This window comes from Kovacikia sp. CALU 1929, assembly GCF_056784235.1.
Window position 1 is genome coordinate 461,374 of record NZ_JBXBCF010000065.1, and the last position, 57,671, is coordinate 519,044.

The following is a 57,671-nucleotide window of genomic DNA, read 5'->3' on the forward strand; positions in this document are numbered from 1 at the left end:
GATTTTTGCGGGCACTGGCATAGCCTGCCGGTCGTCATAATAAAGAAAGTTGTTCAACTCAGACAGGGGTGATGGATATGACTAGGCTCCTCCATTCTCAGGGAATCAAATCCCACGGAATTAAATTTGTGGTGGCTCTGGGAGTTGCTTGCCTGGGGGCTATGGCGATTTCCAATGCTGTGATCGCCAGAGTTTTTGGGCAGAAGGAAGTTGATCAAAATAGCTTTGTGGCGATCGCCGCCCCCTATGGCAGTGGTGGTGCTTACCAGCTTCTTGTTTTGGAGCAACTTACCAGTGCCCGCCCCTGCTGGAGTGAAAGTGGAGCCAACCCGGTGACGGTTGATCCCCTGCTGCTGGAATTTGACTTTACGGGGATCTGTGGACGCAGCACCGATAGCAACGGCTACTCTGTGCGGATGGCAGAACGGGATTTTGGTCTGGTTTACAGCCTGAATGTGGTTCGACGCGAAGATGACCTGGTGCTGATTGCCACGAATCTGAGAAATCGGGATGCGGCGCTGTTGGAAGTTGGCAGAACCAATGGACTTCCCGCCGCCGGACAGTTTGCCAAGATTCAGTTAAGCCCTGGTTGGCGGTTGACCAAGCGCACCCAGGACAATAGAGAACTGGGGCATGTTTACCTGACAAACAACACCGTTCCGCCAGACATTACCCTCTCTGCCTTTGCAGATACCCAATCCCACTGGGCACGGGACTACATTGATGCCCTGGCTGCTAAAGGAATTGTCAGTGGTTTCTCGGAGGATGGCACCTTTCGCCCCGATGACCCGGTCACACGAGTCCAGTTCGCGGCGATCGTCAACAAAGCCTTTGCCACACTGCCACCAAAGCGTGAGCGGGGGGGCGTAACGTTTACGGATGTAGCATCCAACTTCTGGGGAATGGAGGCGATTGAAACGGCTTACGCGGTTGGGTTTATGTCGGGCTATCCCGATGACACTTTTAAGCCCAATCAGAACATTCCCAGAGTAGAAGTGTTGGTTGCCCTATCCAGTGGGTTGAATTACAGCAATATCGGCAGTGATGTGCTGTCTTACTACCAGGATGCAGGGCAAATCCCAGACTGGGCGACTGGGGCGATCGCTGCCGCCACTGAGAAAAAAGTAGTGGTCAACTATCCCCGTGTGCAGCAACTCAACCCAACTCGCACAGCTACCCGCGCTGACGTAGCCGCATTTGTCTATCAAGCTCTGGTCAACGCTGGGCAAATGCCGGTCATTCCCTCCCCCTACGTCGTCGCTGCGACCCCTGGAACGTCCCCTGAACCTTCCTATCCCGATCCAACCTCTACGAATCCTCCAGTAGCACCCGTCAATTCGATACCCCCCATCGACCCGCCTTCCCCTGCTCCTTCCCCTGCTCCTGCCGATCCCGCCCCATTCTATGAAATCCCCAACTCTACACCAACGGACGGTATTGTGGTTCCAACTGCGCCAGTGACCCCTTAATCGCCGCCATTGAAGTGAGGAAGTCTATCGCAGAAAACCATCCTAGCCATGTAGGATGGGCAAAGGGATGACACCGTGGCCATCGGTTTGACCGTTCTAGAAGCCGGTAGGCACGTCAGAGTTTGCTTATTCTACAAAGTGTTGGGGTTTTACTGAAAGCAGATGGGCAGGTTAGGCTTTGCCCATCCTACGAGGTGTTGGATTTCACTAATCCCTGCGGGTGAAAGCGGACTGTGAGTGCACGATATCTCAATGCGGTTCGGCGAGGTAAAAATGCCTGGTGGCGTTACTTACTTGGCTTTCTGCTGATTATTTTCTTCTGGCTGATTCTGGGCAGCACTCCCTTGTTAATCTGGTTGGCGGCAGATCAGTTAACCGATGATATTCTTGCCGTTCCGACGGGGGAAGACCAGATTCTACAGTATGTGGTGTTGAGTCTGTCTTTCTGTTTTTTGGCGCTGGGGTTATACCTGGTGGTGACGGGCATTCACCAGCGCCCGTTTCGGTCTTTGATTCGCCCCGATGCAAGGGTTAGTCGCCAGCGGATTGCCCTGGGAGGGGGTGTTTGGTTCCTTCTGATTGCCGTCACCTATTTGATCGAAGTGAGGATTGCCCCCTCCCATTTTGCCCTTACCGTTGATTGGCAGAAATGGCTACTGTTTTTGCCCCTGGCATTGATTTTTACCCCGATTCAAACCACGGCAGAAGAATTGCTGTTTCGGGGATATATGCTTCAGAGCTTGAGTCTGGTGGTTCGCAGCCGATGGTTACTGATTGGCATTTCCAGTCTGATTTTTGGGGCATTGCACATGGGCAATCCAGAAGTGACAACCACCAATAGTCCGGTCTGGCTTGCTTTCACCTATATTGCCTTTGGGGTATTTCTGGCGATCGTCACCCTGAAAGATAACTCCCTGGAACTGGCGATCGGTTGTCATGCAGCTAACAACTTCTTCTTGGCAATCCTGGTTAGAGATAAGGTTTCGGCTCTGAATGCCCCTGCTATCCTGACCCGCGAAGTCACCCCCGATGCCCGAGTCGAATTTTTTCTGTTTGTAATTCAGGCAGCCGTGTTTTACTACGTTTTCTTTCGCAGGCGGGGACCCCTGATTGGTATGAAAAAAGGAAATGGCGATCGCCCTGGAGAATAGATGGGTGGTGGGGTATGTCCATTACTTAACTTACGAGAGCGAGATAATCTGATAGGGTTAGAAAAACGTTGTAAGCCACGCACACTTCAGGAGACTCCGATGACTTCCTTTAACTGGCGCAAAGTTCTCGCGCCGATGCTGTTATCTGTGTTGCTGCTGGTTATCGGATGTGCCCCCGAAACCCCTTCTCAGTTCTCTCAAGCTCAACAAGAGAGTACCCAGAAAGGGGCACAACCTGCGGTCGCAAAGGATGCCGAGCAGGGCAGCAGCTTTAATAAATTTTTCCCAAAATCGGGGAATGGCTATGAACGGGTCTTTACTCAGGAGAAGAAAGGATTTGCAGAAGCGAAGTTGAAGAAGGATGGTAAAGACCTGGCAATGTTGGCTATTTCTGACACCGTTAGCCTGCCAACCGCGGCTAAGAAGTTTCAAAACAGCACCACCCGAATTGCGAACTATCCCTCTATGGAAGTTGGCAACACCCAAACTGCTTTGTTGGTGGGCGATCGCTTCCAGGTCAAAGTCCTTTCCCGCGATCCCTCCTTCACTCCAGCAGACCGCAAGACATGGATTCAAAAGTTTGACCTCAACGGACTGGCGCAACTGAAGTAATTAGGATACAGGGTGGAGTTGAGGATGAAGGATGAAGGATAAATATCCCTAACTCTTAACTTCAATTCAAAACTCTTAACTCAAAACTCTCAACTCCCCCTCCCCCTCCCCACTAAACTAACCCCTCCAAAAATCATATGAGCAAACCCATTTACGAATTGGTGGATGAATTGCCAACGAGCGGTTTAACCGTGATGGCATTGCGATCGCTGGACTTCGCTATTCCTGGACAGTGGCAAAACCTGGTTGGCTTTAAGAACACCATCAAAACGGTGACAGGCGAAACGGATGAGAGTTTGATCCAGCAAATTGGCGATCGGGCTGTTTACCTCTATAACGACAAGTCTCAGGGCTATCAACGTGCCCTGTGGCTTTACCAGACCGTTGACAGCGCTTCAACCGCTTTGGGTTATGCCGCGGCGGCGAATAAAGTTGGTGAAGGCATTTCCTTTCTCGGCTTTCTGGATAAACTAACCCCCAAACCTGAAAAAGCTCAAAGTATTGACCTCACGGTCAAATTGGTGACGGAGTTGGTGGCGTTTTGTCAGATCAATGGCATTCCTGGCGACAGTATTGGTGACTTTCTGGCATCTCTGGGAGATTACAGTGGGGAATCGCTGATGCGGATGGCTGCCCTGGTTTGCTTTGACGGGCTGATTCCGCTTGGTCCCTCTTTCATTGAAAAAGCCCTGTCTACGATGGGTGCCCTTAGCCCTGCGGAACTGGAGCAGAATCAAACGTTTAAAGGCGTTAATGAATTGATTCCGGGTGGGGACTCTGCCAGTAAGTTGAGTTTTATCAACCAAAGCTTTGACTCGGTCAAAGGCTGGATGGGTGGTTTTGTCTCCTCTAAAGGGTTGACCCAGGAAAAAGTGGTGGACAACCTGATGAAGTTCGTTGATGTGTCCAAAGATAAGCTTGATTACCTGGGTGCCTTCCTGGATATCACCGTCAAATACTACTCCCATACCGGGACACAAACCCTCGCCCGTCGTCTGATTGAGCGGGCAGTCGCAGAGATCTAATTGAGTAATCTGAACGGTTTGCAACCTGGTTTTGCAGCATCCAACCGTTAATGGCTGGATGCTGCAAAATGAAGCATTCACCCCATAGAAAGGAGCTTTAGTGTTGGGGCGGGGCAGGGTTTGCCAAAATCTCGTTGGGCAGCCATTGTGGTACTGCTAAACCTGTCCCGACAGGTATTTTGTTTGGCAGGAACTCTCCTAAGCAACCTCGTCCTGTTCATCCACTGCTTTCCAGCCCAGGCGCTCTAGATTACTTCCCTGTCCACAGATGACCGTGTTATGGGTAGGACAGAAGATGACAACACTGTCGGCATCAATCGATCGCACGAAGCATTCTGTTAATTGTTTGTTCTGGCGATCGCACACAACTCGTTGCCCCACTTTCCAATTTTTCATTGTCATCATAAATTCATGCCGAACTCTACTATCTAGACCTTACGGTGCAGAGCAGGGATTGTACTTCGTTCGGAAGTACTAACCAAACAGATGAAGTGGCATAACCCGGATGGGTGATCCTTACCGTGTCACTGTGACATCATGCCGCATTTGAAATGGCTTGAAGTTGCCAGTTTTTTTAGGGGTACAGTTGAGTTCCAGTTGATACAGCCCAACAGCAGGAAAGGTAATATCGGCTCCCGGAATGCCCTGATATCGCTCTGCGGAAACCGCTTTCAGGGTGGGCACCAAAACAGGTTTGGCATTGGGTTTGCGCGGGCGGGCATAGACGGCTAGTTGGCAGGTTGCCTGATCCAGAGGCAGGATTGTTCCGCCTCTCCGGGTCAGTGCAATCCACGTTCTGGCTGGCACTCCTACTTTGGGGTTGTGGTTGGGTTCAATGTGCCAGGTGCCAGCGACATCGCCGACTACTTTTACTTCATGGGCTTGAACTTGATGGGCGATCGCAGCACTTAACAGCAAGCCAGCAGACAAGCAATAGAGGGGTTTGATGGAAAGGGATGGGAAAGGCAGTCGTTCCATTGAAATTGTGGTGAGGGGCGATCGTACTGTAATTCTTGTTTAGAAATTAATACTACCTAATCTGTCTTTAGTATTGAAATTGGAAGCACTGCTACGCGCCAGAGCAGATCGGCAGGATCAAAATATTAGCCTTGTTGCAGCAGAACGCTTACAGAACATCTATTTTGTGATTAGAACTATCTACGATTCTGGACAAATTTCTGGCGAGCGTTGCAATTGAACTGTTGGAGCATTGCTAGTTGCGATCGCGGCAACGCACCTAACCGAAACAGGCTTAGATGTTCTGAAGCATCATCTAGCCCCAGAGCCGGAACTGACGCTGTATGCCCACCTTCAAGATGAACGGGACGATGCTTACCTTCACTATAATGCTTTGCTAAATCGCCTCAATAGCTTTTGCAATATACCACCAGATATTCATCATCATTGGGAAACCGCCCAGATCTCGTGAGTTTGTTGATAAAAAAAACACCCCCAGCAGGCTGTGAGGTTTCCTGCATAGGGGTGACACTTGAGGTGATGGGCGATCGTTAGCAGTGCTGGTATTAGTCCGTGTTGGGCAATTAAGAATTGTCAGGGCAATACCCTAACCATCAACCACTAACCACCAACCAATTTAAACAAACTGCCCACTAGGACGCTTACTACGGATCCCAATCACCGCCGGTTTCGGTGGTCCACTGGGGTTGCCCTGAATGTTGCTGGGCCAATGGCTACCCCGTGGCACAGAGCGTTCCTGGCTAAACAGAGAACCATCCAGATTGAGCATGGGAATGGATCGGCTCAGGGTTTGGTCAGGGCTAAAGGGCGCATCTTCACTGGGATGTTGCACAGCCAGAATTAGCGTATCTGCAATGAAGGTTGGACCTGTCATTTCGCACCGTGGTGGTCCGTAGGCAAAGGGAACCACGGCTCCTGCCATCCGTCCTGTGGTAGGGATATAGAACAGCCAATTGTTGCCAAATACCCCAACCAGGGTAGACACATCACCAATAGCGGCATGGTTCAGGTTTGTGGGAGTCCCGGCAGCACCAACGTTAAACCCGTTGTGCAGGTTCGTAGACATATCGGTGACTGCCCAGATATTGTTCCGGTTGTCGAACGCCAGGTTGTCTACGTTGGCAAAGCCATTGCCATCCTCAGACCCGTCTTCCCCTGCCTGCGAGAACCGCTGCCAGCGGAAGGTCGTGCCCGCGCTATCGGCACTATCTTCGATGATCTTATACAGTCCACCCGACTGCTGCGTATCGTTGATAGCAGCCGTATACTTGCCAACCACAAACACCCGCGAATCGGGATAGCCATCACTCCCCGGAGCGCCATCGGTGTAGGCAATGATCACTTCCCTGGGGTTGCGCGGATTGATTTCAATATCCTCTGGACGGGCAGAGGGCGTGCCGCCCACCAGGTTCGCTGCCGGATAAGCATCGCAAAGCACGGCTCCCTGGGAGGTGTAGAAGTCTGCCAGGGTTTTATTGCGGTAACCGGGCAGAGCGGTGGCTTCGTTGGTGGTTTCGCAGTTGAAGAAACCGCCATCCACAGTTTGTCCGGCAAGTCCATTCCGGCGGGGAAGCACGACTCGACCGAGTGCCAGAGATCCGGTCAGCCCAGCCGCGATCGCCGTGGAAGCGATTTGGGATGGCACATTCGGATTAGTAGGAGTGTTCAACAGCAATGGAATCCACTGCCCAGTGCCTTGATTGGGACGGGTAGGATCACTGGCGGGGTTGAATTTCGCCACATAGAGAATCCCATTCTCAAACAGGCGACTGTTGGACTTTGCCTTCGGATTGGAAACCGTACCACTGCTGACAAATTTCCAGGTATGTCCACCCCGGCGGTCATCGCCCAAATATGCCACCAGTTTCTTGCCCGCTTGCACCCGCATGGCAATGTTTTCATGGCGGTAACGACCCAGCCAGGAATGCTTCCGGGGGCGGAAGTTGGGATTTGTGGGATCAATTTCGACCATGTAACCATATTTTTCGCCGACCAAGCCAAACTCCGCTCCAGTAGTATCTGCAAGGTAGGAAATTTGAGTCCCATCCGGTTTGACTGCCTCTGTGACACCCACAAAGAACAGGGAACTACCCTGATAATTTTCTTCTGCGGATAGTACCGTACCCCAGGGAGTGTTACCGCCGGAACAGTTGTAGGCAGTCCCAATAATCTTGTTGCCCAGCCCATCGGAACTGAGGGGGAATACTTCAGTGGCAGTTGGTCCAGTCCCAATCAGGTAATTGTCGTCCCCTTGCTGGTAGCTTCTTGATCCCCAACTTGTGACTGACTGATAGCCATCACTCCGCTGACTGTTGATCCCCAGACCAGACAAGCCATGAATCCGGCGGTTCTTAGCATCACCCGTGACCACCCTAAAGCGGGAACGCCGATCGCGCCGGGAAATCCGAATCACTGACATTCCCTGGTTGTAGAAGAATTCGCCCCAGAGTGCCCGGCGGTTGGCAGCGGTGGGGGCGCTGGCAAAGGTTGGGAAACCAGGAATGACTAAAGGACCACTCTCTGAAAAATTACCTGCTACCAGATCGGGAGGAGTCCCCGGTGACCATTTGGAAATGGGGTAACTAACATACTCGTGGTTGACTGTCAGATAACCATCCGTAGGAGATCCCACATAGCCGGTGTAGTCGCAGTTATAGCCAAAGTACTCGTCCGGGTTGGGGAAGACGCGATCGCCCCAACTAATAATCACATAACGTTCATACTCAGGCGGCACAATCACATCATCGTATGCCGTGTACTGCCCCAATCGGGTATCACTGGATGGGTTCAAAATTGACCCGGAACCGAGGCCAGTTGGCAAAAAACTTCTTTGTTCCCGATAAATTGACAGGGGATGGGGCAACCGGACTGGCGTAAAAGGCAGTTGGGCTGCCTCAGCCACACCAGTAGAAATGCCAAACAGTTTTCTTTCAACGGTAGGAGCTAAAACGGTAGCCGCAGCGCTACACCCAAAAAACGCTAACAATTGTCTGCGGGAAAGCTTAGACATGAACTTCTCTTCTCTCCAAGGTTCAGCGGAAATGCCAGGATCAGCCAGTGTTGGAATTGGATTCAATCAAAAGCAGAAGTGTCTGGTCGATGACGTGCGTGACAGCCCATCCAGAAGCCATAATCCCCTAGACAACCTGACGGCAAGACTCAACGGCTGACTGCCACAGCAAACTATCGGAACACAAAAGCATTCCGACCGAGCAGCCTGTGACATCTGCCATGACTTCTGCTAGATGAGTGGTGGCATCTTTCAGGATCTCGTTCAGTTAGCGTTGTATAGAGCGATAACCGTGAAAATACCTGTAATGCATCCACAAAAAAAATACCCTGGTTAAATTAAGCCAGGTTAATCTCTGGGTTAATACTGGTTATTGGTCGCTCAGGAAATGGTGTAATTCTGGGTTATGTTTGCTGATCCAGCCAGCCATTCTGCTGTGTTGACTGGTTAACCCTGGAAACGTGGGAAATGTGCGATCGCAGAAGTCTCTGACTCCCAAAATGACGCGAATATAAAGTTGCGTTATTCCCCCCATCCTCATTGATTTTTGCTGCAACAGTGCCCGTGAAACACGAAAGAAATAGCCTAATGCCTGACCAAAGGAGAATGAATAGTCAGCCAACCAGCCAAATAGAACCCCAACTAACACCGAGGACAGCAAAAATACAGCTACTTTAATGTAATTAAACAGCCTCTTGAGTAGATGGCTATTAGATTCTAAATCGGAACTTTTGAGATCAAAACTGGTTAACGAAAAAATTGCTGCTCTATCTGCTATCCCACAACCGTTTCTGAATTCTTATCAACATTAATGTTGATAAGAATTCAGTAGTTTGAGAAACATGGGAAGAACTTTATCAAGAATTGATTTAACAACTTTTAATCTTTTGCCTTTTGCCTGCCTAAGGGTAATGTAAGGTTTATGGGCTAAGGTGCTCTGGGTTTAACCAAATTTGCTATTCTCATGGATAATTCAGAGAACAGTCCGTTTGAGGTGTGATAGCGGTAGCTATAAGGGTGAGGACAAATGACAAACCAAGCTAACAGGTTGGGTCAATACGCCTATCACCTACCACCTGCTAACACCTGACACCTGCTATATGAGGAGTTTGAGTATGAACCGAGCGATCGCCCCCCTTCTGGTAGCCTTTGCCTTTTCAATGGGCTTAGGAACCTCCTATTCCGCTCTTGCCCAGCAAGATGAACCTGCTCCTGAAGCAACGCCCACCGCTGAACCTGCCCGCCAAGATGCACCGGAACCTATTCCAGCAGATACCGCAGAGCCAAGCGTTATTAACAGTGTCAGATACCGATGTGATGATGGTAAAGGGTTCATCGCAGACTACCTGACCAACAACACCGTGCGGGCAACCTTTGGCACTAGAGTCTTTGTCCTGCCACAGGTCGTTTCAGGCTCCGGGATACGTTACAGCGATGGCAGTGTCACCCTCAATTCCAAAGGGGATGAGGCATTTGTTGAAGTTGGGGATAAGATCCTATTTGAAAACTGTGTGGCGGTTCAAACGGTAGAGGGACAGACCATCGAAGGATTGTGGTAGCCCCATTCACCCATCCACTTTAGCAAAGGGGGTAGAAGAAGCATGAGACAATGGAGGCTATGACTGTAGAAAACTCTCCTGAACAAAAAATCTCTTCTCCCTCCCCTCCACCTGCCTGGAAGAGTTGGCTAGAAAATGCCCAGATTCTTTTTATTGCCCTGATTCTGGCACTTTTGATTCGGGCATTTGTGGCGGAACCACGCTACATTCCTTCCGATTCAATGGTGCCAACTTTGGAGATTAGCGATCGCCTCGTGGTTGAAAAAGTCTCCTACCGATTTCGCCCACCAGAATTGGGTGAAATCGTTGTTTTTGACCCGCCGCCTCAACTTCAGATTCAGGGCTATGCCAAGGATCAAGCATTTATCAAGCGCATCATTGGCAAGCCAGGACAGACTGTGTTTGTGCGAGATGGCATCGTGTATGTGGATCAGCAACCCCTCCAGGAACCCTATGTTGCCGAATCACCCAACTACATCTGGGGACCCGCCGAGGTGCCCCCCGATTCCTACTTTGTGATGGGCGACAATCGCAACAACAGCAATGACTCCCATATTTGGGGGTTTTTACCTGAAGACAACATCATTGGTCGGGCATGGCTGCGGTTTTATCCCTTCAATCGGATGGGTTTGATTGAGAAGAAGTAAAGGGGCGAGCGGTTAGAACTTTAGATAGTGCATCAACTCAGCCGTCAGATCAGCGGGGAGGGAAAGTCGGCGCTGAAGGTGAATCAGATTTCGGTAGGGACCCAGGATGCGGTTCTCGACGATCGCCCGTGCCAGGTACAGGTCTACTCTGGGAATTCGGACTAACATCTCAACGGTTGCCGTGTTGGGGTTGATTGGCTGAATCGTGTAGACACTGCTGCCGTCGTAATAGCAAAATTGGATAATCGGTTCTAGCGGTTTGAGCCGCTGGACAGGCACACTCAGCGCTGCCGCCAAGTCTTCCAGACAGTGAAAGTGGACACCAGACTGAGCCAGTTCGGTGAGGGTCCGTGCCTGGTGGATCGACAAGCCCGGTAGCCGTAGCCAATCATCGACTCCGGCTTGATTTGCATCAATAGTCACTCCCAGGCTAACAGCCAGTTCAACTTCTTCCAGGGTTTGAAACCGATAGTAAGGGTTGTTCAGAATCTGAGCACGAACCGATGAGTAAGGCGCGATCGCCTTTAAGCGTGACTGGGCAGTAGAAATCCAATCCATAAATGTCATTGGGGTTATGCGATCCGATCCAGTAGTTGGCGACGTTTTTGTTCAAACTCGTACTCCGAAATCAGCCCATCGGCACGAAGCTGGTCGAGGTGACGCACGGCATCTGCGATCGCGCTCACGCGGTTGGGGTCAACCGGCTCTACATCAGAGGTAGCCTGGATCTCAGCCCTTTTCCCTTCATTAAAGTTCAGATCAAACTCGTCAGAATCTTGTACCAGGTACCAAACCCCTTCAATCGCACTCGCAATTTTGGGGATTTGAGTCCAGGCAAGCAGCATGTAAACTACACCCCACACGGGTTGCCCCAGATAAAACTTGTGTAATCCAGAAACAGGAATTGGATTGGCGGCACTGGCAAATGCCAGAAGAGCAGCAACCTTACGACTCTTAGGCTTACTTAACATGCCTGTCTGACTCCACAAAAAATCCGCAAACCCTGACTAGAAGCAGTTGAACCTGAACCATTCTACTGGATTCGACCAAAAAGTACTCTACCTCGGTTGCATCGCCCCTCTCCTCTATCATATTGATTCCCTATAACGTTTTGCCCGATCTTTCCTGTTGAACCGATGGGCAAGCAGTACATTAGAGATAGGGTGAGCAGGAACTAGTGGGCGAGTTGTGCAGTCAAAACAACATCTATGACTCCTATCATTCGATAAGCTTAGAGAAAAACCCATCAAGCTTCTAGGCTCAAAGCAAATTCAGGATAGGAGTATCCATCCAGCGGTAGCTTGTAATTTTTGGCTGCTCATCGGTAACTGTTACCACTCACGTCCAGCGGTAAGTCTATTCCTGCCTCATCTAACCTTTCAGGTTTGTTTTAGAATCCAGAGCTACCGGATCAATGTCACAAAGTTCGCTCCCATCAGACTGGTTAACCCGATTTTCCGATCCCTATGCAGTGTTGGGGGTGTCAATTGCGGCAGACGATCGCCGCGTTCTCAACCGTTACCGTACCATTGCCAAGATTCTTCACCCAGATAGTCAGACATCTCTTGATGAAGCTCAAAAAGCGCTAGCTGGTGACATCTTCGCTCGTCTGCTCAACCCCGCTTACCAAAAGCTAAAGCAGGAAAAAGGACGGGCAGAAAACGCTGCTCTGATCCGCTTTAAGGTCCGGCGAATGGTTCGGGAAGCTCCCCTATCCCCTGAGGGCAAATTGGCTTGTAAGCTGTTGCAAATGCCGGTGAGTGAAGTCGATGTCTTCTATGAGCAGGCGATCTCTAAACTTGCCGAAGTCCAATACACTCCCCTCAGACAGTTTGAGACCATTACCCAACAAATTAGTGAGTTGAATCTGGTCTACTCCCAGCTCAAAATGGGTGAAACTTTGATCCGTGAAAAGCGCACGGGGGTAGTTTCTGCGGCAGAAGCAAAACCCATTCAATTCACCCCACCTGTTACCGATTCGCCAACGGCGACCGAAAACTATGCCCAGCGCCATTTTAGACGGGCACAGGAATATGCTAAGAAAAACAACTGGAAGCAAGCCGTCCAGGAACTCAAGGATGCGATTAAGATTGAGGCAGATAAGAGCGAGTATCACGCCCTACTGGGCGCGGTGTACTGGCACCAAAACTTGCCTGGTATGGCAAAAGCTTACGTGAATCAGGCATTAAAGCTGAATCCCCGCGACCCACTTGCCCGTAAATATGCACCTAAGGTCGGCATTTCAATTACGGCTGAGGACGATGGCAAACAGAATGGTAAAACAAACGGTCGTCAACAGAATTCTAAAAGCGTCAACCGTGGCGGGCTGTTTGGGTTTTTTAGGGCAAAAAAGGGAGAGTAGTGAAACCCCTACCTGGCACGACTTAACTGAAGCGGATGCTTGCATTAAAATGATCTTATATTCATTGAAAAGCAGCCTCTAAACCTCATCCCAGTGAGAACTGGAAAAAATCTCCAGGAAAAGCTACGGGTTTCTAATTCGTGAGGTTTATAACCGGGTTGATATAAGCAACTTGATTTGAGCGCAATGGGATTTTTTGACTCCGAGATTATTCAGCAGGAAGCCAAGCAGCTATTTGAGGATTACCAATCGCTCATGAAGCTGGGTGAAGATTATGGCAAGTTCGATCGCGAGGGCAAAAAGCTCTTTATCGAACAAATGGAAGCCATTATGGATCGCTACCGCATTTTTATGAAGCGGTTTGAGCTATCTGAAGACTTTATGGCTCAGATGACGGTTGAGCAACTGAAAACTCAGCTTGGTCAGTTTGGGGTCACGCCTCAGCAGATGTTTGAACAGATGCATCGGACGCTGGAACGGATGCGATCGGAAGTTGAAAAAATGCAGTAGGGAATGAACTTTATCCTGATGTGAAGTTAGCGCTGGGTTTTAGTCCCAATCCTTGATGCCAGTGGGATTCTAAAAGGTAAAGGGCTATCATTTCAGCCGTTTGATCCAAGCCTTTGCTGGTCAGGAGGGTTTAGTGGCAAAAACCTGTTTTAGCTGTTGGCAGGCTTTTTCTACGGCATCAATGCTGCCAGGGTTCACTAAACCGTAATAGTCAAAGACATAGACGCGATCGCTACCAACCGCTTTCAGTTTGTTCCAAAACGGGGCAGACTTGAGCTTTTCAACGGTTCCATCCCCCGGATCGACCAGAATCAGAATCTCTGGATCGGCTTCCAAAACTTTCTCAGGGGAAAGGGTAACATACCCCCGCATCGGGCTTTGTCCCTGCAAATCGGCTATCAAATTATTGACTTGAAATTGCGTTAACAGATCCCCTGCCCAACTGGTTTTATTGGGTGCAAGGATGGGTTGATTGCTGACCAGAACCAGAGTAGATGCATTCTGGTTAGAGGTGGAATTCAAAAAGGATTGATAGGACTTGAGCAATGGTTCTGGATCTGCGTCAATTTCAGCCGCCAGGGTGCGGGTCAGGTCTTCCAGCGATCGCCAGCTATTTACCTGGGTTGCCAGCGTCCGAATTCCCATCCCTTTCAGCTTTTCCAGAATCTGATCGTGGAACCCGGTGGCTCCTACAACCAGATCGGGTTTCAACGCCACAATTTTTTCCAGGTTAGGTGGGGTCTGTCCCTCACTGACTCGCGGTAGTTTGGTAAATTCAGGATTTTTAGCCAGCAAGCGACTGCCAGAAATACCAACCAGTTTTGAACGATCCAGTCGATGAATGATGTCGGCTGAGAGGGATGTCAACGCGACTACTTTAGAAGCCTGGGTGGGAACGGTTTGATTTGCTGTAGGAGAAGCATTGGAAGTAGAAGGCTGTTGCACTGTAGCGGTGTTGCAGCCAACCAGGAGGAGGGAGAGGAGGAGGGAGATGGTGAGTTTGTGCATGGGGAGGGGGGAGGGGAAAGTTGAGAGGGGAAAGTTGAAAGTTGAACTGGGCTTAGACCTCCGAGGTTTTGAAAACCTCGGAGGTCTGAACACCTCACAGACCTCTAACAACCAACAACTAACAACCAACAACTGTTCAAAATCTCCAGGTCAGTCCGGCTCGCAGGCTAAGACCCGGTTGGGCGTAGCGACCGATATCGACAGGGGTGGGGGATTCGATCAGGGGACGAACATCGGAGTAGAGGAAGTACTGGTTGTTGAGCAGGTTGAACAGCCCTATGTTGAAGGTCAACAGGGGAGTGATGTTGTAGTAGCCGACCAGGTCAACGACGGTGTAGCCAGTGGGGGTGTAGGAACCTGCGGGGCGATCGCCGCGCAGACGGGGGCTACTGGCAAAGGTGGCAATCAGGTCGGTGCCCCAGCGATTTTCCGGGGCGCGATAGCGGAATCCCAAAACGGCTTTGAAGGGATCAACGCTTTCCAAAGGCTGGTTTGCCGTGAGGTCGTCACCTCTGGTTAAACCGAGGGCAGCAATGAAACTGAATCCGTGGGGAGTCGGGCTGAAACGATATTCGCCCGTTAGTTCAAAACCATAGGTGCGTGCTTTGGCAATGTTCTGGGTTTGAAACAGGTTAACGGGAAATCCGGGGACGAGGGCAAAGTCAATGCCTGCGGGGGCAAAGGTTTCGATGAAGTTGTCATAGTTGTTATAGAAACCTGTAACACTGAAGTTGAATTGACTAAATCGTCCGCGCAGACCCAGTTCAAAGGTGTCGCTGGTTTCGGCTTCGAGATCGGGGTTGGAAAGGGTTTTGTAGCGAAAACCGGGGCTGGTAAGGTTGGTGAATCCGGCGTTGATTTCGCTGAAGAGGGGAGCGCGGAAGCCACGGGCATAGCGGCCCGTCAGTGCCAGTTCTGGCTGTATCTGCCAGACAAAGCCAATGTTGGGAGATACGGCTGAGTCCTTAAAATCGGCGGCGCTGGCTCCCGGATTGCGGAAGTAGACGACATCGGGACGGGTATTGAGTCTGTAAGTATCGAACCGCAGACCGGGAATCAGGCTAAAGGTCTGACCAAATTCCATTTCGTCTTGCAGGTAAATTCCCAAACGAAAGGTGTCAGAGTCAGGGAAGTCTTTGACGGGGAAATTGTCTGCACCAACGACATTGGTTCTCAAGATTGGAACGCCGAGGGCATTGAAACGAGTTTCCAGTCCATCCCGCACCCGTTCGTTGCGAGTACTGGAAATGTCGATGCCGTAGGTGAGGCGATTGAAAACATTACCAATCGTGAATATGCTTTGCAGTTGCAGGTCACCCCCAATCACTCGATCCAGGAAGGTGTTTTCTAGAGTGCGGAAGCGGCGGCGATCGGCACCGGCTCCAAGCCTGACAAAGTCCTGGGTACGCAGTTCGCTGACCCTGGCATCCTGGTAGTAAAACTGGACGCGGGCAGCACCGAGAAAGCCAGGACTGTTGGGATCGTCGAAGGTGTAGGAGAAACTGACGCGATCGCGCTGGGTTTTCGCTTCCAAAGTCTCATCCTGTCCTCGAAACCCGGCGGGTCCAACTAAATTTTGCACCGTGAGACGAGCAACGGAGAAGTCATCTTCGTTGCGGAAGAATTCGGTAGTCAGGGCAAGGTTACTGGTTTCGCTGAGACGATAGACCAGTTTACCCAACCAGTTACTACGGGCGTTGTAGCGGGAATCGACAAATTCGTTGTCCCTGGGCAGGCGGGACTCGTAACCATCCCGACGGGTGTAACCCACCAGTGCTTCAAGCGCTCCGACGCGGAAGGCAGTGATCCCACTGGTGACCCAACTGCGATCGCTGCTCTCAAAATTGGTGGATAGGCTGGTGATGGCATCCTGCCGATTGAACCGTTCCAACAGGTAGGATGGATCGACCGTCCTAAAGCTGACAACCCCGCCTAATGCATCACTGCCGTAAAGGGCAGAAGCCGGACCCCGAATCACTTCCACCCGTTGCAGCGATTCAATATCGACATAGTCGCGCCCCAGGGAAGGAGTACCAAACTGAAACTGAGGCGGAATCCGAATGCCATCGTTCAAAATCAACACCCGGTTGCCACCCAACCCCCGAATGTTAATGTCCTGCAACCCGTAGCGGCGATCGTTGCCGACGGAAACATTCGGCTCATAGCGGAATAGATCCCGCAAATCTCGCATCACGAACTCATCAATCTCTTTGTCATCAATCACTGTAATCGAAGCGGGGGATAGCCTCGTCGGACGGGGAGTTCGGGTTCCTGTGACGGTTATTTCCTCTTCCTCAATGTCCTCTAAGGGATCATCCGGTCGAGTGGCAGGTATTTCAGGAGAGGCAGGTTCCTGAGTCAGCCAGATCGCATCGGTATGGGGACGGGGAATCTCAGAAAGGCGCGGAACCGATGGAGTGGAAATGACATCGTCCTGTTGGGCAGGCGGAACCGCGATCGCGATCGGCGCAGCCACCAGAGTCAACAGAACACTGTTGATCAAAGCTCGATTAAGTTTCATACTGTTAGGCGTTGATAATGACCAGGGCGAGTTAGCGCTTGCCCTTTTTTTGTAAGAAGTGAGGAGGGAGGGGAGAGGGGGTGTTGGTTGTTAGAGAGGGGAGTCCACCTTTGATGTTTTTCAGACCTCGGAGGTTTTTGAAAACCTCCGAGGTCTAAGCCTGGAGGTCTAAGCCTGACAGTACCGATTCCCTCCTTTAACTTTCAACTCAAAACTCAAAACTCGGAACTCTCAATTTTCAACTCTCAACTTTCCCCTCCCCCGGTCCATCCCGACTGTGGGCATGATGCACGGCTGATGCCAGAGGGCAGATTTGCAGACCGATCGGGGTTTGTAGCAGGGTGGCTTCGACACCGAAAACATCGGCAAGGTTGGCTGGGGTAATCACTTCTTCTGGAGCACCGATCGCCGTAATGGATCCCTGTTTCAGCATGGCGATGCGATCGCTGTATCGGATTGCCAGATTCATGTCGTGCAGTACAGTGATGATGGTTAGATTGCGCTCCTGATTCAGTTCCTTCAGAAGTTCCAGCAATTCCAACTGGTAACGCAGGTCGAGAAAGGCGGTAGGTTCGTCCAGCAACAGTACCTGGGGATCTTGTGCCAGTGCCAGTGCCAGAAATGCCCGTTGACGTTCACCACCGGAGAGGTGCTCAATGGGGCGATCGCTTAGGGAGTTGAGGCGCGTGTGGGCAATCGCCAACTCGACTTTCTGGCGATCGTCACGATTTAACTCCCATTGCCACCAGGGTTGATGGGGCGTGCGTCCCAGTCCCACCAGTTGGCGCACGGTCAACCCGACGGGCACTGTTTGCTGTTGGGGCAGAATCGCCAGCCTGCGAGCAACCCACGCAGCCGACTGGTGATGAATCACTTTGCCATCCAACAAAACCTTTCCTCAGTGGGGCGGCAAAATTCGACTCAGCAAGCGCAAGAGCGTGGATTTACCAGAACCATTTGCACCCACCAGGCTGAGCCATTCCCCCGGATGCAGTTCCAGATAAATGTCTCGAATCACCGACGAATCAGTGTAGCCGCCAGAGAGATTGTGAGTGGAGAGCGGGGAGTAGGGAGTGGGGAATGGGGGATGGTTGGTAGGGGGTCTCTGCTTCCGCAGATCTCTTTGCTGATTCTGGCTCCTGACTCCTGACTCCTATCTCCTGTTTTCTTTCTCATGCCACCACCCTCCTGCCTCTTCGATAGAGCAGCCAGATGAACAGAGGGGAACCCAGTAAGGCGGTTACGGCTCCTACAGGAAGTTCGATCGCCCCCAGGCGGGAAAGTAAATCGGCGAAGGTCAACACCCAGGCTCCACCAATGGCTGAGAGGGGCAGCACCCAGCGATAATCAGAACCGACCAGGAGCCGTACCCCGTGGGGAACGACCAGTCCCACAAAGCCAATCAACCCTGCCATACTGACGGCACTGGCGGCGAGTAGACTGGCGATCGCCCCAATCAACAGCCGCGATCGCATCAAAGAGGTGCCTAACCCCACTGCCAGGTCATCTCCCAGTGCCAGCAGATTCAAGTTTCGTGCCAGCAGACAGCCAGCGATCAGAGCTGCCCCAACATAGGGACCCGCCATTGTCACCTCCGACCAGCCCCGACCATTTAAGCTACCAATTAACCAGTTGAGGGCGGCTTGAATGCGTCCATCATCTGCCATTAGCAGCAGCGTCGTTTGAATCGCACCAAACAGGGAACTGACTGCCACCCCTGCCAGAACCAACCGTTCAACCGCAACGCCTCCCCCAGAAAAGCCGAGACCGTAAACAATGGAAGCCGTCAGGAGCGCCCCCATCCAGGCTCCCAATGGTATCCAGGCTTGCAGCACGTTCAGGATAATCAGGGCGATCGCCACCAGTCCCGCTCCGGCTGAAATCCCCAGCACAAACGGATCTGCCAGTCCGTTGCGTAACATCCCCTGTAGCAGTGCCCCTGACATGCCCAGGGCGGCTCCCACCACCAGTGCCGCCAGAATCCGGGGAAGCCGTAGCTCCCAGATAATCGTCTGGTGCAGGGGGATTCCCTGGTGTTGAACTGCCTGCCACACTTCCCCCAGGCTCAACGACACCGCTCCCTGGCAAAGGGAAACCGTGATCGTCAGCAACAATCCTGCCATTAGCAAAAGAACCGTGGACAGGACGCGATCGCCCGCTTGTAAATGGGCCTGTAACCTGGAAAGTTGGGCTGTCATGGATGGAAAATTCCTTAATTACCCGCAGGTGCTTCTACTGGTGCAGGGGGTGGTTCTACTGGCGCAGGCTCCGGCTCCGGTGGGCTGAAAAACTCTGGGACCGCAGTTGCGGGTGCTGGCGGCACCTCAATCGGGGGAGCCGCTTCTATAACTGGAGCAGGGGCAGGTTCTGGAGGGGGTGGCGCTGGTCTTTCCGCCGCCGCCGGGGGAGCCGCAGGGGAATCGGAAGGAGCAGGGGAATCGGAAGGAGCAGGGGCAGCAGAAGGGGATGGTTTTGCAGGGGCATCCACCGCCGCCGCAGGCGCACGCTTGCGTTCTTCTGCCTGTCGCCGTTCTTCCTCTGCCCGTTGCTGTCGTTCTTCCTGTTGTCGTTGTCTGGCTTCCTGCCGTCGCCGTTCTTCGTTCTGTCGCTGAAAACTTGAGCCGTCTTCCTCATAGGTGACCCGCACCCGTTTCCGCACCCCTTCCTCAGGCACCGTTTGTGGATCAAATCGCCACTTGCCCATTGTTTCCAGAGTTTCCCGATCTAAGTCGGGGTTTCCGCTAGATTTTCGCAGTCTTACTTTGACGCTGCCATCAGCCTGAACCTCCATATCCACCCGTGGACTTGCTTCTGATCCCTGGTATTTAGGCTTCGGGCAACTCAAGCACACAGGTTCCCTGGGTTTAGCAGGTTTAGCAGGTTTTGCTGGGGGAGCAGTCCTTACCGCGGTTCCTCCCGGCTTACCCTTGGGATCGCCATCCGGTTTACCGGCAGGATTAAACCCGGTAGGACGACTGGCATTGCCAAACCCGCTCCCTGTCCCAAAGGGTTTGAAGATCGGACCTCCACCCACCTGGAATTTTTCAGTGGCAGTGTCCCCCGTCATCGGTTGAACCGCTTCATTCGTGGGAGGATTGGGGTTGTCGCTAGGGGCATCTTCTCCTACGGGCTGAGGAGCCTGACTTTCGGGGGATAAAGGTGGGGGGGGAGCTATCTCCGGGGCAAAGGCAACCTCCTCTGGCACGTCCTCTGGCTCAGGAGGTGGCTCCACTTCGGCAACTTCCTCCGGCACAGGTTCCTCTGGTGGCACTTCCTCCACAATCAGTTCAATTTCTTCTTCCTGATCTGTGGGCAGTAGGTCCGAAAGGCGTCCAACCTTGAATGTCATAGCAGTCGCATGGAATGCCAGCGAACCGATTAGACTGGAAACCAGGAAAATTTTCAGCGCTTTCCCTTCTTTTTGCCGCTGTCGATTAACAGATTCTGAACTGTTCATGGGGAAGTTGGGAGGTGAAAGTTGAGAGTTGAAAGTTACAAAGTTGAGAGGTGGGGAAGAGGAGTGGTAAGGGGTATGGGATTTTGTTGGTCATTCGTCCTTTGTCACTGGTTCTTTGTTATTTGTAAATCCCAATGACTAAGGTCATTTGTCCTTTGTCACTGGTCCTTTGTTACTTGTAAATCCCAATGACTAATGACCAATGACCAATAACCGAACATGCCTACTGATCGCTGACCTTGCTCACCCCTCACTGGCGTTTCGTTGCGTTCGTCATCGACGTTGCGTAGCAATCGCCATCTTTGCCCCTTCTACCTGGCGAATTTGATCCATGACGGCAACAACGCGATCGTGGGTGACGGAGCCATCCGCATTCAGAACTACGATCAGGTCTTTACCCGGTTCGTTTAGCTGGCGAACGGCAGTGGACAAAACCTCGACCTGCGTGGGTGCCTTATTCAGGTAGAGGTTGCCCTGTTTGTCGAGGGTGACGGTGGCTCGGATGGTCTGTTGGGGTTTAGCGGATTGGGCTTTGGGCAGGTTGACGGTCAACCCTTCAAACCGCCCCAGAAAGAGGGTAGACATGATGAAGAACGTGAGGATGGCAAAGATCACGTCAATCATCGGCACGATGTTGATCTGGGGCGCAACTTCCGGTTCATCGATCGCGCGTCGTCGCATAGGAAACCTCCCTGATTTATCTATGACGGCGGCGATGCAGTAATTCCAACTCCGCCGAGTGTTCTTGAATCATTGCCAGTTGCCGCAGATAAAACCCCCGAAACGTGTTTGCAAAAAACAGCGTCCCTACTGCCACAATCAAACCGAACGCAGTTGAGATCAGGGCTTCACTGATCCCGCTAGTGACTTGGGAGGCATTTTCGTTTGCCATAGTGCCCAAATTTAGGGCAGAAAACGATTGGATCAATCCCAAAACGGTTCCCAGTAAGCCCAGGAGGGGCGAAAGGGTGACAATTGTATCAAACACATTGTTAAACCGCTTCAGAATCGGAATTTCTGCTTGAGTCGCCCCGTCGATCGCCAGTGCCAGTTCATCGGGTTCTGCATCTTCCAGCGATAGCGCTTCCAGAAAAATTCGAGCTATTGGCAGATCCACATTCCGCTCTAGCTTGGTTACGGTTAGTGCAGGATCTTCTCGATACAGTGTCAGAGCTTCTTTGACCACCTTTTCCTGGCGACGGTTAATGCGATACCAGAAAACGGTGCGCTCCGCGATCAGGGCGATCGCCACAATCGAAAACAGCAAGAGCGGAATCGCTACAATCCCAGCGGCGATCAAAATTTCACCAAGCCTTTGCATGCACACTCCTAATTCAACAGGAAAATATCTTGAATCCGTAGCCAGATTCAAACCGCACCGATGGATTCCATCAACAATCGCACTATAGAGCTTAATAGGAATCTATTGCAAGTGCTAGAAGTTTAAAATCTAAGCCGTGCAACTGAATAACGGAAAGAATATAGGGGATGGCGGCAGCCAACAGATGCCATCTCAGGCAGTTCACCAATCCATCTAAGCGCGCTGTCAAAGTTTGACACAGTGTCTTTTGACAAATTGAGTGAGTTGGCAAAAAATGAAACCTTTGATGGTGTCCCACTCATCTGTGGCAGGTTGCCTCCGAGCAGGGACGTATTTTTGTGAGAATATTAGCAATTACAACGATGAGCTATCTGCGGCTGTTTAGTGCAACAGTGGTTGGGTCTAATTTGTTGTGGGGGGCGATCGCCCAATCTCAGGAAGCCCCGCTTTTAAGCCAGTTCAAGCTCAATCGTCCTGCTGTCCATGCTCAATGGCTATTGGATCCACCGCACACTTCAAATCTGCCCCTCCAGATGGCGGCTGAAACCGAAGGGTCAGATGCCGCAGACGATGAGGAGGAAGAGGAAGAGATCGTTGTGGAAGGGAAGCGCGCCCCTGCAACCTCCTCTCCAACTTATGTCATCACTGGTGAGGAACTGGATCGCCAGGGAGCCAACAGTGTTACGGAAGCCTTACGGAATTTGCCTGGATTCGCCATTAACGACACCGGGTTTGGAGCCGATATCCACACCGGACTCTTCTATCGGGGCACCACACTGAATCAAAACACGTTCTTGGTCAATGGCAGACCCATCGGCAGCAACGTCAGCACCTATCACGGTGCCACCGATTTGAATAGTTTCCTGGTGGGTGATATTGAGAAAATTGAGTTGTCCAGCGGCACTGCATCCACGCTGTATGGGTCAGAGGCATTTGGTGGGATTGTCAATATTGTGACTAAAGCAGTAGGCAGCGAGACCACCAAAGGGAATGTACTAGCGCAGGGTGGTTCCTATGGTCAACAAAATTATCGCGGCGGGGTTACGGGATCCTTGGGCAGGGTGGGATACGCGATCGCCTATGAACGGTTCCAGGCAGACAACAACTATCTCGTGCCCGAGGGGGCAGCCAATCGGGGCGATGATGGACGCCTGTTTAACGGCGACACCCTATTTGAAAACTACTCTGGCAGAATGTCTTACACGATTGACGCACGCAACACATTGAACCTGGATGCCTACAAAATTACCAGCCGCAAAGGATTACTATACTTTGGGTTTCCGCTCCAGCGCGATCGCCTCGACCATGACGGACTCAATCTAGGGCTATCGTGGAGATCCCTGGTTGGCGGTGGTCAAGATTCTGTTCTTACCGCGACGGTTGGCTATAACCGAGACTATTTCAGCACTTACGGTCCCACCCGCAATATCTTCTATCGCACAGGTGCCTTGGACTCTCAAGGACTCACCGCCCGGATGGAACATAACTGGCAGGTCGCGCCCATTTATAACCTGCGTTACGGGATCGATCTGAAAAGTGAGTTTTTTGAAGGTGAAACCTTCAGCAATGTCCCCCAACTGATTTCGTTAAATGAGGTGGAGGACCGCGATCGCACCAATACGGCACTCTTCATCCTCAACACATTCAAAATCCTGGATAACCTACAGTTTGAACTGGGTTTGCGGCAAAACTTCAACAGCGAGTATGGCAGTTCCGCCCATCCCAGTACTGGCGTGCGATGGGATATTACGCCCAACCTGGCGGCACGAGGCAGTTGGGTGTCGGTGCGGCGCAACCCCGGTTTAGACCAGCTATATCTGTTCGATACAGTACACAACTGGCTACCGAATCCCAACCTCAAGCCCGAACTCGGTTCTGCCTGGACAGCAGGGATTGATCTGCGTTTTACTTCCACAGTCACCGCTCAGTTCACCTACTTTGGCAATACCCTGGAAGACCGCATCAGTGTCGTCGTCGGACGTTGGGAAAATATCGGACTGGTCAACACTAACGGATATGAAGCCGCCATGCGCTGGCAAATTACACCCCAGTTTTCGGCACTGGCAAATTACACCTACACCGATGCCCGCATTGAAACGGGTGCCGACAAAGGACTACAACTAAGCACGGTGCCGTTTTCAGTGGGGCAAGTGGGCATTGGCTATCACAATTCTGGTTGGCAGGTCAACGTATATGCCAGTTACAACAGCGGTTCCCGTCGTGCCCTGTTTACCGATACCGGTGTCAGCAGTCGGGAGTTCTCTCCTTCGTGGCTGAATCTGGACTTTAATGCACGAGTTCCAATCACCAAGAATCTTGCCTTTTTGCTCTATCTTGAAAACCTGGCAAATGTTCGCTATGAGAAGGTAAATCGTATCTATCAACCCGGTTTGACGATTCGTGTCGGGCTGAATGCCAATTTTTAGGCGGCTATTCAAATGCAATTAGATAGCAACTGTCTCAAAAGATTGATCTGGACCAATCAGGAAGGAGCGATCTTTTTTTGTTTGCGTAAATTTTGTTTGGCACCGACTGTCCACTAAAAGTCATTGAGATCAAACTCAAAAGCAATTATTAAGAAAAATCATTTTGCTCCAAAAAAGCAGAAGCAATTTAAGGCTGAAAATCCTTGCCAGTCAATATTTATAGCTCTTTTCCATAGAGTCGAGTAAGGGCGATCGCAGTTTCGATGCTAGTTGACTTTAGATCAGAACTTCAATAAATATAGATATTTAGTGAAATTTATTCTCAATTAAATTCAACTCCAAGCTTGCCTTGGAGAAACTTTTTTATGGTCAAAAGGTGATGACCTCTTGCTTTTACTGAAAATAATTCTCAGTGGGGAGTGAGCTATTTCTGGAAGTGGGTTCAACAAACAATTGGAGCCGTGATCATCGTCTCCATCGGTATCTGCCCTATTTTATTTAGCACAGGTTTTGTCATGTGGTGGCATCAATGGCGTAAGAAAGGAGGCGATCGCACCCATGAAACCACTTTCATCCAAGCTCGATGAACCATTGAATGACGTTGTTTTGCCTTTCCTTTTAATAACGACTCAACTGCTGCACAAATGCTTGATGCTCTGGTGAATTCAATCCTTGCTGCAATACCGATAACACGGTTGTCATCTCTCCTGACAACAGTGCAGACACCGCTAACCACAAACCTGGAAATATCTGGCTCCGAACAATTCCTTGCTCATCAGGCAGTTGAGAAATATAGTCATCGGCTTCCAATACAAACCAATCCAACTGCCCCTCTAATGTTCGCCAAACGATATATTCCCGCACTTGATTGCGACGATAGGCACGTTTCTTATCATGCAGGTCGATCGCCACACTACTCGCCACCACTTCCACAACCAGTTCAGGCGCACCCTCAATGTAATCATCTTCACCAATCCTGGCTTGTCTCCCTGGCAGCAGCAATACAGCATCTGGTTGGGGTTCGTTCTCCAGATCAAGCCTCACCGTTGGTTCAATGCCCAAAACCACACCTGGAGTTGCAGTTTTATAAGTCCATAGCCAACCAGTAATGTCTCCATGAGGCTCCCCATGACTTTTAATTCTCAGCGGCGATGCCATATAAACCACTCCCTCAACCAATTCAGCTTTCTTTAAGTGCAGCATCGCTTCGTAGCGCCGCTCAAACTCAAATCGGGAAAGGCGATCGCCGTTTTCTAGTGGTGGAATCGAAAGTTTGGATCCTGGAGTTGCAACCATGAGTAGCCCTCGCAACATAGCCTCATTCTAAGCTCCACCTATGAATGCTCAAACAGGAATGTCTGTGATTACAAAACCAACCTCTGTAAGTCGGAACCATGCAAGCTTTAGGTCCTTGTGCAAAGGAATAACATTGTGATTCGTGGTGAAATTGGCTATGTGGGATTAGCAGACTGGTGGCTATCAGAATTTACCGCAGATGAGCGGGAGCATATTGAATTGGTTTACCAACCGATTGGGGTCGGTGCTGCCAATCCCCACCCATTAACTCAGGGAAATGTAGAATTTACTGGACTGACGGCAACGTTTCTGCTGACCTGTTTGGCAACCTGGTTTAATCAATCCAGCGATCGCCCCCTGGCACGCCGCATCCTGGCAAAAGCCGAGCAGGAATCCACCACCGAACCCGATGTACTCACCCTCCATTCCTTTTGGGAAATGAAACGGCGGGTTTACTACGCAGATTGGGAAACCGATCCAGCGGCACTCAAGATTGTGATTCATGCCTGCGAACAGCAAATTGCGATCGCTCCCGCTACGATCCAAAAGATGAAACTCCTCTATTCCACCAGTGCCATCCCTAAACATTCAGGCTATCAGTACTTAGCAATAATCCGAGCACAACAAAAAAATTACCCAGAAGCCATTCGTCTATGCCAAACAGCAAAGGATCAAGGCTGGACAGGGGACTGGGACAAGCAAATTGCTCGCTATCAGAAGCAATTACAGCGTGGGGAATAGTTGGACGATAGCTTAATAATTCTAAAAGTTTGACGGTTTGTCTTTTGACGGGTTCAATTGCCTGAACCATAATTTTAAACTGCTGATTTTCTGGATTATTACAAGGGAGAAACTGTGAGAAAAATCTTCGTTATCGTCGTAGCGATCGTCGTTTTTGCCGCTAACTTTACCCAACCGGCATTAGCTGCTGACATGGCTCTAGGTGCCAAAGTGTTTAACGCAAATTGTGCCGCCTGTCACTCTGGCGGCATGAACGTAGTGGCAGCCCCTAAGAACCTGAAGAAAGAAGCCCTCAAACAGTACGGCATGGACTCGCCGGAAGCCATTATTAGTCAGGTTACCAATGGCAAAGGCGTTATGCCTGCCTTCAAAAGCAAGCTTAAGCCTGAGGAAATGGAGGCAGTTGCCGCTTACGTCCTTGACCAATCAGAAAAAGGCTGGGGTAAGTAAGGGTATTTAAAAGCAGTTCAAAAAAACAATCAGGGGTGAATTCGTTGAAGCATAATTCCCAGTTCACCCCTGGTAAAACTTGTCCTAGCTACGTGGGTGATTGGCCAGTCATGCTGACTGGAGATGAGAAAGCATCATGAATCCGTTGCCTGATCAATCGCCTCAGTTTCTTGAGCAGGTTGATTAACCTGTTTTAAGTCAAAAACCCTGTCGGTATTGTTGGGAGAATGAGATACCGTTTCCGATTCTTCTGCATGAGATCCAGTAGCTTCTGGAAAGGCTTCGCCATCTGGGATTGATTTCTTTGTCTCGCTCAAAAAGCCTGCTCGCTCGTCTGCTACCAGGATCGATTTTGTATTATTTAGAACCAGTAGACACCGGAAACGGCGCAACAGGTCTAATAGCTACCTTACTTTACCAAACAAGCTATCTGGTTAGAACAAAGTCCCCTTGATTGGAAAGAATACCGAGTAGATCACTCACGAGATCTTAATCGGTGGAGCATTGCGAAAAGATCTCCAGATGCGGTGCAGTTTCAGATTCTTGATTCCCAGAAACGGGCGATCGAGTCTGATTCGGTTCGCTTTGAGTACACTCAGGAGCAAGAACACTGGAGGGAACCAGTTTCACACTGAAGCTAAGGGACTCGCAAATTAATAAAGTGCCAACGTCATTCCCGCGCAGGCGGGAATCCATCGTGGAGCAGATTGTCTAGCGGATACTTTATTTTGGGGCACATCTCTAACCAATACCAGCTCTACTGTTCGGTCTTAAACCTTACAGAACGGTTTGTGGTCAATCCAAACCTGTTTGAAGCTGGGAGGTGCCTGGTTGGAAGCTGGAGACGAAGCCTGGGCACTAGGTGGAAGACCGCTCTATGCCCAGGTACCACGAGTACCCCAGGAGAGGGTACTACCATAGAGGGAAATCTATTTCTCTAATCAGAAACAGTGATTCCTACTTATGGGTTTCCCTTTTATGATCAATATAGAGAGCTTATGCTCCCTTCCATAGAGCGTTGCATGGTCAAGAATTTTCTTTCTCCGATGTGCAACGCTTTTCCTATACATACCCTGCAACAGCTTTTCAAATCTCTGGTTCTGATGGAGCAATCCAACCAACTTGACGAGACTCAATCAGAAGCCGTCGAGCCTGACGGTCAAGTTTGACTTCCCTCTTCTCTGTAAGAGCTTTCTCCACCATCTGGGATAGGCTGACATCGAAGTGAATGAAAGTTTCTTGATTCCTTCCATACTTAAAGAGACGCACCGTAGCGCGTCTCTCCAGAATCAAATTTCTAGAAGGGCGATCGCTGACTGGTTTCCAGGAGCGATCGCCCTCTGCCCCTATGGATAGTTGAAGGAGATGGTGATGAACTGTGTGGGTAACGTTCCTCCGGGACCACCATCGGAGATGCTGACCTGGAAGCTATCACTGGAACCACCACCTGACGAGCGATAGGTCACCCTACCAGCGTCAATGTCTGCCTGGGTAAAGGTCTGTCCGGTGATCAGCCCTACCCCATTCAGTTGCAGTTGGCCAAAGGTGGGATTGGGAGACGCAACCAGTGTATAGACCAACTGAGCAGGGGTATTATCCACATCCGTGACCTGAAGTACGCCTGCGCTAATCTCCGTAACCGATTCCACATCTCCCGGCACCTCAATAGATGGATTGGGGGTCAGCAGCACGGGCGCATCATTGACTGGGGCGACATTGATCTCAAAGATCCGGGTCAGCGAATTGGCTCCATCACTCACAGTGTAGAAGAAGGAGTCTTTATCATTCGGTGTCTCACTACCATTGTGCTGGTAAGAGATCAGACCCGTGTTGATGTCAGACTGGGTAAAGGTTTGACCATTACTCAAAACCGTGCCGCCGCGAGTTAGCGCTCCGAAGAGCGGTTGGGCTAACAGCGTATAGGTGAGCGGTTGGCTCTCTGGATCAGAAGTTTGCAGCGTTGACTGGGTAATTGTCGTTGTTGAGCCTTCTGAAGTATTCAACGGTCCATTGGAGACGACGGTCGGGGGATCATCTACTGGGATGACACTGACATTGAATGCGGTTGCACCAATGTTGCCACCGGCTCCATCGCTGACGGTGAAGGTAAAGCTGTCAGTTGTGGTTTCACTCCCGTTATGGCGGTAAGTGACCCGATTCTGGTTGATGTCTTGCTGAGTAAAGCTTTGACCAATCGACAGGTTACTGCCATTCAACCGCACGGTACCACTAGACGGCAGGTTAATCACCGTATACCGCAGTTGAGGTGGAGTGTTATCTGGGTCAGTGACCGACAGCAGGGTGCTGCCAATTGTGCCCGCAAACCCTTCAGTCACCGTCAGAGGCTGGCGGACTGCCAACACGGGAATGTCATTGATTGGATTCACCGTGATGTTAAAGACCGCCGTAGTCGGTTGACCGCCGCCATCATTGACGGTGAAGGTGAAACTATCGTTGAGGGTTTCACTGCCGTTATGGAAGTAACGGATCAGGTTGGAATTCACATCCTGCTGGGTAAAGGTGCTACCCGCCCCAAGCGTGGTACCGTTTCGGACCAAGACTCCGTTATTGACAGCGGCATCAATGGTGTAAACAAGTTCAACCGGAGTGTTGTCTACATCCGTTGTTCTCAACAAGCCGTTGCTAATCACCTGATTCGCCTGTTCATTCAGGGTCAGGCGGCTGTTGGTGACCAGAACTGGTGGGTCGTTGACCGGGGTGACATCAATATCCAGCGTGCGGATTACAGGTGTACCCGTTGCTGCACCGGTAAAGCCATTGTCGTTGACGCTGATGGTTAACCGATCTGTTCCAAAGTAGTTGAGGTTGCCCCGGTAAACCAGGCTGGAGAGGGCGGTGGCGATCGCATTAATCGTGCCTTCGTAGGTGGCACTCTGACTACCGTTGGCACCGGCAATGGTCGTCAATCCAGCAATGTTTGTCATGTTCAACGTCCCGTTGTTGACCGACAGGGTCAACCGCACGGGATTGGAACCTGAATCGACATCCGTGACCACAATGGCTCTGGCACCTGTGAACACCAGGTTGGTGTCCTCAGCTACGGGCACAGTTCCGGTTGGGAACGAGAGGAAGATCGGTGGATCATTCACTGGTGTGACGTTGATACTCAGGGTGCGGGTATCCGTCAGGGCACCACCGATGCCCGTGTTGCCCAAGTCATTCACGGTCACGACCGCCTCATCCGGTCCAAAGTAGTCGAGATTGCCTCGATAGGTCAGAGTATTGAGCACCGCATTGACGGCAGCTTGGGCACCTGTGATCGTCAGCAGCGACGAGCCATCACCCGTAACTGTTGCTGTTCCAGATGTTGCGGTCAGCGTTCCCTGGAGCACAGAAACCGTAACCTGAATATTTGCGGTGCCGGAATCCACATCCGTCACCGAAATGCCAGACAGGGCAATGGGGGCATCTTCAGCGCCAGCGATCGTGCTATTCACAACGGTCAGGAGCGGCGCATCATTCACCGCATTGATATTCACCGTCAAGGTCTGAGTCGCGCTCAGCGCCCCACCCGTGCCAGTGTTGCCCTGATCGTTGACCGTTACGACAATCCGGTCTTCTCCATTGATATTGGGTTTGCCCTGATAGTTCAAACTACTCAACGCCGCATTCAGGTTAGCCAGGGTACCTGTTAGGGTGACACTGTTGCTGTTGTTGCCCGTAATGGCAACCCCTGGAATGTTACTAAAGCTGAGATTACCGCCGGTTAACGCTCCACCAGGACCCTGGGCGGTCAGGGTAACGCGGACGTTGCCACTGCCTGCATCCACATCGTTGATGCTGACTCCCGGAATTCCCAGAACCGTATCTTCATCCACAAATTGGGTGCTGGGTAAGGTTAGGGTGGGTGCATCGTTGACCGCTGTGACATTAATTGTGAAGGTCTGGAATGGGGAGGCATCGACACCACCATTATCCGTGCCGCCACTATCACGTAGCTGAACAGTGACGATGGCAATTCCATTCGCATCCTGTGCCAGAGCATAGCTCAGGGTCCCGTTGGGGGCGATCGTCGGTTGCCCTGCGATCGTGAACAGAGACGGATTATTGTTGGAAACAATGAAGTTGGCGGTTTGATCAGATTCGTTTGGTGGCAATGGCGATGCAGGCCCGGGGCTGATATTGGTTGCCCATAGAACCGACTGCGGGGCTGAATCCTCAGCCACCGTGATATTGGTTCCTGGAGTAAAGCTGGGCGCATCGTTGACTGGATTGACCGTGATGGTAAAGGTATAGTCACTGGAGGTGTCTACGCCACCAAACTGAGTGCCCCCACTATCCTGTAGTCTCACAGTCACCGTTGCCGTACCAAAGGCATTCGCTGCTGGGGTATAGATCAATGCGCCCGTGGTCGGATTGATAGTGGGTTGTCCTGCCGTGGTGAACAAATCGGGATTGGAGTTACTGGAAATAAAGCTCAGCGTTTGGTTCAACTCATTCGCAGGTCCCCTAGACAGATCCGTTGCCCAACCCGTAACCGTCTGAGTTCCTGAATCTTCATTGATAACCTGATTGGCACCCCCGGTAAAGGAGGGCGCATCGTTAACAGAACGCACCGTTACAGGAATCGTGCGTGTAATGCTTTGCGGTCCGGGCGAACCGGTTGCACCCTGATCGTTAATGGTGACGGTGATAGTGTCTGTTCCGAAGTAGTCTGGGTTGCCCTGGTAGGACAGGTTAGACAGTACTCCTCGAACGCTATTAATCGTTCCCTCAATCGTCAGGCTGTTGGCACCATTGGCTCCGTTAATGAAGGACACGCCTGCAATTGAAGCCAGACTGAGGGTGCCATTGAGTGCAGATAGGGTCGCTCTGATCGGATTACCACCAGCATCAATGTCCGTGGTGTCAATGGTTGTTAGAACAAGCGGAGTGTCCTCGTTCACAGTCTGTGCACCAGGAACCGTCAATGTCGGCGCATCATTCACAGCCGCCACTGTAATGTTGATGGTGCCCTGGGATGTATCCGTCCCGTCATCGGCAGAAACAACCAGTGCGTCTGGACCGTTGAAGTTAGCGTTGGGAGTGTAGACCAGATTGTTCAGGGCGGTATTGAGTGCCGCCAGTGAACCGGACACAGTCACGCTGTTGGAGTTGTTGTTAGTCACCCCCGCACCTGAGTTCACGGTGATGATGCCGTTAGCAACGGAAAGCTGCACCGTGATTGGATTGTCGTTCTCAGGGTCACTAACACTGATGCGTGTGCCATTGCCAAAGGTGAGGAGTGTATCCTCATTCACAACCTGGATGCCGGGAATGGTCAGCACAGGAGCATCGTTGACCGGCGTTACGTTGATATTGAAGGTGGTCGTCGAAGTGCTGAGTAATCCATCAGAGGCAGTAAAGGTGAAGCGATCGCTCGTTGTTTCACTGCCATCGTGCAGATAAGACAACTGACCGCTAGTGATGGCAGCCTGGGTAAAGGTCTGACCCGTTGTGAGAGGGGTATTACCCAGGAGCAAGGTGCCACGGGCAGGTAAGGCACCCAAGGTATAGCTGACGGGATTAGGTCCATCGGGGTCTGTGACCAGCAGAGCGGTGCTGGAGATCGTGGAAGAGGTTCCTTCCGACAAGGTTAGCCCGGTATTAAGGGAAACCGCTGGTGGGTCATTGACGGGTGCGATCGAGATATTGAAGGTATTTGGACCCAGAGGCGATGGAATGACTCCATCGGTAATTGTAAAGGCAAAGCTATCGGAAACCGATTCACTTCCATTGTGGGAATACCGCAGTAATCCACTGTTGACATCGGCTTGCGTAAAGCTAGTAACAGGTGTGGTTGCCAGCAGCAAAGTGCCGTTCGCAGGGGCAGAAGCCACTGAGTAAACCAGGGAAGCGGGTGGCGGACCGTCATTATCCGTCATCAGCAACACACTGTTATTAATCAGGAATGAGTCGCCTTCCGCCAGGGATGCTCCACCGTTGTTAACCAGCACAGGTGCATCATTAACGGGAATGACGTTAATACTAAAAGTGTTCGACGCGAGAACGGTTGTCCCGTCAGAAGCAATAAAGCTAAAGCTATCCGCTAGGGTTTCGCTGCCATTATGCTGGTAGGTAATGCGGCTGGGCACCTGATCCAGGTCATTCTGGGTGAACGTTTGACCAATCGTCAGAGCTGTCCCAAATCGGTTCAGGCTACCGTTCGTAGGCAAGCTCTGAAGGGTGTAAACCAGTTGGGGTGGAGCATTATCTTGATCCGTCAGTCGCAGTAGTGTGTTTGTGATCTGAGCCGTAGTTCCTTCACTCAAGGTCAACCCAGTATTGGTTGCCAGCACGGGAGCAAAGTTTGCCCGATTAATCGTGATGTTAAAGACGGCAGGATCCAGTCCTGCTGTCGGTACAACATTAACGCCGTCCGTAATCCTGAATGTGAAGCTATCGCTGTTCGTATTGCCGCCATCGTGGTTGTAGGAGACTCTACCGTTGTTGATGTCTGCCTGAGTAAAGGTGCTGGTAACCGTTCCATCCCGGAAAAGCGTCCCTCTGGCGGGACCCGTTACCACCGTATAAACAACCTGATCAGGCAGGGTCAGAAACTCAGCATCGGTTGCAGTGAGTAGGGTTGAGAAGATATTCCCTGTACCATCCTGACCCACGGTTAGCCCCAAGTTGGTTGTCAACACAGGGGGGTCATTAAACGGAATGACGTTGACACTGAAGGTAGTTTGGGGAGGCGCTAAGAAACCTCCAGCTCCATCGGTGACGGTAAAGATAAAGCTGTCACTTGTGGTCTCACTGCCGTTATGGCTATATCGCAGTTGAGTGCCGCTATCAAGGTTGGCTTGGGTAAAGGTACTACCGGCAGTCAACGTTGACCCGTTCAATACCAGAGAACCATTGGCTGGTAGACTGTTGAGACTATAAACTACCTGGGAAGCTGGCTGCTCAACATCAGTAACCAATAACGTGTTGCTGGTTAGTATCGATCCTTCCCCTTCCGTCAATATCAAAACCTGATTGCTGACCAAAAAAGGTGGATCATTGACTGGGATGACATTGATCGTAAAAGGCGTGTTGGCGATCGTACCGCCTAACCCATCAGCGACGCTAAAGGTAAAGTTATCAACCAGGGTTTCTGACCCGTCATGGGTGTAGGACAATCTGCCAGCATTAATATCTGCCTGGGTAAAGGTGCTGCCTGTAATAATGGCGTTTCCGCTCAGACTCAACCCACCACGATTCGGTGGATTAACCAGCGTGTAGGTTAACTGGTTCGGTGAATTATTCTCATCCGTCACCAGCAAAAGGCTACTACTGATGGTTTGTGCCCCACCTTCATTGAGCGTCAGATTACTCTTGGTTGCCAATACAGGCAGATTGTTGACGTTAAAGCTCAACTCGTAAAAACTGCTTTCACCCGCTGTTTTTTGGAAAACTCGAATAAAGTAATTGCCCGGATTGAGATTAGTATTGATGCTTTCTGGGGCACCTCCTGGGTTCAGCGATTGCAATGGAAGTCCATTGACAAGGGCAACTGCTCCACTAGAGTCAAGAATTTGAATATCCAGATCGCCAGTTAAATTGCCACCATTTAACCCGGATAGGGAAAGTTCGATGGTAGTCGGGCTGCCCAGGAAAAAGCGGTAGTAGTCTTCTGGATCGGTTCCAGCCGCAGAGGTGCCAACAAAGTCAGTGTACGATCCGCTGGCATTTAAAGGACCGATTACAAAGGGATTGGTGGTAGTGTTCCCAGCTAAATCTGGACGAGTAGCTGGAAGATACCGAGTAAAAGGTGTAGTTGCCCGCCAAATTGGAGCCACTGTGACGAAAGGAGTGGAACTCGCAAAGGTTGTGCCATTTAGAAACCAAATTTGGTTTTCCCCTGTAACAACGTTTCGGAAAAGGAGATCGGGTTTGCCATCGAGGTTAAAGTCAGGCGTGCCCTGAATCTCAAAGTTTGTGTTTGGCAAGATGGGCAAATCCACGACTGTTTGGATGCGGGTCGTGCCGTTCATTAGCCAAATGACGTTTCCGCCACCTGCAAACTCCCGGAATATGATGTCCACATTTCCGTCATTGTTAAAGTCAGCAACACCTTGAATGCGCACATCAGAGTTGGGCAAGGGGTCAAGGAAGGCGATCGAACCAATAAATTCTGGCCCACTCATGAACCAAACAGCATTATCACCTGTAGCAGAATTGCGCCAGAGAATGTCATTGTTGCCATCCTTATTAAAATCACCAACGCCGCCAATCTGCCAGTCTTGGCTACCGACTGTGGGCAATAACACTGGCGAAACCAGTACGGATCCGTCCATAATCCAGATTCCGTTCTCACCGCTTACACGGTTGCGGAAGATGATATCGCTATTACCATCTCCATTCATATCACCGGCTGCCTGAATAACCCAGTCAGTAAAAACAGAGGTAGTCAGGGTGATTGATGCCAGGGAAGTGCCTTCCATGAACCAGATTCCATTTTCACCAGTTGAGTAATTCCGCCAGATAATATCTGACCGAGCGTTGTCGCTGGCTGCAACGCTGAGGGAATAATTGGTGCTTGGAGTGGTGTTGAGTGGGTCTAGCGGATCGGTCGCTGGGCCGGGAAAGACGTGGATATAGTAAGTTCCTGCATCCAGGATAGTACTGATTGCTTCAGGCAGGGTACCTGTATTGATTGAGCGAAGAGCGATACTGTTTGCATCAGTGATGACAGATCCTGAGCTATTCAGAATTTCAACGTTTGCGTCTGCACTCAACTCTGATAGAAGGAGGGTGACGCTGCTACTTCTGGTGAGCGTGAAGCGATAGTAGTCACTGGCATCTAGGACACCATTCTGTACGCCAACGAATTCCTGAAAAGTTTGCGCACTGGCGATCGGACGGATTGTTTGCGCAGTGGCTAGAGTATTACCGACAGTATCAGACATTGCTATGACCCCAACAATGGCTTTGCTATGATGCCCTTTGAGTCCGCAGCACGTAACAAAGTTTTCAGATCTTTACAAAAAGATTATCAATTACAATAAAAAGCTAAGGGATTTCACGGAGATTCCCCCTAGCGCTACAGGGTTATTACGGAAAGTATGCTTCAACCTAAACAGATGCTTGTTGCCGCTGATAAAGTGACCAGTATAATCCTTTACTTTGCAGAAGCTCGGCATGAGTACCCTTCTCAACCAGCACACCTTTTTCGAGGACGACAATCAGGTCTGCCCGCTTGAGAGGCGCAAATCGGTGGGCAATTAGAAAAACAGTGCGGTCTTGAGAAACCCGTTGCAGGTTTTGGAGGACCTGTTGTTCGGTCTCAGCATCCAGCGCACTGGTAGCTTCATCCAGAATCAGGATCGGTGCCTTGGAGAGAAAAAGCCGAGAGAGCGCTAAGCGCTGACGCTGTCCACCGGAAAGGGCGGTGCCTCGCTCTCCGACACTGGTCTCGTAGCCGTGGGGTAAATCACTGATGAAGTCGTGGGCAACTGCTAGACGGGCAGCTTCAATCACCTGTTCGGCACTGATATCAGGGTTGCCAAGACTGATATTTTCAATTACGGAGCCATTGAAGATAAAGTCTTCTTGCAGAACAACGCTAATTTGCTGACGCAGGGAAACGAGATCGGCACTTTTAATATCGAAGCCATCAATCAAAATACGCCCAGATTCCACCGAGTAAAGGCGTTGTAGCAGCTTGGAAAGAGTACTTTTACCAGAACCACTGCGCCCAACGACCCCAACCAGCATCCCTGGCTCAACATTAAAAGAAATACCGCGCAGAACGGGTTCCTGGGTGGGATGGTAGCGAAAGAATACCTGGTCGAAGGTGGTTTGCCCTTTCAAGGGTGGCAGCACTAACCCTGAACCGGCTTCGGCTTCGGGAGCGGTGTTGAGGATGTCACCAATGCGATCGACCGAGAGGAGTACCTGTTGAAGGTTTTGCCAGAGCTGTACCAGGCGCAACAGGGGACCCGTCATTCTGCCAGATAACATCTGGAATGCGACCAGTTGACCGATGGTTAATTTCTGTTCAATCACCAGGGTTGCCCCGACCCAGAGAACAATCAGATAGGAGAGATTGGTGAGAAAGTCAGCAATATTACTACTGATGTTTTGGGTCGTGGAGGCTTTGAAGCTTGTGCGGATGAAGCGTGCAAAAAGACCTTCCCAGCGATCGCGGGCGGCTCTCTCAGCCGTATGCGCCTTCACTGCTTGAATTCCGGTTACGGTTTCCACCAGGAAAGACTGGCTATCGGCACTACGGTTGAAGGTTTCGTTTAGCCAATTGCGCAGGATAGGAGTAGCCGTCAGGGTGAGCAAAGCAAATAAGGGAATCACCGCCAGCGCTGCCAGGGTGAGGATACCGCTGTAATAGATCATGATTGCCAGGTATACCACCGCAAAAATGGCATCCAGAATAACCGTTAGGGCAGTTCCGGTCAGGAATTGACGGATATTTTCCAATTCCTGCACACGCGCGATAGTATCCCCAACTCGCCGCTGCTCAAAATAGGACAGGGGCAGCCGCATTAGATGACGGAAAAGCTGAGCAGAAAGGCTCAGATCTAACCGACGAGCGGTGTGGGTAAAAATAAACAAACGCAGGATGCCTAACAGTCCTTCAAAGAAGGCAACACCGAGGAGGGCGATCGCCATAACATGCAAGGTGGGCAGGCTTCCCTGTACCATCACCTTGTCGATCACAACCTGAGTAATGACAGGGGTTGCCAAACCCAAAATTTGCAGAGTAAAGGATGCCACCAATACTTCCGACAGAAGCTTGCGGTATTTCATCACCGCTGGCAAGAACCAGGCAAGGCTAAACCGCTCCTGCTTCTGGATCGCCTCCACCAGCCAGAGTTGACCATTCCAGGCGGGTTCCGCGATCGCCCTTGGGACACTCTCACAGGTGCGGGTGGGGTTCAGCGGATCGCTAAGGATGAGGCGATCGCCCTTGATGGCATAGACCAGCACCCAATGGAAAGGAGCCGATCCTCGATCAGAGCCATTGGGAGATGCGCCATTATTAGTTCCCCCATCCCGCCACTGCATCAGGGCTGGCAGGGGTACCTGTCGTAAATCTTTCCAGGTAGACTCTACCCGTCGAAGCTGAAGCCCCAGTTTTTCTGCCGCTTCCATCACATCGGGAGGTTGCTGGCTCCGCACCTGGCGCTGCACCCACTCCATTTGGGCTGGGTTTTGCAGATGACTGGAAACCATTGTTAAGCAGGCAGCCGCCGTGTTGACACCAGGGACAAAGGGAAAGTCCGTGATTGGCTGGCGCGTCATTTCTGTCTGCGGTTGATAGCGTCCCCGCTGGGTTGCCCAGTACTGGGACAGATCAGGAGACGCGATCGCGCTCCAACTGTCCGACCGCCAAACCACTACCACCACATCTTTGTCAGCCGATCTTGCCTTCCACAAACCAGGAAGCTCCAAACAATCGCCCAGCCAGTCTCCCTGCTTGAGGATGATCGACGCTCCTTCCTCTGGTATCAGGCGAACCTTGCCTGCTAGCACCAGCATTTGACTGCCGGGACTATCCGTAGACCAGAGGGTTTCTCCCAGGCTATAGCGACGAGTTGCAGCCGCTTGCTTGAACTGAACCTGTTGATCAGGGTTAAGCAAGCTAAGGGGAGGGGCATCCCAGGGTAAATTGACGAGTTCATTGGCAATCATTGGACCACCTGAAAAAGCGTGGGGCTAAAAAAGAGAAAATCAACCATCTGTGAAGCGAACATCGATATCCAAGTCTTATTCACTAACCTGTAACTTAACTGTCATTGTCTGAATCTTCTCGGCGATCCAGCGCTCAAACAATTCATTTTGCATTGCCTGACGCAACTGGGCATCTTCCAGTGTCGCAGGAATAAATTGCTCAACCCGAAAAATTGCCCAATGTTTTTCAACTTCTACCGGTCCTACCAGTTCACCCGGATTGGCTGAATCGATCGCCGCCCTCAGGCTATCAGGCAACGTACCCCGACTAACCGGACCCATCATCCCGTTCGCCACTTTCTCATCAGCAATAGAATATTCCCGCGCCAGTTGCTCAAAGTTTGCGCCTTCAGTCACCTGGCTGTATAGCTCATCCGCCATATCTTTGCTGGGAACAACTATCCGGGAAAGCACCACCCGGTCAAAGAACAGCTTCCGCTCAATAAAATGCTCCTGCAATCGGGCTTCAGCCACCACCGCTTTCAGCTTTTCCATCTTAAAGCTGTTCGAAATTTGACTATGAAACTGCTCATAGTTAATACCATTCCGTGTTAACCATTCCTGAAATACCTGGGGATCTGTTAAGTTTTGTTTCAGGCGAAAATCAACGACCGCCTGCTCAACCATCGCAGGGCTGATGTCGAGATCCTGCCTTGTTGTCAGTTCACCCTCCAAGACATACTGCTTCAAAATATCTCCAATAAAAGGTTGGAGCTTCCCCGCTGCCTGCAAATATCTCAAACATTGGCGCAGGGAAAGGGGCTGTTCATCAACAATTAGCAGGGCTTTTGAGTCTTGTGATTCCATGAAGTAACCAGGTGTTTTAGAGAACAAAGTCTATCGTGATCTTGCCTAAATCCATTTCCGGCTTTTGATTAGATTTTATGCAAGCTTCACTAGCAAATCCGCATGAGTCCGTATAAATTCACGTATTCCAAAGACTTGTGGGTGATTGTACTGAGCGACTATATAGTGTTTCCTTTCTGGGGTGAGGTACCTCTCATCGTTGTGACTCAAGGGTTCGACGGTTATCCACATACCTCCCTTGAGTCAAAAACGCTATGGATTAATTCAGAGGGAAAATCCATTGGAGGAATCAGGAGAGCCGATAAAGTTGAAAGACTGATTGGCTTGAACCCGCAGCCAACGCTGTCATCTGATACCCTGATTCTGGTACTTTGATTAATTAAGGTTCAATAGCCACTTCAGATTCAACCCCTCACACCCGCTTTATATTAGTACCCAACCCCAACCGTAAAATTGCAGACCATCTAAAATTGCCAGCCAAAACCGAAAATAGATCTAAACTCCGACAGGAAAACCGGGTTTTGTGGCATGATCACAGAGTAAACGCAGAGTGAACATATAGACGCTCGTTCTAGCAATTTCAAGGAAATCCGCTTATGGCTTCTCTCCATCTCGGCGACACCGTACCCAACTTTACGCAGCAATCCAGTGAAGGCGAGATCAACTTCTACGATTGGGCAGGCGATAGCTGGGTGGTGCTGTTTTCTCACCCAGCAGACTACACGCCGGTCTGCACGACCGAATTGGGTGAAGTCTCAAAACTTAAGCCCGAGTTCGACAAGCGCAATGCAAAGGTGATTGCGCTCAGCGTTGATGATGCTGAATCTCATAAAGGTTGGATCGGCGACATTAACGAAACCCAGCGTACCACCGTTAACTACCCAATTCTGGCAGATGCCGATAAGTCGGTATCTGAGCTGTATGACATGATTCACCCCAACGCAAATGCGAAGGTGACTGTGCGCACGGTGTTTGTGATTGATCCCCAGAAAAAGTTGAGGCTGACTATTACCTATCCCCCCAGCACTGGACGCAATTTTGAAGAAATCTTGCGAGTAATTGACTCTTTGCAATTGACTGACCACTACAGCGTAGCGACTCCAGTCAACTGGAAGGATGGCGATGATTGCGTCGTAGTCCCATCCATCCCCACGGAAGAAGCAAAGCAAAAGTTTCCTAAAGGGGTCACTGAAGTCAAATCCTACCTGCGCATGACACCTCAACCGAACAAGTAAAGGCACCTGATTCAGGGTTGGCAGGGTGGTGACGGCTCACCCTGCCCTGCCTTTGAGATTCCTTTATTACTGAGGTCTGAAGGCAATAATTAGGATTTAGTCCGTATTCGACCACTTTTCAGATTCCTGGTTTCTGCTTGAGGTGAGTTCGATGCTCGATCGCCTGATTCAGAAATCCGGAATCTTAGTCGGCAAGTTGATCATTAGGTGGCTTAGAAAAGAATGAATCGCTAGTGGCTAGTTGTGAGTAATCGCTCCAGGTTTTTTGGGAAGCAAAAGATCAGGCGATCGCATCTGGGTCAACGCCCAATGCTCTTAATTGTGCCTTTAGCTGCTCTACTTGCTGCTCTGCTTGCCTGGCTCTTTCTTCTGCCTCCTGCTTCGCCACACTTTCCTGGCGCAACGCCTGTGCCAATTCGCTCGGTATTAGAAGCTTCTCACCTGTATCTTCGCGGTAAAACGCAATTAACGCTGCATCCACTTCCAAACGTAGTTGCAACGGTTCGCTGCGACCATCCGTAATCGGTTCGTACTGATTTCCCTGTAGGCGATATCCCTGCAATCGCTGCTCAATCCACTCACCCTTTGGGTCAAACAGCCAGTACTCCTTCACCTCTAGTTGCTCATAAAGTGTTTTCTTAAAAGTCTGATCGGTTTCTCTAGTGGACTGGGAAGTCATTTCAAAAATGACCCTTGGAACCTGACCTTCCTCCCAAATTTTGTAATTATCCCGCCCGCCCGGTGGTACATCAAAGATTACCATCACATCAGGAGCCACCCTTAGCTTGGGCAACCCCTGAGCATAGTAAAGAAACTGATTTCCTAAAACCGTTGCCTGACGACCCTCCAGATATTGCCGGAGAACTTCCAGCGTAACCAGGAGGGCGTAGAAATGAACATAGGTCTCCGCCACAGGTTCTCCGTCAGAACTTGGGTAAAAAACTTCCTTAGATTGAAGGTGAGGTAGCAGCGTCGCCATGACACCAATTGTGAACACAACTTAATTTTTATCATAACGATCCCATCAGTCCAGGCTTTCAACCACCAGTAATTTGATGGTGGGAGTTGAGACTTACAGATATTGAGCGAAAATTTTTAAAAGGATGTATTCAGGTAGTTTTTAGAATGGATATTAAGCATGGATTTGTTGGCACCGTAGGCAACACCCCGCTAATTCGGCTCAACAGCTTGAGTGACGAAACGGGATGCGAGATCCTTGGTAAAGCCGAATTCCTGAATCCCGGCGGTTCTGTAAAAGACCGAGCGGCCCTTTTCATCATTCAAGATGCGGAAGAAAAAGGGCTACTTAAGCCTGGAGGCACGGTGGTCGAAGGTACGGCTGGAAACACCGGAATTGGACTGGCGCACATCTGTAATGCCAAGGGTTACAAGTGCCTGATTATCATCCCAGAAACCCAATCTCAGGAAAAGATGGACTTGCTGCGGACTCTAGGGGCAGAGGTACGCCCGGTTCCTGCGGTTCCTTACCGGGATCCGAATAACTATGTCAAACTCTCTGGTAGGCTTGCCGCGGAAATGGAAAATGCGATCTGGGCAAACCAGTTTGATAATCTGGCAAACCGGGATGCCCATTACAAAACAACGGGACCTGAGATTTGGGCACAAACTGGCGGCAAGATTGATGCCTGGGTCACCTCAACCGGAACCGGTGGCACCTATGCTGGAGTTGCCCTGTTTCTGAAAGAGAAGAACCCAAAGATCCGCTGTGTTGTTGCCGATCCGATGGGTAGTGGGCTTTATAGCTACGTCAAGACTGGAGAAATCACAACTGAAGGCAATTCTATTACAGAGGGGATTGGTAACAGCAGAGTGACTGCAAATATGGCTGAGGCTCCGGCGGATGATGCGATTCGAGTGGATGATGTCGAGGCTGTGAGGCTGGTCTATCAACTTCTGGAAAAAGACGGCTTGTTTTTGGGCGGTTCTTCAGGAATTAATGTGGGTGCAGCGGTTGCCCTGGCAAAGGAAACGGGACCGGGGCATACAATTGTGACGATTCTTTGTGACAGCGGCAGCCGCTACCAATCGAAGCTGTTTAACCGGGAATGGCTGGCAGGAAAAGGGTTGTTGCCCACGTAAGAGGGAGGTTTGCCTTGCGACCATCCAATGCTACTCTAACGGTTTCCCAGAACCAGGGGAAAATGGCATGACTTGAAGGGCGCGATCGCCTCCTGGCTCAAACCGCTCCCCTGCCGAAACCACCAACCCCTTTACAAAACTAAATTCCCTCTGTTTTTGTGGAGCCAACTACTTTAAATCGAGCAAACCTGCCTCTTTTAGTTTGGGGTTGAACCGAGTCTCATCCTGTAAACCCCGTTCCCTGAGTAGTTCCAGAATCTCGGCTTCCACCCGACGGGCAACCTGCTTCAACACCTTGGTCTGGGTCAGCTCATCGATCGCTGAAGCATAACGGCTCTGCTCGTCAGAACTCATCATTATTCTGATATCAATCGGCTGGTTCCATTTCGCTGCATCAGAGTCATTACCCACAGGCAAAGAGCCATTCTCTGCAATCCATTGATCGCGGATAGATTCCAACACTGCACGGCTGGGGCGATCGATCGTCTTCACCTTCACCCAGAAGCAAGCTTGGGGCTGGCGCACGAGGTGCTGTTTCAAGCTGAGATATACATCCCGCGAATAGCCGATGTATTGCAAAATTTGATTTTGATCAAACACGGCGTAGACCCCCACATTAGCTTGAAACTGCTCAGGCAGTTGCCCATTAGAAGAAATGTAAGGGAGGAAGTCTAGACTAGCAAGAGAGGGAATATCAGTCATACGACGGGAGAGGTGAAGTCAACCAACCTTCCGATAAATTGCACACAGTCGGCTAGGCTTAAAAATCTTAGCTTTAAACATAAAGTTAGGAGGCACATTAATAATGCCATGATCGACAGCAGTGTAATACGGTTCAAACTCGGCGGGCATCCCTTTTGGTGTTGATTGACTATAGGGAACGGGTTGAAACAGAAGTTCTGTAAACTCAACCTGAGCACACTGCAACTGTTCAGTCACCTGCTTGAGAAACGCCTCACTGTTTAACAGATCAAACAGAGTGTCTCTGGCAGCGGGTTCCAAGACAAAATTTCCATCAAAATCATCAATAATCCTGAGACCCATGAAAAAGACGTGAAGGATAGAAAATTAGGATAACCATTAAGGATCCTAACCCGTTCTGCGATCGCTTTTTAGGAAGAAAAGGCTACCGGCTTAGAAAAGCCTCTTCAATGAAGATTAGGTAATGCCGAAAACACAACGGAAAGATAACGGTAGTATGGAATTGCTTTCAAGTCATTGAAAAATCTTATGTCACTGAGAGCCTCTGACGGTCGTTTTAGTCACTTTGCATTATTGGTTACACGTCTCACTGTATCAGCATTGGTTACAGCCTCCTCCCAGCTTGCCTTCTACGTTCCAGTCATTGCCCAACCGTCTGCTAGTTTGGCTACAAGCACTTCAAGCTCTAACACTCCTCTTACAGTTTTAGAAGATGCCTATACTTTAGGACCTGGCGATCGCGTTCGGGTTGAAGTCTTCAAAGTTGCTGAACTGAGCAGTGACAGTCAGGTATTGGTAGATGGGACCGTCAACTTGGCACGGATTGGAGCCGTCTCAGTTCAAGGGCTGACTTTGAAGGAAGCGGCTGATGCCATCTCTAGCCGGTACGCCAGCCTCCTCAAGTATCCAATTGTTAACGTCGTATTGCTTACTCCTCGTTCCGTGCAAGTGGGTATTTTGGGAGAAGTCAACCGTCCAGGAGCCTACACCCTATCAGCGGGGGAAACTGCTAGCCTACCAACCGTCACACGAGCACTACAGCAGGCAGGCGGCATTACCCAGATGGCAGATCTCCGGAATGTAGAGGTTCGGCGATCGAGGCAAACAGGAGAGCAAATTATCAAAGTTAATCTTTGGGATTTTTTGCAAACCGGGGCTGCACGTCAAGATATTACTTTAAGAGCTGGGGATTCTATCTTTATCCCCACTATCAGCAAAACTAACCTGGCTGAATCCATTCAAATCGCATCTGCTAACTTTAGTGCCGATCGGAGTCAGGCGCTCAATGTGGCAGTGGTTGGCGAAGTTTATCGTCCGGGACCGCATACCGTCACCGCCTCCGCCAGAACAGGAGCGGCGGGAGAAACGGGTCAGGCATCTGGGACGGGAGGCATCGAAACCCCACCAACTATCACCCGTGCCATTCAGATTGCTGGAGGGATTAAACCTCAAGCAGATATTCGCCAGATTCAGGTTCGTCGTCTGGCAAAAAATGGATCGGAACAAACTATATCGATTGATCTTTGGAAGCTCTTAAAGGAGGGGGATGTTAGTCAGGATATGTTCCTGCAAGATAGGGACACCATTGTTGTACCCACCGCAACTGAAATTTCAACCACGGACTCAATTCAAATTGCTGCTGCCAGCTTCTCTCCTGATAGTATTCGCGTCAATATCGTGGGTGAGGTGAAGAATCCCGGACTGGTGAGGATCCCACCCAACACTCCCCTCAATCAGGCAGTGCTGACAGCCGGAGGTTTTACAATTCGAGCACGCAAAAAATCTGTTGACCTGATTCGGTTAAATCCCAATGGCACCATCTCAAAGCGTAAAATTGACATCAATTTTGACAATGAATTGAATGAAACAACCAATCCACCGCTTTATAACGATGACATTATCATTGTCGAACGCTCTGGGTTGACTACATTTTCAGATAATTTGAGTAGCGTTTTGACACCAATTAATGGATTTCTGTCGATATTCAGCATCTTTAGGCTCCTAACGGGTCAGTGATTGTTGATTGAACTCCAAAAAGTTGAGTAATCTGGTGAGGTCATATGATGATGAATATTTAATATATGCAGTAGAAAAATTGATTGATTGAGTCTGAAACTGTCTTCTGTATTAACCGTCAGGGAGCAGCTACTAGGGATAGAGAGTAATCAGCATTTTCAGGCGTTGCCGCTCGAAGTTTCTTATTGATAGTCAGTTCAGTGGTTGTCATTATCAGTTTTTGGTCTATACACGCTCGTTTGATAAAGAATTTCTCGCAGGGGTGCACTAAACCAGGATTTAAATTGCATCATGGATATAATCACGTCGCCGTCAAGTTAAAGACTACTTCCCCTTCCACATCTAGTAATGAATGTAGTTCAATATGCAGACTGAACAGCATTATCCAGTGCCCCCCGGTGTTGACGGCAAACGTTTCCAGTGGCTACCGTCAGCCAACTCATCTTCCCCCAAAGATGACGACGAAGGTGGACTTAATCTTGGTCAGGTGTTTGCGGCTCTACGCCGCAAACTTCCCGTGATTGCTGGTGTAACAGTGGTTGTCACCTCTGCTGCAATGCTGAAAGCAATGACTAGCACACCCATCTATCAGTCTGGGTTTGAGGTTCTGACCAAGCCCGTCACGGTTGAAAGTCAGGTCATTTCGTCAGTTCCTCAAACTTTGAGTAACCGAGAACAGCAGCAGCAGAAGACCGTTGAGCAAGGCTTAGATCAAACAACACTCAAAGTTCTGAAAAGCCCAAAAATACTTTCTCCCATTGCCGACGAGTTAAAAGTCAAGTATCCAGATATCACCTATGACGAGCTAATGGCTAACTTGGTTGTTACTCCAGTCCCCACCAGTGAGATTTTAGCTGTCAGTTATCAGGACAAAAACCCAGATAAGGTAAAAGCAGTTTTGAGTCAAGTATCAGACGCTTACTTAAGCTATAGTTTGGAAGAACGTCTGTCAGATGTCAGGCAAGGTATCGAATTTGTGGATGCCCAGTTACCCCAACTGCAAAAGCGCGTTAATGGGATTCAGGATCAACTCCAATCCTTTCGCCAGCAATATAACCTGATTGACCCAGAATCAACCAGCAAGCAACTGGCAGATCAAACCAATACAGTTGGACAACAGCGGCTTGAAACTCAACTTAAATTGAACGAGGCGCGTGCTCTCTACCTCGATTTGACTCAGCAGCTTTCGCAGCGCTCAGATGAGCCGGCGGCTTCGTCAGCATTGAGTGACAGTTCTCGCTACCAGACGTTACTTAATCAACTGTTGAATGTCGAAAGCGAGATTGCAAAAGAATCTACGCTGTTTAAAGAAGATACACCGAACGTCAAGGTTTTACGCGATCAAAAACAGAACCTTCTTCCTTTGTTGAGTCGAGAGGGAGAGCGTGCTCAGGAAGCGGTTAGCAGCAAGATTCGAGAGTTGGAAACTCGTAATTTTATCCTGGCTCAATCTGAGGCAATGCTGAACCAGCGGGTAAAGCAATTGTCGGTGGTTTCTCGCCAGTACGCAGATATTCAGCAAGATCTGAAGATCGCCATGGAAAACCTGAACCAGTTTTTAACAAAGCGAGAGGCACTGCGGATTGATGCAGGACAGCGAAAAACACCCTGGCAGATTTTGACGGCTCCAGTCGATCCAGTTCCATCTGCCGCCAATGTTAAACGAACCACAATGCTGGGGGCTATCCTTGGGCTATTGCTGGGTGTCGGGGCTGCCCTTCTGCTCGATAAGTTGAGTAGCGTGTTCTACAGCCCTGAGGATATTAAGGAAGCCAGTAAACTACCGGTTTTGGGTGTGATTCCCTACAATCCAGATCTGGAAGAAATGCATGAGTTAAGTGTGGTTGAAAAAGTAACCTCCATAGCCGACGTTATGGGGTTGATGCAGCAGATGCGGCAGAAGTTCAGTTTTAATAGCGGATCCCATCCTGGTCAATATACAACTTCACCCTTTTTAGAGGCTTTTCGTTCTCTTTACACCAACATTCGCCTGCTTAGTTCTGATACCCAAATTCGATCGCTGGCAATTAGTTCCTCTTCCCCCGGTGAAGGCAAATCGACAGTCTCAGTTCATCTAGCTCTAGCTGCTGCCGCTTTAGGTCAAAAGGTTCTATTGGTAGACACCGATCTGCGTCTGCCTCAACTCCACAATCGATTGGGGTTGACCAACAGCTATGGACTGAGTAACCTGATTGCGTCTGATTTTGAGTACGAACGGGTGATTCAGCAGTCACCCATCGAAAGTAACCTGTTTGTTCTCACGGCTGGACAGGTTCCTCCTGATCCGACCAAGTTGCTCTCATCGCAGAAAATGCAGAACTTGATGGAACAATTCAAACAAACATTTGATCTGATTCTCTATGATATGCCCCCCTTATTAGGTTTAGCCGATGCCAAACTAATCGCTTCTAAAACGGATGGGATTGCAATGGTTGTAGGGCTGGGTAAAACCAAAAGTTCTGCACTAGCCCAGGCTTTAGAGAGCATTAAATTGTTCCAGGTAACCATCCTGGGGATTGTTGCCAATGGCTCTAAAGACTATGTTATGCCTCTGCCAGAGTCTTACCATCGTTATTATCCAAGTGAAGCAATTGAACCAACCCTTGAACGGGAACCTGCCTCTTTAGGAGTACAATCCCTGGATGATTAGTCTTGCAGCTTTGCCATAGTCAAGGGATTGTTTGAATAATTTGAACAAATAGTCACATCCCTGAGCATGGGTGTAGCATTCGGTCGGGGAGTGTGTAGAAATTCCAATCAACCAGGTTGGCAAATGCTATGCCCCTTATAAATTATTGGTATCAGCAAAAGGCTCTTGAGAGATGACTTCCGTATAAGGGCTTGGGCTAAGAGTGTGCCTATTATTGAATTTTTAATTCTGCTGACATTGATTGGAATCGCCTGGTTGATCAGCCCCCGGCGATGGCGGCACCGTGTTATCCAACCAGTTCTGATTGGTGTCCTAATTTATGGGATGGCAACCTCACCCATCGCAGCAAGTTTGGCACTAAAGGGTTTAACCTTTTCGTTGCCGCAAGATTCGGGGAGTTCAGTCGATGCCATCGTTGTTTTGGGACGGGGGGATTCCCTGAGACCTGAACGAATTGCACGGGTTAAGCAACTTTGGACGGACGGGCGGGCATCTCAGGTATTTGCCAGTGGAATGCTCGATGCCCAACCGATTGTTGAACATCTGAAGGAAATGGGGGTTCCAGGACAGGTACTTCAGGGTGAAAGCTGTTCACAAACCACAGAGGAAAACGCTCTTTACACATCAGCTATTTTACGTCCCCAGAAGGTCCAAAGAATTCTTCTTCTGACAGATCCACCGCATATGTTGCGTTCATTTTTTCTATTTCGTGGTTTTGGGTTTGCCGTTTTACCCTATTTCAGTCCCCTACCCCCGCAATGGAGTTCTCATGAGCAGGTAATGTTCATTTTTCGAGAATACCTCGCTTTAGCTAAGTATGCTTTGACTGGACGGTTTAAGGAGCGAGCTAATTTTGAAGTTGATAGCCCACCCTCAGATGTTCTTGAAAAGTTTTCTGACTGGAATTGCACAATAGAAAAAGCATAACTAAACGTTATAATCTCTAATAAATTATTTGTTTTTTCTAAATTTCACGTAGACTTTAAACTGATGGCTGTAGCATCATTGTTTCACCCACCACAGAACGGAAGGAAGTATAAATCCATTCTGATTTGCTTTAACAGTATATGTTTTTAACTATCTTGATGTTGGCAAATGGTAGTTCGTAATTGCTCAGATTGATTCTATATAGAATTGTTTACTATATATGGCTTAAGCCCGTTGCTGGAAAAGGGTTTCATTGAGTTCAGGTATAGACGAAGTGGCAGTTGGTCTTTTGGCAAGACATGCATGAAGCATTGAGATTTCTCCCTTTCAACAAATCTGACAATTATCATGAGTACCTTTCCAGATTTTTTTCAGTATGGCTACTCCGTTGAAAAGGAGTTAGGACACAATCGAGCCGGAGGTCGAGTCACCTACCTCGCGCTAGATGCGAAAGCTGAACAACAGGTTGTGATTAAGCAGTTTCAGTTTGCCAAAACAGGTTCAAGCTGGTCAGACTATGATGCCTATGATCGGGAGATCCAATTACTGAAGGATCTCAACCATCCAGGTATTCCGCGCTATCTCGATAGCTTCCATACGGCAGATGGATTTTGCATGGTTCAGGAGTATAAGCCTGCAATATCTTTATCAGAGTCGCGTAGCTTTAATCCGGACAATATTAAACAAATTGCGATCGCAGCCCTGGAAATTCTAGTTTATCTACAAAACCGGATTCCACCTGTGATTCATCGTGATATCAAACCCGCCAATATTCTGGTCAGCGACGCAAGCAGTGTGTATCTAGTTGATTTTGGCTTTGCCCATATTGGCGAGGGCGAAGTGGGCGTTAGCAGTGTGGTGAAAGGAACCCTCGGCTTTATGCCACCGGAGCAATTGTTCAACCGTCAGTTAACAGAAGCATCCGATCTCTACGGCTTAGGTATGACTTTAATCTGCCTCCTGACCGGCACGACAGCGGATCGGATTGGAGATCTGGTTGACATTAGCTACCGCGTCAGTTTCAAACATCTGGTTCCCAAATTAAATGCGCACTGGGTCAACTGGCTGGAGAAGATGGTAGAGCCACGTTTGAAGGATCGCTTCCCTAATGCAGTCACTGCCCTAGCCGCCGTGCCGGTGTCACCTCTGCGTCCTCCAGAGGCTCAATTTAGCCAGTCCAATGTAGAACTGAGAGCTGCCCGTCTGGGTGAGCTTCTGACCTATACCGTCGTGATTACGAATCCTATTCCAGACACGATTCTGGAAGGGCATTGGGAAATGGCACCCCATCCCAACGATCCATCCCGTGAATTGTTTCGTTGGATTTCTGTTACACCTTCAACCTTTGTTGACAACCAGGTGGATTGCCAGATTACGGTAGACACGCGAAAGCTAATGGCCTGTAAAACCTATCATCGCAGGCTTTTATTGCAGACAAATACCCTGGCAAAGACCTATTCTCTCAATTTACTGATTCAAACCGCTCCTGTCCCGGTTGACTCCACCCTGCTGCCCTATGGAATGCTATCCCTTTTGGGGTTATTTTCCCTGGGAATCAGTTGGATGATTGCCTGGATAGTGCTAATTGCAGGGGCAGTAGCGGAATCTTCTGGAATGGCAGGGTTTGGTGCAGTAGTGGGAGGTGGAATTGGGCTGGAGCTAGCTGCCTGGTTGATGCGGTCTTCGGGCTGGCGGGTCGGGTCAACTGCCAGCACTCTGGCGGCGCTTTCCGTGGGAGCGGTTGGATTGATGAGGGTGCTGGCAGGCTCAATCTCTGCAACCGGACCTGTCATTATCGTTGGGGCAGTGACCGGAATGATCGGAGGGGCGATCGCTGGCATCGCCCTTGGAACCATCGTTGAAAAACTAATCGCTCAAGGACAGTCCAAAGGACGGGCGATCGCAGCTTCTCTGTTGACCACAACCTTAGGAACCAGCGTAGGGCTGGGGTTAGCCACGACCTTTGCCCATCCCCTCATTCTCACCCTATTAGTCGTGAGTAGCTTAGTCCTGTTTACAGCCATTGCTAATCTACACTTACGGCGGATGCAGACTCTTTTTTCCCACAGCAAATCCGAGCGATATTTGATCAAACCTTAGCGGAATCGCACTCGTTTGACGGTAACTCATCCCCTCATCCACCGCCGCGAAGTTCTAATCGCAATACCCAATCCCAAGAAAAATCCCAAGAAACGGGTGGTTCTGAAGCCATGCAGTCAGTAAAGTGAAAAAAATGCCAAAAAATCCTTCACCTCAGACTGTGTGGCTTTATGAACAGCATGGGTATTTGTGAGAGCAGTCAAGACTATCGCCGCATAGCTCAGGCGATCGCATTTATGCGGCAGCATCACTTGAGCCAACCAAATTTAGCAACCGTCGCCCAGCACATTGAGCTGAGTGAAGATCACTTTCAACGGTTGTTTACTCAGTGGGCAGGGATTAGCCCCAAACGGTTTTTACAGTACCTCACGATTGAATATGCCAAGTCAAAGATCATTCAGACTAAAAGCCTGTTAGATCTGACTCTGGATGTAGGGTTGTCGAGTCCAGGGCGCTTACACGATTTGTTTGTAAATGTCGAAGCGATGTCTCCGGGTGAGTTTAAAGCAGGCGGCGCAGGGCTACAAATCACCTATGGGATCCATGACACCCCTTTCGGTGAATCCCTCTTGGCAACAACCGCACGCGGGATTTGTAATCTCCATTTCCTCGGTACCTCCAATCAGCAAGTTGCTGAGCAATCCCTGCGGCAGCGCTGGCAACGGGCTGAACTGATTTACGCCCCTCAAACAACCCAACCCCTGCACGATCTGATTTTTAACCCTGAAGCCGTCAGCATAGATTTGGCTGCGGTTTCAGAACCGCACAAGCCATTAACGCTGCTAGTCAAGGGCACTAATTTTCAGATTCAGGTCTGGCGGGCGCTGTTAAGCGTGCCCTTTGGAGGGGTAACCACCTATCAGGCGATCGCCGAGTTGATTGGTCGCCCCACCGCTGCCAGAGCCGTTGGCAGTGCAGTTGGCAGGAACGTGATCGCCTACCTGATTCCCTGCCATCGTGTCATTCGAGAATCAGGGGAACTGGGTGGTTACTACTGGGGGTTGGAGCGTAAAACGGCGATGTTGGGCTGGGAAGCCAGCCATGCCATAGAAGAGGCTAGGGAAGGGGCAACCCGCTAATCGCCAATCATGGATCAAGAAACTGGAACGGGTGCAACTAATTTATAGCTCGTCCTCAGATGGGGGCAGTTGAGCGATTGGTTTTGCCTTGCTGCTGTCTTCCTTCATTGCCCCGGCTGCTTGATGCAGCAGGTCATTCAGGAGTTGGCGCACCTGGGTCTCCCGCCGACTGAGGGCGGCCCCGGCTTCGGTAATTTTCTGTTGCAGTTGGGACACGGTCTGATCTGTCTGTCCTTTCAACTCTTCTGCTCTGGGCTGCACCTTGTTGTACCAGTTTTTAGCTTCTTCCAAATGCCCCTGTGCCCGGTCATAGTAGGGACCACTACGTGCTGCCAGATTTGCCCGTAACAGTGCTATCTGCGCTTGCAATTGAGCATAACGCTGTTTGAGCAGGATGACCTCTTCACTGCTCTGGATAGTAGCGATCGCCGCTTCTACCTGCTCTCGCACTTTGTCGGGTGCCTCTTGTCCAGCTTCTTGCATCGCGACCAGGCTGCTCTCAATCTCCTGCTCTAAAGCCGCTTCTTCAGTTTCGAGGGTTGCCTCTAGCTGTTTGATACTGGCTTCGGTCTCAGCAATCTTTTCCTGACGCTTGCGGCTAATCCCATCAACCACGCCTTCAACAGTGGCTTCAACCTCTTCCTTCACTTCGCTACTGGTTTCCTGAATGGCAGCGATCGCCGTAGAAAAGGCATCCTTTACCAGTAAACGCAGTTCGCTAGAGCCTTCTTTCAACTCGGTTTTAATGTCTGAAATGGCAGAGTAAAGGACTTCACGGATGCGATCGCTGCGCAATTTACCCGTATCTTTCGCCTGTTTCAAATCGGATGAAATTCGTTCTTTTACTGAACCAGCCATTGTTAAACTCCCATATCATTTTTCTCCATGCTGGCAAACAAGCTTCAAATTGCACACCCTCTTAAGCAGGAAACCGGGGTGATGGGGTGATGGGGTGATGGGGTGAAGAGGTGATGAGGTGATGAGGTGATGAGGTTGCTCCTTCACTCCTTCACTCCTTCACTCCTCCACTCCTTCACTCCCTCATTCCTCCACTCCTCCACTCCTTCACTCTATCGGTGTCAAGATGGACATGGTTTAGCAAGTTTAGAATCGGTGGAGGCTGTTCAAGTGGGGACCGTAATCATTTTGGGTGTATTGGTGGTTGCGCTGGTTGGAGTTGTGGTTCAGTCCAAGCGTTTACGCCAAACGGTTGTATCGGCTCCCAGACTTGAACCTGCGATCGCTGGTAACCAGGGTTTTCTGCCTGACGATTTCAGTCCCGGACAACCAAAAATTTCTGTTATCATCCCTGCCTATAACGAAGCCGCTAACATTAGGGACTGCCTGACTTCGGTGTTAGCCAGCACAGAGGCTCCGGCGGAGTTACTGGAAGTATGGATGATCGATGATCAGTCCAGTGATAACACCCTGGAAATTGCTCAGAAATTACAGAAAACCTTAGCAGACAGCCGATTGAAGGTGTTGGCAGGCAAACCTCGCCCTTCAGGGGAGCGATGGATGGGTAAGAACTGGGCGTGCGTCCAGGGGGCACAGCAAGCTAAGGGCGAGTATTTGCTGTTTTTGGATGCGGATGTGCGATTGAAGCCGGGAGCGATCGCAACGGCTATTCAAACCATGTCAACCGAACAGATTGACCTACTAACGATCTGTCCAGAGGTCATCTGTGGTTGTCTGGCAGAATGGCTGGTACAGCCGTTGATTTTGACCCTGCTAGCGATCGGTTTTGACTTTGTTGAGGTTAATAATCCTGCCAGCGAAACAGCGTTTGCCAATGGACAGTTTATGTTGTTCCAGCGATCTCCTTACGAAAAGATAGGGAGGCATCAATCGGTTGCCAACGAAGTGGTGGAGGATGTGGAACTGGCACGTCGGGTGAAGCAAGCAGGGCTGAAGCTTAAGTATGCTCTGGGACCAAACCTGGCATCTGTGCGGATGTATTCTTCCTGGGCAGCCATTTGGGAAGGCTGGACGAAGAACTGGTATCTGGGTTCTCGCCGCAACCTATCGTTGACTCTTTACTCTGCCATAGTTACGTTTTGGATTTGTACCCTTCCCTGGTTGGGGCTAATCGCCCTGACCATTCAAGCAATCACCGTTGGACTGAATTGGGCTGGCTGGCTAGCTCTAGGGGTAGCGGTTACAGTCATTCTGTCCCAATACCGATTACGCCAATCCCTGTACCAGATGGTCGGCATTCCACCCCGCTACTGGTGGTTGACTGGCATCGGAGGGTTATTAGTTTCAGCGATCGCCCTTGCCTCTATTATCAAAACAGAAACCGGCTGGGGTTGGACCTGGCGCGGGCGATCGTTAAAGTTCTGACAAAAAGTTTTGACAATCCTATGATTTGTTCTATTCACAACTTCTCAACTGCTACTCTCACCGAGAGCCGTACCGCATTGGGGTGAGTTAGAGTTTGCCAGTTTGACCTACCACTATGACGACACTGCCCTTCTTGTGTCCCTGTTCAACATATCTGTGAGCTTCGGCAATCTGTTCCAACGGATAACACTGATCGATGACCGATGTCATCTTTCCCGCCTCAATTAGCTGCTTGAGAAAAATTAAATCTGCTTGTTGTTCGATGGCTATTCCACCGATGACCTGCTTACGGCTACTCATTGAAGTCCATAGCCCTCGCAGGATCGAAGCCAGATCCATGTGGACGGCTCTTAAGTAAATTCCGTCTTCCTTGAGTGCATTTATACAAACCGAAAACGGACTCTTGCCTACGGTGTCAAAAATAATATCGTAGGTCTTACCTCTCTGGCTAAAATCTTCTTTGGTATAATCAATCACCTCGTCAGCCCCTAGAGATTTCACCAATTCCAGATTCACCGTGCTACATACCCCGGTTACTTCTGCGCCAAAGTGCTTGGCAAGCTGCACAGCAGCCGTACCTACTGCTCCAGACGCTCCATAGATTAGAACTGTTTGTCCGCGCTGAATTTTTCCCTTATGTCTCAAGAAAATCAACGAGGTAGTTCCCCCAAAAGGAATAGCGGCAGCCTCCTCATAGGTCATACTGGTAGGCTTTAGAGCAATTGCTCCCGTTTCAGGCAAGCAGAGGTATTCAGCATTAGCGCCAAGACTCATTCCTGCTTGAGCAAAGACCTGATCACCTGCTTTGAAGCGTTTTACATGGTTGCCGACTGTCTCAATTTCTCCAGCCAGATCACACCCCAGGACTGTGTTTTGTTTGGGTCTAATGAAACCATAGAGCAATCGGACTGCGAATGGGTCAGCCTTGCGTATGTGGATGTCTCCTGAAGATACGGTGGTTGCATATATTCTGATCAATACTTCATCAGCCTTAGGAGTGGGTTTTTCTACCTCCTTTAGCTGCATAACTTCTGGTGATCCGTATCCTGTACATACAATTGCCTTCATTAATGCGCCCCAAAAATAGGTTTAGCTTATTCACTACAATCTTCCATCCAAAGAGTTCGCAAAAGATGAACTATCACTCAAATCTTGCAGCAGTGTCAGAAACCGGGTTTCTTGCCATTCACTCAACCTAAAAGCCCTGATTCTTCGTTCAGAAACCCGGTTTCTCAAGGCTTGTTGAGAATGGTGCAAGATCTAAGATCACCTACCACCTACTGAGCCAATGTCCACTGATTGCCCACCAACAACCAACAACTAACAACCAACAACTCCTCTCACCGACCCCTTAACTTGATCCCGCTCGGCGATCGCGCAACAATAGATGTAACGAACTTTTACGAACTTTGTTTAAGATGACGCTGGATCAGCTTGCCGTCCCCCCGATCTCCCAACCTTCGATGCAACCTGAAATCAAGTTCCAGGTTGATGCTCAAAAGCCCGTTGACTACGATGTGATGATTGTGGGAGGGGGGCTGGTCGGGTTGACCCTTGCCTGTGCGCTTAAGGATTCTGGCTTACAGATTGCGCTGGTTGAGGCAAGACCTGAATCAGCGGCGGTTGCCAGGGGACAGGCTTATCACATTAATTTGCTGGCTAGTCGAATTTTTGAGGGAATTGGGGTGTGGGAGGCGATGCGCCCTGAAGTGAACCCCATCGATCAAATTCGCCTTTCAGATGCAGACTATCCGGGAGTCGTTCAGTTCTCTCAGCGTGATTTGAATAGCGAAGTGTTGGGGTATGTCGCAGAACATCGGGTGTTGCTGGCTGCATTACAGAACTTTGTGCGGCAGTGCTCAAATGTGACGTATCTATGTCCAGCAGAACTGGTGAATGTGGTCTATGGCTCAGAGGCAGTTGAGTTAGAGCTAAGACAGGAGGGTGACTGTCGGCAGTTGCGCTCCCGGTTGCTGGTTGCAGCAGATGGGGCGCGATCGCCCATTCGGCAGCAGGCAGGTATTACAACCCGTGGCTGGCAGTACTGGCAGTCCTGTGTGGTTGCCTTCATTCAACCCGAAAAGTCCCATAACAATATGGCTTATGAGCGGTTTCAGCCAGAAGGACCATTTGCCATTTTGCCGTTACCGAATAACCTCTGTCGGATTGTCTGGACCGCTCCCAGTGCCGAGGCAGAAGCAATTCTAGCTCTGGATGAGGCGCAGTTTTTAACGGAACTGAAGCGACGCTATGGAGAGCAGATGGGTGAACTATCCCTGGTGGGCGATCGCTCCCTGTTTAACGTCCAGTTGATGCACAGCAGTCGCTACGCGCAATCCCGGTTGGCGTTGATTGGGGATGCGGCTCACTGCTGCCATCCCGTGGGTGGACAGGGGGTGAATTTGGGCATTCGGGATGCCGCTGCCCTGGCAGAAATTCTGCAAGCGGCTGATCAACAGGGCAAAGACATTGGCGACCTGGCAGTTCTCAAGCAGTACGAGCGCTGGCGGCAGGTAGAAAATCTCACGATTCTGGGTTTTACGGATGTGCTAAATCGGATGTTTTCTAATCGGGTTCTGCCACTGCTCCTGTTGCGTCGCCTGGGGTTGTTGCTGATGCAGTCGGTTCAGCCAGTGAAAGTGACTGCCCTACGATTGATGACAGGGTTGCTGGGTCGGGTTCCAGAGTTAGCTCAGCGATGAGAGGGTAGACTGGACAACAACCCTACAGCGGAGCTTGGTTGTGCTAAAAATTGAACGGCTGAAGAAGACTTACAACCAGCAGCCCGTCTTGCAGGACTTGAGTCTGGCGATCGCTTCAGGCGAAATCTACGGTTTACTGGGACCGAATGGGGCAGGCAAAACCACAACGATTAATATCCTTTGCAATCTGTTGCGGGCAGACAGCGGCACAGTTGAAATTAGCGGACAGCCCATTTCTGAACGGACGAAGCGGGTGATTGGCGTTGCTCCCCAAGAAAATCTGCTGTACCGGACGTTGACCTGTGAGGAAAACCTGGGTTTCTTTGCCAGTCTCTATGGGCTAAGTGGACGGCAGAAGCGGCAACGGGTTGAGGTCTGTTTGGCGGCAGTCGGTCTGACTGAGCAGGCGAAACGTCCAGCCGAAAGGCTAAGTGGTGGAATGCAGCGGCGGTTGAGTCTGGCGATCGCCCTCGTCCACCAACCCAAACTCCTGATTCTGGATGAACCCACGACGGGTTTAGACCTGGAAGCTCGGTATGAACTGTGGGACTTGATTCGACAGCAGCAGAAACAGGGGATTACGATCCTATTGACCACTCATCTACTGGATGAAGCAGAGAGATTGTGTCAGCGAATTGGGATTCTGAAACAAGGGCGAATGCTGGCAGAAGGGACACTGGCAGAACTACGTCAGCGGATTCCGGCTCAGGAGGTGATTCTGGTGCAGACAACCAAAGAAGAGCGGGCGATCGCCCGTGCCCAGGAACTCGGCTTTACTCACCGACGCTACGGCA

Annotated in this window: 49 protein-coding genes and 1 pseudogene (1 of these 50 running past the window's edge); 25 read left to right on the forward strand and 25 right to left on the reverse strand. The window is 50.2% G+C overall.

Features of this window, described 5'->3' with window-relative positions; all coding sequences use genetic code 11:
• Positions 1-77: 77 nt before the first annotated feature.
• From AC1S52_RS13865 to AC1S52_RS13880, 4 genes are all read left to right on the forward strand, one after another.
• Positions 78-1,469 carry a DUF3747 domain-containing protein gene (locus AC1S52_RS13865; protein WP_482029604.1) on the forward strand — a complete coding sequence of 464 codons (1,392 nt, stop codon included), beginning with the start codon at positions 78-80 and terminating at the stop codon, positions 1,467-1,469.
• 233 nt (positions 1,470-1,702) lie between these two features.
• Positions 1,703-2,620: a CPBP family intramembrane glutamic endopeptidase gene (locus tag AC1S52_RS13870; protein ID WP_482029605.1), complete on the forward strand. Its 918-nt coding sequence runs from the start codon at positions 1,703-1,705 to the stop codon at positions 2,618-2,620.
• A 99-nt stretch (positions 2,621-2,719) separates the two neighbouring features.
• Positions 2,720-3,232 (forward strand): hypothetical protein, encoded by a 513-nt coding sequence (locus AC1S52_RS13875; RefSeq protein ID WP_482029606.1) that lies wholly within the window; start codon positions 2,720-2,722, stop codon positions 3,230-3,232.
• A gap of 137 nt (positions 3,233-3,369) precedes the next feature.
• Positions 3,370-4,257 carry a hypothetical protein gene (locus tag AC1S52_RS13880; protein ID WP_482029607.1) on the forward strand — a complete coding sequence of 296 codons (888 nt, stop codon included), beginning with the start codon at positions 3,370-3,372 and terminating at the stop codon, positions 4,255-4,257.
• A gap of 198 nt (positions 4,258-4,455) precedes the next feature.
• Here the strand turns inward: AC1S52_RS13880 and AC1S52_RS13885 are convergent, their stop codons facing one another.
• Together AC1S52_RS13885 and AC1S52_RS13890 are read right to left on the reverse strand one after the other, a co-directional pair.
• A complete protein-coding gene (locus AC1S52_RS13885) occupies positions 4,456-4,653 on the reverse strand; it encodes a hypothetical protein (RefSeq protein ID WP_482029608.1) in 198 nt (65 codons plus the stop codon).
• A gap of 120 nt (positions 4,654-4,773) precedes the next feature.
• Positions 4,774-5,235 (reverse strand): hypothetical protein, encoded by a 462-nt coding sequence (locus AC1S52_RS13890; protein ID WP_482029609.1) that lies wholly within the window; start codon positions 5,233-5,235, stop codon positions 4,774-4,776.
• Between the two features lie 232 nt (positions 5,236-5,467).
• On the opposite strand from AC1S52_RS13890, the gene AC1S52_RS13895 reads away from it, so the two are divergent.
• The gene (locus AC1S52_RS13895; RefSeq protein WP_482029610.1) at positions 5,468-5,686 is read left to right on the forward strand and encodes a hypothetical protein; all 219 of its coding nucleotides are present in this window, start codon (positions 5,468-5,470) and stop codon (positions 5,684-5,686) included.
• A 165-nt stretch (positions 5,687-5,851) separates the two neighbouring features.
• Here the strand turns inward: AC1S52_RS13895 and AC1S52_RS13900 are convergent, their stop codons facing one another.
• The gene (locus AC1S52_RS13900; RefSeq protein WP_482029611.1) at positions 5,852-8,245 is read right to left on the reverse strand and encodes a PhoX family protein; all 2,394 of its coding nucleotides are present in this window, start codon (positions 8,243-8,245) and stop codon (positions 5,852-5,854) included.
• Between AC1S52_RS13900 and AC1S52_RS13905 the strand changes: the two genes are divergently transcribed.
• Positions 8,244-8,405, forward strand: a complete 162-nt coding sequence (locus AC1S52_RS13905; protein ID WP_482029612.1) for a hypothetical protein — start codon at positions 8,244-8,246, stop codon at positions 8,403-8,405. The genes AC1S52_RS13900 and AC1S52_RS13905 overlap by 2 nt on opposite strands.
• Positions 8,406-8,615: 210 nt before the next feature.
• On the opposite strand, the gene AC1S52_RS13910 is transcribed toward AC1S52_RS13905, so the two are convergent.
• Complete coding sequence (locus AC1S52_RS13910) at positions 8,616-8,894, reverse strand: hypothetical protein (protein ID WP_482029613.1); 279 nt, start codon at positions 8,892-8,894, stop codon at positions 8,616-8,618.
• Between the two features lie 466 nt (positions 8,895-9,360).
• On the opposite strand from AC1S52_RS13910, the gene AC1S52_RS13915 reads away from it, so the two are divergent.
• Positions 9,361-9,804 carry an MliC family protein gene (locus AC1S52_RS13915; protein WP_482029614.1) on the forward strand — a complete coding sequence of 148 codons (444 nt, stop codon included), beginning with the start codon at positions 9,361-9,363 and terminating at the stop codon, positions 9,802-9,804.
• A 59-nt stretch (positions 9,805-9,863) separates the two neighbouring features.
• Entirely contained in the window at positions 9,864-10,451 is a 588-nt protein-coding gene (gene lepB / locus AC1S52_RS13920) for a signal peptidase I (RefSeq protein WP_482029615.1), read from the forward strand.
• A 12-nt stretch (positions 10,452-10,463) separates the two neighbouring features.
• Here lepB and AC1S52_RS13925 read toward each other — a convergent pair whose 3' ends face one another.
• Positions 10,464-11,018 carry a ComEA family DNA-binding protein gene (locus AC1S52_RS13925; protein ID WP_482029616.1) on the reverse strand — a complete coding sequence of 185 codons (555 nt, stop codon included), beginning with the start codon at positions 11,016-11,018 and terminating at the stop codon, positions 10,464-10,466.
• A gap of 5 nt (positions 11,019-11,023) precedes the next feature.
• The gene (locus tag AC1S52_RS13930; protein WP_482029617.1) at positions 11,024-11,422 is read right to left on the reverse strand and encodes an SHOCT domain-containing protein; all 399 of its coding nucleotides are present in this window, start codon (positions 11,420-11,422) and stop codon (positions 11,024-11,026) included.
• 443 nt (positions 11,423-11,865) lie between these two features.
• Between AC1S52_RS13930 and AC1S52_RS13935 the strand changes: the two genes are divergently transcribed.
• Both AC1S52_RS13935 and AC1S52_RS13940 read left to right on the forward strand, forming a co-directional pair.
• Positions 11,866-12,813 (forward strand): J domain-containing protein, encoded by a 948-nt coding sequence (locus tag AC1S52_RS13935; RefSeq protein ID WP_482029618.1) that lies wholly within the window; start codon positions 11,866-11,868, stop codon positions 12,811-12,813.
• A 186-nt stretch (positions 12,814-12,999) separates the two neighbouring features.
• Positions 13,000-13,323 carry a DUF1825 family protein gene (locus AC1S52_RS13940; protein WP_482029619.1) on the forward strand — a complete coding sequence of 108 codons (324 nt, stop codon included), beginning with the start codon at positions 13,000-13,002 and terminating at the stop codon, positions 13,321-13,323.
• 120 nt (positions 13,324-13,443) lie between these two features.
• On the opposite strand, the gene AC1S52_RS13945 is transcribed toward AC1S52_RS13940, so the two are convergent.
• The 7 genes and pseudogenes from AC1S52_RS13945 to AC1S52_RS13975 form a co-directional block, all read right to left on the reverse strand.
• Complete coding sequence (locus AC1S52_RS13945; protein WP_482029620.1) at positions 13,444-14,331, reverse strand: ABC transporter substrate-binding protein; 888 nt, start codon at positions 14,329-14,331, stop codon at positions 13,444-13,446.
• A gap of 136 nt (positions 14,332-14,467) precedes the next feature.
• Positions 14,468-16,852, reverse strand: coding sequence for a TonB-dependent hemoglobin/transferrin/lactoferrin family receptor (locus AC1S52_RS13950; protein ID WP_482029621.1), 2,385 nt, complete (start codon positions 16,850-16,852; stop codon positions 14,468-14,470).
• Between the two features lie 238 nt (positions 16,853-17,090).
• Positions 17,091-17,870 (reverse strand): annotated as a pseudogene (locus tag AC1S52_RS13955) (ABC transporter ATP-binding protein).
• 154 nt (positions 17,871-18,024) lie between these two features.
• Positions 18,025-19,050, reverse strand: a complete 1,026-nt coding sequence (locus tag AC1S52_RS13960; protein ID WP_482029622.1) for a FecCD family ABC transporter permease — start codon at positions 19,048-19,050, stop codon at positions 18,025-18,027.
• A 14-nt stretch (positions 19,051-19,064) separates the two neighbouring features.
• Positions 19,065-20,309 carry an energy transducer TonB family protein gene (locus tag AC1S52_RS13965; RefSeq protein ID WP_482029623.1) on the reverse strand — a complete coding sequence of 415 codons (1,245 nt, stop codon included), beginning with the start codon at positions 20,307-20,309 and terminating at the stop codon, positions 19,065-19,067.
• A gap of 273 nt (positions 20,310-20,582) precedes the next feature.
• Complete coding sequence (locus tag AC1S52_RS13970) at positions 20,583-20,990, reverse strand: ExbD/TolR family protein (RefSeq protein WP_482029624.1); 408 nt, start codon at positions 20,988-20,990, stop codon at positions 20,583-20,585.
• 16 nt (positions 20,991-21,006) lie between these two features.
• Positions 21,007-21,630 carry a MotA/TolQ/ExbB proton channel family protein gene (locus tag AC1S52_RS13975; RefSeq protein ID WP_482029625.1) on the reverse strand — a complete coding sequence of 208 codons (624 nt, stop codon included), beginning with the start codon at positions 21,628-21,630 and terminating at the stop codon, positions 21,007-21,009.
• Between the two features lie 362 nt (positions 21,631-21,992).
• On the opposite strand from AC1S52_RS13975, the gene AC1S52_RS13980 reads away from it, so the two are divergent.
• Together AC1S52_RS13980 and AC1S52_RS13985 are read left to right on the forward strand one after the other, a co-directional pair.
• Positions 21,993-24,056, forward strand: coding sequence for a TonB-dependent receptor plug domain-containing protein (locus AC1S52_RS13980; RefSeq protein WP_482029626.1), 2,064 nt, complete (start codon positions 21,993-21,995; stop codon positions 24,054-24,056).
• Positions 24,057-24,475: 419 nt separating this feature from the next.
• Entirely contained in the window at positions 24,476-24,643 is a 168-nt protein-coding gene (locus AC1S52_RS13985) for a hypothetical protein (RefSeq protein WP_482029627.1), read from the forward strand.
• 31 nt (positions 24,644-24,674) lie between these two features.
• Here the strand turns inward: AC1S52_RS13985 and AC1S52_RS13990 are convergent, their stop codons facing one another.
• Entirely contained in the window at positions 24,675-25,352 is a 678-nt protein-coding gene (locus AC1S52_RS13990; RefSeq protein ID WP_482029628.1) for a Uma2 family endonuclease, read from the reverse strand.
• Positions 25,353-25,487: 135 nt separating this feature from the next.
• Here AC1S52_RS13990 and AC1S52_RS13995 point away from each other — a divergent pair, with 135 nt between their 5' ends.
• Both AC1S52_RS13995 and petJ read left to right on the forward strand, forming a co-directional pair.
• Positions 25,488-26,093 carry a hypothetical protein gene (locus tag AC1S52_RS13995; RefSeq protein WP_482029629.1) on the forward strand — a complete coding sequence of 202 codons (606 nt, stop codon included), beginning with the start codon at positions 25,488-25,490 and terminating at the stop codon, positions 26,091-26,093.
• A 114-nt stretch (positions 26,094-26,207) separates the two neighbouring features.
• A complete protein-coding gene (petJ, locus tag AC1S52_RS14000) occupies positions 26,208-26,543 on the forward strand; it encodes a cytochrome c6 PetJ (protein ID WP_482029630.1) in 336 nt (111 codons plus the stop codon).
• Between the two features lie 134 nt (positions 26,544-26,677).
• Here the strand turns inward: petJ and AC1S52_RS14005 are convergent, their stop codons facing one another.
• Together AC1S52_RS14005 and AC1S52_RS14010 are read right to left on the reverse strand one after the other, a co-directional pair.
• Positions 26,678-26,860 carry a hypothetical protein gene (locus tag AC1S52_RS14005; protein WP_482029631.1) on the reverse strand — a complete coding sequence of 61 codons (183 nt, stop codon included), beginning with the start codon at positions 26,858-26,860 and terminating at the stop codon, positions 26,678-26,680.
• Between the two features lie 172 nt (positions 26,861-27,032).
• Entirely contained in the window at positions 27,033-27,239 is a 207-nt protein-coding gene (locus AC1S52_RS14010; RefSeq protein WP_482029632.1) for a hypothetical protein, read from the reverse strand.
• A 528-nt stretch (positions 27,240-27,767) separates the two neighbouring features.
• Between AC1S52_RS14010 and AC1S52_RS14015 the strand changes: the two genes are divergently transcribed.
• A complete protein-coding gene (locus tag AC1S52_RS14015; protein WP_482029633.1) occupies positions 27,768-27,899 on the forward strand; it encodes a hypothetical protein in 132 nt (43 codons plus the stop codon).
• On the opposite strand, the gene AC1S52_RS14020 is transcribed toward AC1S52_RS14015, so the two are convergent.
• The 3 genes from AC1S52_RS14020 to AC1S52_RS14030 all read right to left on the reverse strand — a co-directional run bounded on the left by AC1S52_RS14020 (position 27,890) and on the right by AC1S52_RS14030 (position 39,023).
• Positions 27,890-35,437 (reverse strand): cadherin-like domain-containing protein, encoded by a 7,548-nt coding sequence (locus AC1S52_RS14020; RefSeq protein WP_482029634.1) that lies wholly within the window; start codon positions 35,435-35,437, stop codon positions 27,890-27,892. The two genes, AC1S52_RS14015 and AC1S52_RS14020, sit on opposite strands and share 10 nt — an antisense overlap.
• 166 nt (positions 35,438-35,603) lie before the next feature.
• A complete protein-coding gene (locus AC1S52_RS14025) occupies positions 35,604-38,177 on the reverse strand; it encodes a peptidase domain-containing ABC transporter (protein WP_482029635.1) in 2,574 nt (857 codons plus the stop codon).
• 75 nt (positions 38,178-38,252) lie between these two features.
• The gene (locus AC1S52_RS14030; RefSeq protein ID WP_482029636.1) at positions 38,253-39,023 is read right to left on the reverse strand and encodes a peptidylprolyl isomerase; all 771 of its coding nucleotides are present in this window, start codon (positions 39,021-39,023) and stop codon (positions 38,253-38,255) included.
• Positions 39,024-39,619: 596 nt separating this feature from the next.
• On the opposite strand from AC1S52_RS14030, the gene AC1S52_RS14035 reads away from it, so the two are divergent.
• A complete protein-coding gene (locus AC1S52_RS14035) occupies positions 39,620-40,258 on the forward strand; it encodes a peroxiredoxin (protein ID WP_482029637.1) in 639 nt (212 codons plus the stop codon).
• A 280-nt stretch (positions 40,259-40,538) separates the two neighbouring features.
• On the opposite strand, the gene AC1S52_RS14040 is transcribed toward AC1S52_RS14035, so the two are convergent.
• Positions 40,539-41,171, reverse strand: a complete 633-nt coding sequence (locus AC1S52_RS14040; protein WP_482029638.1) for a Uma2 family endonuclease — start codon at positions 41,169-41,171, stop codon at positions 40,539-40,541.
• Positions 41,172-41,383: 212 nt separating this feature from the next.
• Between AC1S52_RS14040 and AC1S52_RS14045 the strand changes: the two genes are divergently transcribed.
• Positions 41,384-42,358 (forward strand): cysteine synthase A, encoded by a 975-nt coding sequence (locus AC1S52_RS14045; protein ID WP_482029639.1) that lies wholly within the window; start codon positions 41,384-41,386, stop codon positions 42,356-42,358.
• Between the two features lie 30 nt (positions 42,359-42,388).
• Here AC1S52_RS14045 and AC1S52_RS14050 read toward each other — a convergent pair whose 3' ends face one another.
• The 3 genes from AC1S52_RS14050 to AC1S52_RS14060 are packed head-to-tail and all read right to left on the reverse strand — an operon-like array spanning position 42,389 to position 43,402.
• Complete coding sequence (locus tag AC1S52_RS14050) at positions 42,389-42,526, reverse strand: hypothetical protein (protein ID WP_482029640.1); 138 nt, start codon at positions 42,524-42,526, stop codon at positions 42,389-42,391.
• Positions 42,527-43,060: a GIY-YIG nuclease family protein gene (locus tag AC1S52_RS14055; protein WP_482029641.1), complete on the reverse strand. Its 534-nt coding sequence runs from the start codon at positions 43,058-43,060 to the stop codon at positions 42,527-42,529.
• 18 nt (positions 43,061-43,078) lie between these two features.
• The gene (locus AC1S52_RS14060) at positions 43,079-43,402 is read right to left on the reverse strand and encodes a hypothetical protein (protein ID WP_482029642.1); all 324 of its coding nucleotides are present in this window, start codon (positions 43,400-43,402) and stop codon (positions 43,079-43,081) included.
• Positions 43,403-43,660: 258 nt separating this feature from the next.
• Between AC1S52_RS14060 and AC1S52_RS14065 the strand changes: the two genes are divergently transcribed.
• From AC1S52_RS14065 to AC1S52_RS14085, 5 genes are all read left to right on the forward strand, one after another.
• Positions 43,661-45,076: a polysaccharide biosynthesis/export family protein gene (locus AC1S52_RS14065; RefSeq protein WP_482029643.1), complete on the forward strand. Its 1,416-nt coding sequence runs from the start codon at positions 43,661-43,663 to the stop codon at positions 45,074-45,076.
• Positions 45,077-45,440: 364 nt separating this feature from the next.
• Positions 45,441-47,726, forward strand: coding sequence for a GumC family protein (locus AC1S52_RS14070; protein ID WP_482029644.1), 2,286 nt, complete (start codon positions 45,441-45,443; stop codon positions 47,724-47,726).
• Positions 47,727-47,930: 204 nt separating this feature from the next.
• Positions 47,931-48,653 carry a YdcF family protein gene (locus AC1S52_RS14075; RefSeq protein ID WP_482029645.1) on the forward strand — a complete coding sequence of 241 codons (723 nt, stop codon included), beginning with the start codon at positions 47,931-47,933 and terminating at the stop codon, positions 48,651-48,653.
• Positions 48,654-49,001: 348 nt separating this feature from the next.
• Positions 49,002-50,753: a serine/threonine protein kinase gene (locus AC1S52_RS14080; protein ID WP_482029646.1), complete on the forward strand. Its 1,752-nt coding sequence runs from the start codon at positions 49,002-49,004 to the stop codon at positions 50,751-50,753.
• Positions 50,754-50,923: 170 nt separating this feature from the next.
• A complete protein-coding gene (locus AC1S52_RS14085) occupies positions 50,924-51,832 on the forward strand; it encodes a methylated-DNA--[protein]-cysteine S-methyltransferase (protein ID WP_482029647.1) in 909 nt (302 codons plus the stop codon).
• A gap of 42 nt (positions 51,833-51,874) precedes the next feature.
• On the opposite strand, the gene AC1S52_RS14090 is transcribed toward AC1S52_RS14085, so the two are convergent.
• Entirely contained in the window at positions 51,875-52,690 is an 816-nt protein-coding gene (locus tag AC1S52_RS14090) for a histidine kinase (protein ID WP_482029648.1), read from the reverse strand.
• A 270-nt stretch (positions 52,691-52,960) separates the two neighbouring features.
• On the opposite strand from AC1S52_RS14090, the gene AC1S52_RS14095 reads away from it, so the two are divergent.
• Complete coding sequence (locus AC1S52_RS14095) at positions 52,961-54,175, forward strand: glycosyltransferase family 2 protein (protein WP_482029649.1); 1,215 nt, start codon at positions 52,961-52,963, stop codon at positions 54,173-54,175.
• Positions 54,176-54,262: 87 nt separating this feature from the next.
• Here the strand turns inward: AC1S52_RS14095 and AC1S52_RS14100 are convergent, their stop codons facing one another.
• Positions 54,263-55,201, reverse strand: a complete 939-nt coding sequence (locus tag AC1S52_RS14100; RefSeq protein ID WP_482029650.1) for an NAD(P)-dependent alcohol dehydrogenase — start codon at positions 55,199-55,201, stop codon at positions 54,263-54,265.
• Positions 55,202-55,638: 437 nt separating this feature from the next.
• Here AC1S52_RS14100 and AC1S52_RS14105 point away from each other — a divergent pair, with 437 nt between their 5' ends.
• Positions 55,639-56,877 (forward strand): FAD-dependent hydroxylase, encoded by a 1,239-nt coding sequence (locus AC1S52_RS14105; protein WP_482029651.1) that lies wholly within the window; start codon positions 55,639-55,641, stop codon positions 56,875-56,877.
• A 40-nt stretch (positions 56,878-56,917) separates the two neighbouring features.
• Positions 56,918-57,671, forward strand: the 5' portion of a protein-coding gene (locus tag AC1S52_RS14110; RefSeq protein ID WP_482029652.1) for an ABC transporter ATP-binding protein. 134 nt of this gene lie beyond the right edge of the window; only the first 754 of its 888 coding nucleotides appear in the window; the start codon lies at positions 56,918-56,920; its stop codon lies off the right edge, out of view.

What these genes read in the sequence shown, in the direction of transcription:
- AC1S52_RS13865 (WP_482029604.1), top strand. Translation starts at nt 78, where the DNA reads ATGACTAGGCTCCTCCATTCTCAGGGAATCAAATCCCACGGAATTAAA.
- AC1S52_RS13875 (WP_482029606.1), top strand. Translation starts at nt 2,720, where the DNA reads ATGACTTCCTTTAACTGGCGCAAAGTTCTCGCGCCGATGCTGTTATCT.
- AC1S52_RS13880 (WP_482029607.1), top strand. Translation starts at nt 3,370, where the DNA reads ATGAGCAAACCCATTTACGAATTGGTGGATGAATTGCCAACGAGCGGT.
- AC1S52_RS13885 (WP_482029608.1), bottom strand. Translation starts at nt 4,653, where the DNA reads ATGAAAAATTGGAAAGTGGGGCAACGAGTTGTGTGCGATCGCCAGAAC.
- AC1S52_RS13890 (WP_482029609.1), bottom strand. Translation starts at nt 5,235, where the DNA reads ATGGAACGACTGCCTTTCCCATCCCTTTCCATCAAACCCCTCTATTGC.
- AC1S52_RS13905 (WP_482029612.1), top strand. Translation starts at nt 8,244, where the DNA reads ATGAACTTCTCTTCTCTCCAAGGTTCAGCGGAAATGCCAGGATCAGCC.
- AC1S52_RS13900 (WP_482029611.1), bottom strand. Translation starts at nt 8,245, where the DNA reads ATGTCTAAGCTTTCCCGCAGACAATTGTTAGCGTTTTTTGGGTGTAGC.
- AC1S52_RS13915 (WP_482029614.1), top strand. Translation starts at nt 9,361, where the DNA reads ATGAACCGAGCGATCGCCCCCCTTCTGGTAGCCTTTGCCTTTTCAATG.
- lepB (WP_482029615.1), top strand. Translation starts at nt 9,864, where the DNA reads ATGACTGTAGAAAACTCTCCTGAACAAAAAATCTCTTCTCCCTCCCCT.
- AC1S52_RS13925 (WP_482029616.1), bottom strand. Translation starts at nt 11,018, where the DNA reads ATGACATTTATGGATTGGATTTCTACTGCCCAGTCACGCTTAAAGGCG.
- AC1S52_RS13930 (WP_482029617.1), bottom strand. Translation starts at nt 11,422, where the DNA reads ATGTTAAGTAAGCCTAAGAGTCGTAAGGTTGCTGCTCTTCTGGCATTT.
- AC1S52_RS13935 (WP_482029618.1), top strand. Translation starts at nt 11,866, where the DNA reads ATGTCACAAAGTTCGCTCCCATCAGACTGGTTAACCCGATTTTCCGAT.
- AC1S52_RS13940 (WP_482029619.1), top strand. Translation starts at nt 13,000, where the DNA reads ATGGGATTTTTTGACTCCGAGATTATTCAGCAGGAAGCCAAGCAGCTA.
- AC1S52_RS13945 (WP_482029620.1), bottom strand. Translation starts at nt 14,331, where the DNA reads ATGCACAAACTCACCATCTCCCTCCTCCTCTCCCTCCTCCTGGTTGGC.
- AC1S52_RS13950 (WP_482029621.1), bottom strand. Translation starts at nt 16,852, where the DNA reads ATGAAACTTAATCGAGCTTTGATCAACAGTGTTCTGTTGACTCTGGTG.
- AC1S52_RS13960 (WP_482029622.1), bottom strand. Translation starts at nt 19,050, where the DNA reads ATGACAGCCCAACTTTCCAGGTTACAGGCCCATTTACAAGCGGGCGAT.
- AC1S52_RS13965 (WP_482029623.1), bottom strand. Translation starts at nt 20,309, where the DNA reads ATGAACAGTTCAGAATCTGTTAATCGACAGCGGCAAAAAGAAGGGAAA.
- AC1S52_RS13970 (WP_482029624.1), bottom strand. Translation starts at nt 20,990, where the DNA reads ATGCGACGACGCGCGATCGATGAACCGGAAGTTGCGCCCCAGATCAAC.
- AC1S52_RS13975 (WP_482029625.1), bottom strand. Translation starts at nt 21,630, where the DNA reads ATGCAAAGGCTTGGTGAAATTTTGATCGCCGCTGGGATTGTAGCGATT.
- AC1S52_RS13980 (WP_482029626.1), top strand. Translation starts at nt 21,993, where the DNA reads ATGAGCTATCTGCGGCTGTTTAGTGCAACAGTGGTTGGGTCTAATTTG.
- AC1S52_RS13990 (WP_482029628.1), bottom strand. Translation starts at nt 25,352, where the DNA reads ATGGTTGCAACTCCAGGATCCAAACTTTCGATTCCACCACTAGAAAAC.
- AC1S52_RS14010 (WP_482029632.1), bottom strand. Translation starts at nt 27,239, where the DNA reads ATGGATTCCCGCCTGCGCGGGAATGACGTTGGCACTTTATTAATTTGC.
- AC1S52_RS14020 (WP_482029634.1), bottom strand. Translation starts at nt 35,437, where the DNA reads ATGTCTGATACTGTCGGTAATACTCTAGCCACTGCGCAAACAATCCGT.
- AC1S52_RS14025 (WP_482029635.1), bottom strand. Translation starts at nt 38,177, where the DNA reads ATGATTGCCAATGAACTCGTCAATTTACCCTGGGATGCCCCTCCCCTT.
- AC1S52_RS14030 (WP_482029636.1), bottom strand. Translation starts at nt 39,023, where the DNA reads ATGGAATCACAAGACTCAAAAGCCCTGCTAATTGTTGATGAACAGCCC.
- AC1S52_RS14035 (WP_482029637.1), top strand. Translation starts at nt 39,620, where the DNA reads ATGGCTTCTCTCCATCTCGGCGACACCGTACCCAACTTTACGCAGCAA.
- AC1S52_RS14045 (WP_482029639.1), top strand. Translation starts at nt 41,384, where the DNA reads ATGGATATTAAGCATGGATTTGTTGGCACCGTAGGCAACACCCCGCTA.
- AC1S52_RS14055 (WP_482029641.1), bottom strand. Translation starts at nt 43,060, where the DNA reads ATGACTGATATTCCCTCTCTTGCTAGTCTAGACTTCCTCCCTTACATT.
- AC1S52_RS14060 (WP_482029642.1), bottom strand. Translation starts at nt 43,402, where the DNA reads ATGGGTCTCAGGATTATTGATGATTTTGATGGAAATTTTGTCTTGGAA.
- AC1S52_RS14070 (WP_482029644.1), top strand. Translation starts at nt 45,441, where the DNA reads ATGCAGACTGAACAGCATTATCCAGTGCCCCCCGGTGTTGACGGCAAA.
- AC1S52_RS14080 (WP_482029646.1), top strand. Translation starts at nt 49,002, where the DNA reads ATGAGTACCTTTCCAGATTTTTTTCAGTATGGCTACTCCGTTGAAAAG.
- AC1S52_RS14085 (WP_482029647.1), top strand. Translation starts at nt 50,924, where the DNA reads ATGAACAGCATGGGTATTTGTGAGAGCAGTCAAGACTATCGCCGCATA.
- AC1S52_RS14090 (WP_482029648.1), bottom strand. Translation starts at nt 52,690, where the DNA reads ATGGCTGGTTCAGTAAAAGAACGAATTTCATCCGATTTGAAACAGGCG.
- AC1S52_RS14100 (WP_482029650.1), bottom strand. Translation starts at nt 55,201, where the DNA reads ATGCAGCTAAAGGAGGTAGAAAAACCCACTCCTAAGGCTGATGAAGTA.
- AC1S52_RS14105 (WP_482029651.1), top strand. Translation starts at nt 55,639, where the DNA reads ATGCAACCTGAAATCAAGTTCCAGGTTGATGCTCAAAAGCCCGTTGAC.